54 protein-coding genes, 1 tRNA gene, 1 pseudogene and 1 riboswitch (2 of these 57 cut by a window edge) are annotated in these 56,312 nt (G+C 71.4%); of the genes and pseudogenes, 33 read left to right on the top strand and 23 right to left on the bottom strand.

What is annotated here, in order from left to right:
* The 3 genes from GD748_RS19095 to GD748_RS19085 form a co-directional block, all read right to left on the bottom strand.
* Positions 1–705 carry the 5' portion of a glycosyltransferase family 2 protein gene (locus GD748_RS19095; protein ID WP_152196823.1) on the bottom strand. 261 nt of this gene lie to the left of the window's left edge, so only the first 705 of its 966 coding nucleotides appear in the window; its start codon is at positions 703–705; the stop codon falls past the left edge of the window.
* Complete coding sequence (locus GD748_RS19090) at positions 699–1,520, bottom strand: glycosyltransferase (RefSeq protein WP_226921655.1); 822 nt, start codon at positions 1,518–1,520, stop codon at positions 699–701. Before GD748_RS19090 ends, GD748_RS19095 begins: the two co-directional genes overlap by 7 nt.
* 100 nt (positions 1,521–1,620) lie before the next feature.
* The gene (locus tag GD748_RS19085) at positions 1,621–2,895 is read right to left on the bottom strand and encodes a polysaccharide pyruvyl transferase family protein (protein ID WP_152816404.1); all 1,275 of its coding nucleotides are present in this window, start codon (positions 2,893–2,895) and stop codon (positions 1,621–1,623) included.
* Between the two features lie 119 nt (positions 2,896–3,014).
* Between GD748_RS19085 and GD748_RS19080 the strand changes: the two genes are divergently transcribed.
* Positions 3,015–3,833, top strand: a complete 819-nt coding sequence (locus GD748_RS19080) for a YveK family protein (RefSeq protein ID WP_152196821.1) — start codon at positions 3,015–3,017, stop codon at positions 3,831–3,833.
* Positions 3,834–3,861: 28 nt separating this feature from the next.
* Entirely contained in the window at positions 3,862–5,415 is a 1,554-nt protein-coding gene (locus GD748_RS19075; protein WP_152196820.1) for an O-antigen ligase family protein, read from the top strand.
* 37 nt (positions 5,416–5,452) lie between these two features.
* On the opposite strand, the gene GD748_RS19070 is transcribed toward GD748_RS19075, so the two are convergent.
* Positions 5,453–6,865 (bottom strand): Coenzyme F420 hydrogenase/dehydrogenase, beta subunit C-terminal domain, encoded by a 1,413-nt coding sequence (locus tag GD748_RS19070; RefSeq protein ID WP_226921652.1) that lies wholly within the window; start codon positions 6,863–6,865, stop codon positions 5,453–5,455.
* Between the two features lie 131 nt (positions 6,866–6,996).
* Between GD748_RS19070 and GD748_RS19065 the strand changes: the two genes are divergently transcribed.
* From GD748_RS19065 to metE, 3 genes are all read left to right on the top strand, one after another.
* A complete protein-coding gene (locus GD748_RS19065) occupies positions 6,997–7,689 on the top strand; it encodes a hypothetical protein (protein ID WP_226921651.1) in 693 nt (230 codons plus the stop codon).
* Positions 7,690–7,776: 87 nt separating this feature from the next.
* Positions 7,777–7,868: riboswitch (SAM riboswitch) on the top strand.
* A 6-nt stretch (positions 7,869–7,874) separates the two neighbouring features.
* On the top strand, positions 7,875–8,945 hold the full coding sequence (locus GD748_RS19060; RefSeq protein WP_152196819.1) for a methylenetetrahydrofolate reductase: 1,071 nt from the start codon (positions 7,875–7,877) through the stop codon (positions 8,943–8,945).
* Between the two features lie 46 nt (positions 8,946–8,991).
* Positions 8,992–11,367, top strand: coding sequence for a 5-methyltetrahydropteroyltriglutamate--homocysteine S-methyltransferase (gene metE / locus GD748_RS19055; RefSeq protein WP_152196818.1), 2,376 nt, complete (start codon positions 8,992–8,994; stop codon positions 11,365–11,367).
* Between the two features lie 93 nt (positions 11,368–11,460).
* Here the strand turns inward: metE and lhgO are convergent, their stop codons facing one another.
* Positions 11,461–12,669 (bottom strand): L-2-hydroxyglutarate oxidase, encoded by a 1,209-nt coding sequence (gene lhgO / locus GD748_RS19050; RefSeq protein ID WP_152196817.1) that lies wholly within the window; start codon positions 12,667–12,669, stop codon positions 11,461–11,463.
* Positions 12,670–12,833: 164 nt separating this feature from the next.
* On the opposite strand from lhgO, the gene GD748_RS19045 reads away from it, so the two are divergent.
* From GD748_RS19045 to eno, 11 genes are all read left to right on the top strand, one after another.
* Entirely contained in the window at positions 12,834–13,445 is a 612-nt protein-coding gene (locus GD748_RS19045; RefSeq protein ID WP_152196816.1) for a DUF2231 domain-containing protein, read from the top strand.
* Positions 13,446–13,697: 252 nt separating this feature from the next.
* Positions 13,698–14,393, top strand: a complete 696-nt coding sequence (locus GD748_RS19040; protein ID WP_152196815.1) for a NeuD/PglB/VioB family sugar acetyltransferase — start codon at positions 13,698–13,700, stop codon at positions 14,391–14,393.
* Between the two features lie 183 nt (positions 14,394–14,576).
* On the top strand, positions 14,577–14,741 hold the full coding sequence (locus tag GD748_RS19035; protein WP_152196814.1) for a lasso RiPP family leader peptide-containing protein: 165 nt from the start codon (positions 14,577–14,579) through the stop codon (positions 14,739–14,741).
* A 74-nt stretch (positions 14,742–14,815) separates the two neighbouring features.
* Positions 14,816–16,015, top strand: a complete 1,200-nt coding sequence (locus GD748_RS19030) for an asparagine synthase-related protein (protein ID WP_193313034.1) — start codon at positions 14,816–14,818, stop codon at positions 16,013–16,015.
* A 168-nt stretch (positions 16,016–16,183) separates the two neighbouring features.
* Positions 16,184–19,792 carry a transcription-repair coupling factor gene (mfd, locus tag GD748_RS19025; RefSeq protein ID WP_152196812.1) on the top strand — a complete coding sequence of 1,203 codons (3,609 nt, stop codon included), beginning with the start codon at positions 16,184–16,186 and terminating at the stop codon, positions 19,790–19,792.
* A 179-nt stretch (positions 19,793–19,971) separates the two neighbouring features.
* Positions 19,972–20,607, top strand: coding sequence for an ECF transporter S component (locus GD748_RS19685; protein ID WP_193313033.1), 636 nt, complete (start codon positions 19,972–19,974; stop codon positions 20,605–20,607).
* Positions 20,604–21,383, top strand: a complete 780-nt coding sequence (locus GD748_RS19680; protein ID WP_193313032.1) for an energy-coupling factor transporter transmembrane component T — start codon at positions 20,604–20,606, stop codon at positions 21,381–21,383. Before GD748_RS19685 ends, GD748_RS19680 begins: the two co-directional genes overlap by 4 nt.
* Positions 21,371–22,327: an energy-coupling factor ABC transporter ATP-binding protein gene (locus GD748_RS19015; protein WP_226921649.1), complete on the top strand. Its 957-nt coding sequence runs from the start codon at positions 21,371–21,373 to the stop codon at positions 22,325–22,327. The genes GD748_RS19680 and GD748_RS19015 overlap by 13 nt, the downstream gene beginning before the upstream one ends.
* Positions 22,324–23,130, top strand: a complete 807-nt coding sequence (locus GD748_RS19010; protein ID WP_152196810.1) for an energy-coupling factor ABC transporter ATP-binding protein — start codon at positions 22,324–22,326, stop codon at positions 23,128–23,130. The genes GD748_RS19015 and GD748_RS19010 overlap by 4 nt, the downstream gene beginning before the upstream one ends.
* 104 nt (positions 23,131–23,234) lie before the next feature.
* A complete protein-coding gene (locus GD748_RS19005) occupies positions 23,235–23,795 on the top strand; it encodes a SurA N-terminal domain-containing protein (protein ID WP_152196809.1) in 561 nt (186 codons plus the stop codon).
* Positions 23,796–23,930: 135 nt separating this feature from the next.
* A complete protein-coding gene (gene eno, locus GD748_RS19000; RefSeq protein WP_152196808.1) occupies positions 23,931–25,211 on the top strand; it encodes a phosphopyruvate hydratase in 1,281 nt (426 codons plus the stop codon).
* A 62-nt stretch (positions 25,212–25,273) separates the two neighbouring features.
* Here eno and GD748_RS19675 read toward each other — a convergent pair whose 3' ends face one another.
* Entirely contained in the window at positions 25,274–25,771 is a 498-nt protein-coding gene (locus GD748_RS19675) for a hypothetical protein (RefSeq protein WP_193313031.1), read from the bottom strand.
* A 43-nt stretch (positions 25,772–25,814) separates the two neighbouring features.
* Here GD748_RS19675 and GD748_RS19670 point away from each other — a divergent pair, with 43 nt between their 5' ends.
* From GD748_RS19670 to nhaA (GD748_RS18985), 3 genes are all read left to right on the top strand, one after another.
* The gene (locus GD748_RS19670) at positions 25,815–26,300 is read left to right on the top strand and encodes an FtsB family cell division protein (protein ID WP_193313030.1); all 486 of its coding nucleotides are present in this window, start codon (positions 25,815–25,817) and stop codon (positions 26,298–26,300) included.
* Between the two features lie 44 nt (positions 26,301–26,344).
* On the top strand, positions 26,345–26,845 hold the full coding sequence (locus GD748_RS18990) for a DUF501 domain-containing protein (protein WP_152196806.1): 501 nt from the start codon (positions 26,345–26,347) through the stop codon (positions 26,843–26,845).
* A gap of 222 nt (positions 26,846–27,067) precedes the next feature.
* A complete protein-coding gene (gene nhaA, locus GD748_RS18985) occupies positions 27,068–28,306 on the top strand; it encodes a Na+/H+ antiporter NhaA (RefSeq protein ID WP_152196805.1) in 1,239 nt (412 codons plus the stop codon).
* Positions 28,307–28,318: 12 nt separating this feature from the next.
* Here nhaA (GD748_RS18985) and GD748_RS18980 read toward each other — a convergent pair whose 3' ends face one another.
* Entirely contained in the window at positions 28,319–28,780 is a 462-nt protein-coding gene (locus GD748_RS18980; RefSeq protein WP_152196804.1) for an aminoacyl-tRNA deacylase, read from the bottom strand.
* A gap of 80 nt (positions 28,781–28,860) precedes the next feature.
* Here GD748_RS18980 and GD748_RS18975 point away from each other — a divergent pair, with 80 nt between their 5' ends.
* A complete protein-coding gene (locus tag GD748_RS18975) occupies positions 28,861–29,820 on the top strand; it encodes a Ppx/GppA phosphatase family protein (RefSeq protein WP_152196803.1) in 960 nt (319 codons plus the stop codon).
* A gap of 239 nt (positions 29,821–30,059) precedes the next feature.
* Here the strand turns inward: GD748_RS18975 and nhaA (GD748_RS18970) are convergent, their stop codons facing one another.
* On the bottom strand, positions 30,060–31,304 hold the full coding sequence (gene nhaA, locus GD748_RS18970; protein WP_152196802.1) for a Na+/H+ antiporter NhaA: 1,245 nt from the start codon (positions 31,302–31,304) through the stop codon (positions 30,060–30,062).
* A 182-nt stretch (positions 31,305–31,486) separates the two neighbouring features.
* On the opposite strand from nhaA (GD748_RS18970), the gene GD748_RS18965 reads away from it, so the two are divergent.
* Together GD748_RS18965 and GD748_RS18960 are read left to right on the top strand one after the other, a co-directional pair.
* Positions 31,487–31,560 (top strand) — tRNA-Leu (locus tag GD748_RS18965).
* Between the two features lie 316 nt (positions 31,561–31,876).
* On the top strand, positions 31,877–33,385 hold the full coding sequence (locus tag GD748_RS18960; protein WP_152196801.1) for an NAD(P)/FAD-dependent oxidoreductase: 1,509 nt from the start codon (positions 31,877–31,879) through the stop codon (positions 33,383–33,385).
* A 92-nt stretch (positions 33,386–33,477) separates the two neighbouring features.
* Here GD748_RS18960 and GD748_RS18955 read toward each other — a convergent pair whose 3' ends face one another.
* The 4 genes from GD748_RS18955 to GD748_RS18940 are packed head-to-tail and all read right to left on the bottom strand — an operon-like array spanning position 33,478 to position 37,494.
* Positions 33,478–34,152 carry a response regulator gene (locus GD748_RS18955; protein ID WP_152196800.1) on the bottom strand — a complete coding sequence of 225 codons (675 nt, stop codon included), beginning with the start codon at positions 34,150–34,152 and terminating at the stop codon, positions 33,478–33,480.
* The gene (locus GD748_RS18950; protein WP_226921661.1) at positions 34,149–35,669 is read right to left on the bottom strand and encodes a sensor histidine kinase; all 1,521 of its coding nucleotides are present in this window, start codon (positions 35,667–35,669) and stop codon (positions 34,149–34,151) included. Before GD748_RS18950 ends, GD748_RS18955 begins: the two co-directional genes overlap by 4 nt.
* 29 nt (positions 35,670–35,698) lie before the next feature.
* Complete coding sequence (locus GD748_RS18945; protein WP_152196798.1) at positions 35,699–36,559, bottom strand: ABC transporter permease subunit; 861 nt, start codon at positions 36,557–36,559, stop codon at positions 35,699–35,701.
* Complete coding sequence (locus GD748_RS18940) at positions 36,556–37,494, bottom strand: ABC transporter ATP-binding protein (protein WP_152196797.1); 939 nt, start codon at positions 37,492–37,494, stop codon at positions 36,556–36,558. Before GD748_RS18940 ends, GD748_RS18945 begins: the two co-directional genes overlap by 4 nt.
* Positions 37,495–37,874: 380 nt before the next feature.
* Between GD748_RS18940 and GD748_RS18935 the strand changes: the two genes are divergently transcribed.
* Positions 37,875–38,810: a Bax inhibitor-1/YccA family protein gene (locus GD748_RS18935; RefSeq protein WP_226921647.1), complete on the top strand. Its 936-nt coding sequence runs from the start codon at positions 37,875–37,877 to the stop codon at positions 38,808–38,810.
* A gap of 146 nt (positions 38,811–38,956) precedes the next feature.
* Here the strand turns inward: GD748_RS18935 and GD748_RS18930 are convergent, their stop codons facing one another.
* The 4 genes from GD748_RS18930 to msrA all read right to left on the bottom strand — a co-directional run bounded on the left by GD748_RS18930 (position 38,957) and on the right by msrA (position 40,924).
* Positions 38,957–39,361, bottom strand: a complete 405-nt coding sequence (locus GD748_RS18930) for an FKBP-type peptidyl-prolyl cis-trans isomerase (protein WP_152196795.1) — start codon at positions 39,359–39,361, stop codon at positions 38,957–38,959.
* A 142-nt stretch (positions 39,362–39,503) separates the two neighbouring features.
* Positions 39,504–39,905 carry a PIN domain-containing protein gene (locus GD748_RS18925; RefSeq protein ID WP_152196794.1) on the bottom strand — a complete coding sequence of 134 codons (402 nt, stop codon included), beginning with the start codon at positions 39,903–39,905 and terminating at the stop codon, positions 39,504–39,506.
* Positions 39,902–40,162: a type II toxin-antitoxin system Phd/YefM family antitoxin gene (locus tag GD748_RS18920; protein ID WP_152196793.1), complete on the bottom strand. Its 261-nt coding sequence runs from the start codon at positions 40,160–40,162 to the stop codon at positions 39,902–39,904. Before GD748_RS18920 ends, GD748_RS18925 begins: the two co-directional genes overlap by 4 nt.
* Before the next feature lie 57 nt (positions 40,163–40,219).
* Positions 40,220–40,924, bottom strand: coding sequence for a peptide-methionine (S)-S-oxide reductase MsrA (gene msrA, locus GD748_RS18915; RefSeq protein WP_226921645.1), 705 nt, complete (start codon positions 40,922–40,924; stop codon positions 40,220–40,222).
* A gap of 477 nt (positions 40,925–41,401) precedes the next feature.
* On the opposite strand from msrA, the gene GD748_RS18910 reads away from it, so the two are divergent.
* Complete coding sequence (locus GD748_RS18910) at positions 41,402–42,643, top strand: AI-2E family transporter (RefSeq protein ID WP_193313029.1); 1,242 nt, start codon at positions 41,402–41,404, stop codon at positions 42,641–42,643.
* A complete protein-coding gene (gene ilvA / locus GD748_RS18905; RefSeq protein ID WP_152196791.1) occupies positions 42,640–43,854 on the top strand; it encodes a threonine ammonia-lyase in 1,215 nt (404 codons plus the stop codon). Before GD748_RS18910 ends, ilvA begins: the two co-directional genes overlap by 4 nt.
* A 184-nt stretch (positions 43,855–44,038) precedes the next feature.
* On the opposite strand, the gene greA is transcribed toward ilvA, so the two are convergent.
* Complete coding sequence (greA, locus tag GD748_RS18900; RefSeq protein WP_152196790.1) at positions 44,039–44,524, bottom strand: transcription elongation factor GreA; 486 nt, start codon at positions 44,522–44,524, stop codon at positions 44,039–44,041.
* 391 nt (positions 44,525–44,915) lie between these two features.
* A complete protein-coding gene (locus tag GD748_RS18895) occupies positions 44,916–45,362 on the bottom strand; it encodes a DUF4307 domain-containing protein (RefSeq protein ID WP_152196789.1) in 447 nt (148 codons plus the stop codon).
* A 140-nt stretch (positions 45,363–45,502) separates the two neighbouring features.
* On the opposite strand from GD748_RS18895, the gene mca reads away from it, so the two are divergent.
* On the top strand, positions 45,503–46,444 hold the full coding sequence (mca, locus tag GD748_RS18890) for a mycothiol conjugate amidase Mca (protein ID WP_152196835.1): 942 nt from the start codon (positions 45,503–45,505) through the stop codon (positions 46,442–46,444).
* The gene (locus GD748_RS18885) at positions 46,441–46,824 is read left to right on the top strand and encodes a hypothetical protein (RefSeq protein WP_152196788.1); all 384 of its coding nucleotides are present in this window, start codon (positions 46,441–46,443) and stop codon (positions 46,822–46,824) included. Before mca ends, GD748_RS18885 begins: the two co-directional genes overlap by 4 nt.
* A gap of 384 nt (positions 46,825–47,208) precedes the next feature.
* Here GD748_RS18885 and GD748_RS18880 read toward each other — a convergent pair.
* Positions 47,209–48,060: pseudogene (locus GD748_RS18880) on the bottom strand (PPK2 family polyphosphate kinase); the annotation flags it as partial.
* A 151-nt stretch (positions 48,061–48,211) separates the two neighbouring features.
* Here GD748_RS18880 and GD748_RS18875 point away from each other — a divergent pair.
* The 4 genes from GD748_RS18875 to GD748_RS18860 all read left to right on the top strand — a co-directional run bounded on the left by GD748_RS18875 (position 48,212) and on the right by GD748_RS18860 (position 50,869).
* Positions 48,212–49,039, top strand: coding sequence for a glycosyltransferase (locus GD748_RS18875; RefSeq protein WP_193313027.1), 828 nt, complete (start codon positions 48,212–48,214; stop codon positions 49,037–49,039).
* 165 nt (positions 49,040–49,204) lie between these two features.
* Positions 49,205–49,465, top strand: a complete 261-nt coding sequence (locus GD748_RS18870) for a PqqD family protein (protein WP_152196786.1) — start codon at positions 49,205–49,207, stop codon at positions 49,463–49,465.
* Positions 49,466–49,490: 25 nt separating this feature from the next.
* Complete coding sequence (locus tag GD748_RS18865; protein WP_152196785.1) at positions 49,491–49,922, top strand: lasso peptide biosynthesis B2 protein; 432 nt, start codon at positions 49,491–49,493, stop codon at positions 49,920–49,922.
* Complete coding sequence (locus GD748_RS18860) at positions 49,919–50,869, top strand: phosphoenolpyruvate carboxykinase (ATP) (RefSeq protein ID WP_152196784.1); 951 nt, start codon at positions 49,919–49,921, stop codon at positions 50,867–50,869. Before GD748_RS18865 ends, GD748_RS18860 begins: the two co-directional genes overlap by 4 nt.
* A gap of 136 nt (positions 50,870–51,005) precedes the next feature.
* Here GD748_RS18860 and GD748_RS18855 read toward each other — a convergent pair whose 3' ends face one another.
* The 4 genes from GD748_RS18855 to trhA all read right to left on the bottom strand — a co-directional run bounded on the left by GD748_RS18855 (position 51,006) and on the right by trhA (position 54,613).
* Positions 51,006–52,199 (bottom strand): asparagine synthase-related protein, encoded by a 1,194-nt coding sequence (locus GD748_RS18855; RefSeq protein WP_152196783.1) that lies wholly within the window; start codon positions 52,197–52,199, stop codon positions 51,006–51,008.
* Between the two features lie 62 nt (positions 52,200–52,261).
* The gene (locus tag GD748_RS18850; protein WP_152196782.1) at positions 52,262–52,405 is read right to left on the bottom strand and encodes a lasso RiPP family leader peptide-containing protein; all 144 of its coding nucleotides are present in this window, start codon (positions 52,403–52,405) and stop codon (positions 52,262–52,264) included.
* 180 nt (positions 52,406–52,585) lie between these two features.
* Positions 52,586–53,668 carry a nucleotidyltransferase family protein gene (locus tag GD748_RS18845; protein ID WP_193313026.1) on the bottom strand — a complete coding sequence of 361 codons (1,083 nt, stop codon included), beginning with the start codon at positions 53,666–53,668 and terminating at the stop codon, positions 52,586–52,588.
* 264 nt (positions 53,669–53,932) lie between these two features.
* Entirely contained in the window at positions 53,933–54,613 is a 681-nt protein-coding gene (gene trhA / locus GD748_RS18840; RefSeq protein ID WP_152196780.1) for a PAQR family membrane homeostasis protein TrhA, read from the bottom strand.
* 205 nt (positions 54,614–54,818) lie between these two features.
* Here trhA and GD748_RS18835 point away from each other — a divergent pair, with 205 nt between their 5' ends.
* Positions 54,819–55,580: an isoprenyl transferase gene (locus GD748_RS18835; protein WP_152196779.1), complete on the top strand. Its 762-nt coding sequence runs from the start codon at positions 54,819–54,821 to the stop codon at positions 55,578–55,580.
* A 383-nt stretch (positions 55,581–55,963) separates the two neighbouring features.
* Positions 55,964–56,312, top strand: partial view of a PhoH family protein gene (locus tag GD748_RS18830; RefSeq protein ID WP_152196834.1) — the 5' end (the start) only. The gene runs 989 nt beyond the window's last position; the window shows 349 of its 1,338 coding nt (coding positions 1–349); the start codon lies at positions 55,964–55,966; its stop codon lies off the right edge, out of view.

Genomic DNA, 56,312 nt, shown 5'->3' with positions numbered 1-56,312 from the left:
TTCGAGCCTCAACCCTGCGTCTCTCGCTCGTAATGCGTAATCGGTCTCTTCGCTGTAAAGGAAGAACTTCTCGTCCCAGTCTCCGATAGTCTCCATCGTGGTACGCGTGATCAGGAACGCGGCACCGGTCGCCCAATCGGCAGTTGTTCCCTGAAGATACGGACCCACGTCTCTAATCTCTTCGCCGAGGAGAGCAAATCGCGATGCGCGCGGTCCACCGAGTACCGCGGTCCCGAGCGAGCGGAGGAGGGTTGGCTCGCGTCGCAGCGAGAAGTGCAATGCCCCGTCCGGCCGTCGCAGAACTGGAACCGCGATGCCAATGTCGCGATCGGCCGTGACAGCATCGAGAAGACGCCGGAGCATCCCGGCATCCGGGACTGTGTCAGGGTTGAGGATGAGGGCAGCTCGGACCGGGCGCGCACCCGCCAATCCGGCATTGATTCCTGCGCTGTATCCACCGTTGTGCCCAGGTTCGACGATCGTTGCCCAGGGCGCGAGCCGTCGAGCGAGTGCGACTGTGTCATCGGCGGAGTTGTTATCGACGATGACCACCCGGATGCCGTCGACGCCTTCTAGTGCCGCCGGAAGCGCCTGCAAGAGGGGCGCGATGACGTCACGGCTGTTGTAAGTCACGGTCAGCACGGTGACCTGCGGCTCGACCAAGTCCTGCGCGACGAGCCCGTGAGGAGCCTGGACGGCTACCACCGTGCGGGCCTACCTGCGAGCGCCGCCGCGCGCCGCTGAATGTCCCGCCACTTGCGACGCCATCCAACGTACGCCCGCGGGTCCAGCGACGCGCTCTGCAGGACGAGTGCGCTTTGTTCGAGTTGAGCCACCCAAGCGGCAACGGTCACGACGTTGTTTGCCTGTGCCGACAGGGGCATGCGGGTGGCGAGATCGGCGTCGGTGCGGATCAGCGTGTGTGAGGACCTCGGGTCATCCATATGGTCTTCCCGCACGAATGGAAAGTAGAAGCCGTTCACTGCTCCTGCTCTGGCCAGTCGCACGCAGTATTGCGTGAAGGACTCGTCCGCGTTGAGAATGCCCTGACGTTCAATGAGCCGGCGCGGCAACAGGTAACCGCTGCCCTGTACCCACAGATTGCGCATGATTCGATGGCCGCCCGCTAAGGTCTGGATCTTCCTCTCGGCGAGTTCCGGATGGAAGTCCGAGTCTGGATGTCTCCAACTTCCGACAACCCCGAGTTCCGGATTGGACTCATGAGCGGCGGCGAACGTGTCGAGCCAGCCAGGGGTGACGCGACAGTCGTCGTCGACCTTGGAGACGAACTGAGCTTCGGACTCGGACCAGAGCCAGGATGTCGGCTCACGCAGCCGGACGTTCTCGCGGCTGTGGTGGTAGCGCGCGACGCGCGCATCATCCCTGTATGGACGGAGTGCTTCGATCGTCGCCTCGTCGTCGCCGTTGTGCCATAGCCACACACGGTCCTGCTGGCCGAGTGTGTCGAGCAGACGGGGAAGGCTGAGGTGAATGTAGCCCGCACTGCGGTAGGTAATCATCAGGATGTCTGCCCGGCGACTCATCGTGCCCCGTCGTGCAGCTGAGGGCGCGGGCTGAAGAGCCTAGACAGGTGAGAACGGCCGACGGTGCTCAGAAGCGTCATGCGACTGTTCCGATCGGCATTGGAGAGCCGTGCCATGAAGCGATCTCACTGAGGAGGTCGGCAAGTTGCTGCCGCGCGAGGGCGACCACGGAAGGCGTCGTCCGCGCGAGGTCGGATGCCGCTCGCTCCCGTTGATCGAAGGAGTGCATCATCATCTCGACAGCCGCCGCACCGGTCGTCTGCCGCGCGTCACCATGGTGCGCTCCCGAGCCACACATAGCGAACACACCCTCGGCCTTGTCGCTGTATGCGTAACCGAACGTCGGAACTCCTGATGAGAGTGATGCGATCGTGGCATGCATGCGGCTACCCGCGAACCAGTCGAGCTGAGCGATACACCATTTCAGCTCTGCGGCGCGGAGCTCCGCAGGAAGGATCATGACCGCGTCTCGTTCGTGGGGCGAGAGCGAATCCCGAACGGCCAGCGCAGCCGCGAGATCGCTCTCGCCTCCCGCGCCGTGCACATGCGGTACGAGGACCGGTCGTGCCCCGACGCCGATGAGCTCGCGAACGAGCGAGGTCATCGTCGCGAGGTAGTTGCCCCTGAGGCCGAAGCGGGCGGCTCGGCTCTCTTCGACGAGTAGCCCTGAGACGTTGACCCCTGCGAGGACCTCACCTGGGTGGTCGCCCAGAAGTCGTACCACCTCGCCGCTGGGTTCGCGCGGTTCGAGAGCGAACGCGACATCGACGCCACTACGCAACCGGCCCGTGTCAGCGTCGGGTCCACCGAGCTCAAGGAGACGCTCGTAGCTGAGGGCGTCACGAGCATAGGCAACGGTCGAGCGCTGCACTATTCGCTCGGCGCGACGGCGTGAGGCCTGACCGGTAAACGGTCCGAATGTCTGAGGGAGGAGCACGAGCGGGCGTCCCGCCCGTAGTGCCGCTTCCTTGGGAGCGCAGATTGCATCCAGTCGTGCTTGGCCGTAGAGGTCGGTGAAACTGTCGCCACCGCTGATGTCGAGCAGCGCATCTGCGTGACTGATGCGCTGCGCCGCTGGGTTGATCCTGCTCCGCAGGGCCTGGGCCAGTCGAATCTGAGCCCAGCTTTCTGGACGGTGCCACCGCCTCGAGAGGCGGACACCTACGAATTCGAGGCTCAAGCCGGAGCTGTCCCCGTCTCTCCGCACTCCCCAGCCGTCGTCGAGAACCGAGAGGTATGTACTGGCTTCTCTCAGTGCTATGGCGTCCAGCACAGAGCGCGCGAGGGCCTCGACCCCACGGTTGTCGTTGCGTACCAGAGCACCGGCGAGCACGAGTCGAAGTTCCGTCACATCCGAAGTATGGGGGAGCGCTCGGTGCTCTGTCCGAACTTCGTGTCCGAATCCTCTGTGGGTTCTCGACCACGGTGTCACGATTGTTGTGACACAGGTTCCGGGGAAGGAGGCGCACGGTGGACGTCTGGCGGATCACGTTAGCCACCCTGCGGCGGTGGTACATCTTCGTGCCGCTGCTCGCACTGACGGCGCTCGGTGTGCTCCGGGTCGGCGAGGGCGTCAATCCCGAGTACCAGGTGAGCGCCTCGACGCTCATGACGCCCGGGCGGGAGCCGGCGATGGTGCCCAACCCCTATGGCAACCTCGAACAAGGCAGCGCCGCCGTGGCTATTGTGCTGAACAGCAGTGAGACGAGACGTGGCCTCGAAGCGGAGGGTCTCAGTTCGACGTACACCGTCAGCGCGCAGGCCCGAAGCGCGATCATGAGCATCTCGGTTACTTCCGGATCTCCGGACGTGGCTGTCGAGACCGGCCACGCGCTTGTGGCCGAGATCCGCGACGAGCTGGCCGCCCGACAGGGTGCTGCCGGAGTGCACACGGCCGCTCAGTTCGGTCTGCAAGTCCTTGGTGCGCCAGAGGTCACAGCGATCACCTACGAAGGAAAAGCACAGATCCAGGCAGTGGTCGGAGTGCTCGGCGCCGGCATAGCGCTGCTCACTGCCATCCTCTTCGACGACATCGTCGGCCTTGCCAGGCGCCGCCGGCGGAAGCATAGTGAGAGCCGTCCGTCCGTCGGTCCGAGACCCGGATCAGGGCAGACCGTCGCCGCTAGCCGGTCGGACCTTCGGGACGGTGCCTACTTGACGCAGCCAGCTGATGCCATTCCTGTCACGATCAGGGAGTCGCTAGGAGACGAGACACTGCCATCTGATCGATCCGAGCTCGCTCGGAGACCGCTGCGCGGACATGATCGGACTTCGGTAGCGTCGACATGACGGACGCCGCACATTGTCCGGACGCGGGATGAGGCGCACACCCGGCGCCGGACGTCGCGAGAAGAGTGCGGATCGACTGGCCACGAAGGATGTTGGGGCGGACGGCTGGCAGCCTGTGCTGATTCGAAGCCCTACGGCGCTGAAAGTCGCGCGATCCGACCCCGAGCCTGTTGTCCTTCGCCCCCGTAACTCATCACCGATCGACCTCTTCACGATTCTCGTCGCCTTCCTGGCATTGCAATTTCTGATTCCAGCTCGCCTTGTCATAGCGGGCCTCGGAGCAGTCGGACGGCCTTCGGTCGCGGTGGGAATTCTCCTGATCTTCCTGTGGTGCGTATTTGCATTGAGGGGCGGGCTTCCGCCGGAGAAACAGCCCGTCAGGTGGCTGATGGCAGGCTACCTTGCGGTCCAACTCGTCGGCTACGCAGCCGGATATGACCGGCGACTGCCGGATGACGAAGCGAGCGGCGCTGACCGCTGGATGATCTTCAATGTGGCAATGGTTGGCATTGCTCTGGCGGTGGCTGATGGAATCAGAAGCAGACGCCAGCTGGATCGATTCCTTGTGGCGCTCGTAGGCTTCTCCTCGGTGATGGCGGCGGTCGGGATCCTCCAGTTCACTCGCATCGTCGATCTGACGCAGTACATACGTATTCCGGGCCTGTCCCGCAATTCGGCGCTGATCGGGGTCGGGGCGCGAGGCGACGGCGATTTCGCGCGTGTGGCCGGCACGGCCAACCACTACATCGAGTTCGGTGTGGTGCTCTCATTGGTGTTACCGATCGCGATGCACTACGCGTTCTTCTCGCCACCGGGACGAACCCGAATCGTGCGATGGCTCATGGTCGGCCTCATCGGAAGCAGCATCCCGTTGTCTATCTCGCGATCCGCCATCCTGACCGTGGCGCTCGCCATGACGCTCATGGCTGTCGTCTGGCCGTGGCGGCGCCGCTACAACGTGCTCGTCACCACTATCGTCGCCACGGCAGCCTTTCACGTCGTCAATCGTGGTGTGCTGGGAACGATCAAGGCGCTCTTCACAAATGTCGATAACGATCCGAGCATTCAGAACCGACTGTCTGACGGAGCGTACGTGATGGAGCTGTGGGCGCAGCGGCCGTGGCTCGGACGCGGGGTTGGGACCGTGCTCCCGGATCGGTACATCCTCCTAGACAACCAACTCTATGGTTCGTTGCTTGCGGGTGGTGTGCTGGGAGTGGCTGCGCTGATCGCGTTCTTTGCTGTGCCATTCTTCCTGGGAAGAAGTGTCCGTCTGCGTGGGGCAGATGAGGAAACCCGGCACCTCGGCCAAGCGCTAGCGGTCGTCATGCCCGCCGCCTTCCTCGCCAGCGGGACGTTCGACTCGTTCTCATTCGCGACCTTTGTTGGGGTTGTTTTTATCGTTGTCGGGGCGGTCGGTGCACTCTGGCGAGTTGAGTCGATTTCGCCGAGGCTACCGATGCAGTTGCGAGAGTCCGGGGATCAGTATGTCAACACCCCTCTTACCGCTGACTTGAAAGCAAGGCTACGTAGAGCGAATTCCGAACTCAAGGACAAGGCACGCCGCGCGCGCGGCGGATGACGGTTGACGAAAGATCGGCAGCCTGGTCATGAGGCTGTTATCCGTGGTTCGCCTCGCGGAAGCCAGGATCCATTGCCCGGCTGCCACGCCTGCGGACCCGCCGTAGCGTGCCGACGGTGGAGCGCAGCTTTTCCGTCAACGGCAGCTCGCTCCACCAGAATCGCCACATGGGGAAGCCTCTGAAGCGGGGGAACGGGTAGCCAGCGAGCCGGAGGCTGGCGATCCGGGCGGCTACGGCCCCGCGCGTGCGCAGTAGATTCGGCTGCGAGGCGGGCAGCACCCCTGGCGCGACACGCTCGGCGATGATCGCGCCCGATCGGATAGCGGATCGCAGCAGCTCTCGGCCCTTGTCGGTCCGCACCAGGATGAGCGAGCGCCCGGTGTCGCCAGGCTCGACCGGGCGGTACCACGGGTCGCCGACGGACAGGTCCGCGAGCTCGCCGGTGTGGTCGGGGCACAGTCGGCAGCGCCACTGCCGATGCTTCTGCAGCACCGTGTTCCACGACCCGTCGTAGTCGAGTCGCCCCTCCTGCCCGCTGCGGGTGGTCGCGACGGCGTGGCCGGGCCAGCCCATCCCCCGGAAACGGAGGGACGTCACGTCGTCAGGGTCATGAATGCCCATGGCCGAGAGCATCTCCAGGGTGCCCCGCGTGCTCGGTGTGCCCGCGCAGAACACCGCGATCGTGACGCCGATGGCGGCGTCGAGCTGGGGACGGTTCCGACGCGCAGCCCAAACCCCTGCGATGTCGCAGGGCTTGCCGATCATCACGACGGGCCCGCCTGCGGACTCGGCCAGGTCTAGCCTGTCGCAGGGCCCGGCCGGTGCATAGCGCGAGCCCGCCGCCGCGAGCAACGCGTCCCGGCTCCGACTCAGCACTGTCTCGTTCGTCAGCGGGGCGTCGGGGTGCGCGGCGGTGTGCAGGACGCCGGCGAAGGCTCGGCTAGAGACGGCACAGGCGGCGAGGGCGGTCACCACGCCGCCGCTGGAGCCTGCGAACCGGACCTCCTGGTCAGAGGCATAGCCTTCCCAGACCTCGAGGACGTCGCCCCAACCGTCCGCGAGCTCGGTGATGGCGTTCGCGGCCACCGGGGGGCGCGTGATTGTCGCTCCAGGGCACACGGCGGCGGCGCTCGTCGTCTCGTCGTCGTCATGTCCGTCCTTCATCCGCGGGCGCAGACCGAGGTCGACGCGGTCGACCATCTCGAGGCGTTCTGGCATCAGGCCCGCACACAGTCCGCAGCCGCTGCACAGGTCGGCAGCGACGACCTGCCCAATGGTTGTGGGACGAGATGTCACGTCCAGGTCCTCCTCGTTCGAGCCGGATCGCACAGCAAGCGTGGCATAGCGCGTGGCCCCAGGTGGACGAATCTGACCACAGTCTCTGGATACCCGGCCGATACCTCCGGGCCGTGCGCCATAGCGTTCGGTCGCGCGGATGGGTGCGGGCAAGTCGGCTACCGGCTACACGCGCTACCACTGTTGGCGCGGCGAGACGAGGCCTGGCACTTTTGCGCGCCGAAAGCGGTGCTCTGCGTCCTCCGCCAGCCATACGCTCGGCCCATTCGCACCGAGGAGGATCAATGACGAAGACGACTGCCGACGCCACAACCCGCGGTGGCAAGGTGATGCGGCGATTGCTGGTGGAGTCTCCGACGTCGCTCGGTGCGCGCGCTCGCCTCAGGCGTTGGGACCTGTTCCGTGCGAACTTCCCGGATGTGACGGAGATGAGTGTCCTCGACCTCGGCGGCACGGTGGAATCGTGGCAACGGGCGCCAGTCACGCCACGTCGGGTCACGGTGCTCAACCTGTTCGAGCCTGGTGAGTCGCGGGACGACAGCGTCGTTCCGGTCGCCGGGGATGCCTGCGCTGCGCGCAGTGCCCTTGAGTCCGCCGGGTCGGACACCTCGTTCGACCTGGTGTTCTCGAACTCGTTGCTCGAGCATGTCGGGGGACATGCTCGCCGAGTTGACCTGGCGCGAGAGATCGATGCGCTGGCGCCCCGTCACTGGGTGCAGACGCCTTACCGGTACTTCCCCGTCGAACCGCACTGGCTCTTTCCCGGGATGCAGTTCGCACCGACCAAGGCACGTGTCGCGATCGCTCGGCACTGGCCCCTCGTCCACACGAGACCCAAGACGTACGAGGGCGCCAGGAGCTCGGTCCTGTGGACCGAGCTTGTCGGTGTGACGGAGATGCAGGCTTACTTTCCCTCGTCAACGATCCTTCGTGAGCGTCTCGCAGGCCTCCCCAAGTCTCTGATCGCCGTGCGCTGAACAGCGCTCCGGAGTGCCGGACCGCGTACCTCAACATCTGTGTCTCATTCGGGTCCGCGTTCTGGACGCCGGCGCTACTGTCGGAAACGCCCATCCAGAGCGGCCGAGAGACCTGGCTCGACGACGCCGCAGCAACCTCCCGACGTCGGGGTGGTGCTCACGCCAGGACCGATGGAGTGTGAGCAATGGTCCCGGCGGTCTTCCCACCCACGACGGTCACGCAGCCGACGGTCTCCTTCGAGCTCTTCCCGCCCCGCCGGCCCGAGCTCGACGAGGTCATCTGGCAACGCGTGCTGCGCATGGCCGCCGCGGGCCCGGACTTCTTCTCCGTCACGTATGGCGCCTCCGGCACCTCGCGTCTGGCCTCGGCGGAGCTCGTGCGGCGCCTCATCACCGAGGCCGGTGTCCGGCCGATCGCCCATCTCACGTGCGTCGGGGCCACCCGTGACGAGCTGGCGGGCATGGTGCGGTCCCTCCTCGACGCCGGTGTCCGTGACTTCCTCGCCCTGCGCGGGGACCCGCCGGTCGGCGAGCAGGTGTGGCGGCCCACCGCCGGCGGCCTGGACCGGGCAAGCGACCTGGTCGCGCTCATCAGGGAGATCCAGGCCGAGCACCTGGGACGCCCGTGCGAGACAGGCCGGTCCACGACGGAGCCACCGAGCGTCGTCGCGCTCGACCTCGGGGCGCGCGCCGCCGACAGCGTCTCGGTGTCGGTCGCCACCTACCCCTCCGGGGCCGCCCACGGGCGCACGGCCGAGCTGGCGGCGCTGCGGGAGAAGCAGGACGCCGGAGCCGACTTCGCGATCACCCAGGTCTTCTACGACGCCGAGGCCTACGCCTCCCTCGTGGCCGACGCCCGCGACGTCGGCATCGAGCTGCCCATCCTTCCGGGAATCATCCCGATGACGGACGCGCGCCGCCTGCAGCGGCTCGCCGGCCTCTCCGGCGTCGAGGTGCCGCGCAGCCTCCAGGCGCTGCTCTCTGTCGAGGACGACGCCGAGCGGCTCCGCCGAGGCATCGACGCGACCGTGGCGCTGATCGACCGCGTCCTCGCGGTGGGTGCTCCTGGGATCCACCTGTACACGTTCAACCAGGACCGGCCGGCCCTGGACGTCGTCGAGCACCTCCGTGACAGGGGCTTGCGGAACCCGGCGCTGTCCAGAGCACAGCCCGGCTGCGCCGCCATGCCCACCGGCTCGGCCCCTTTGCCCCGCGCAACGCCCGGGGCCACCGTCCTGTCGCCTGTCGCCCGTTGAGGCATCCGCCCATGTCCGAACCACTCACCAGCCCCGAGGACCACACATGACCGACAGCACCGCGCCCGCCCTGCCCGCCGCCACGATCCTGGGGTATCCCCGGAACGGGCCCGACCGTGAGCTGAAGAAGGCGCTCGAGGCATACTGGGCCGGCCGCGCCGAGCCGGACCGGTTGGACGACGAGCTCCGGGCACTGCGTCGCCGCACGCGGCGGCACCTCGCCGCGCTCGGGCTGTCCGCCGACGGAGCCGTCCCGGCGGCCTTCTCGGCCTACGACCCGGTCCTCGACGTCGCGACGATGCTCGGTGCGGTACCGGAGCGGTTCGCGGGTCTCGTTGCCGCGGACGGCAGCGTGGACCTCCCCGGATACTTCGCGCTGGCCCGCGGAGCGGGCGAGAAGGCACCGCTGGAGATGACCAAGTGGTTCGACTCCAACTACCACTACCTCGTGCCGGAGATCGGCCCGGACACGACCATTCGCTACGTCGACGACCGCATGGTCCGCGAGTTCCGCGAGGGGCTCGACGAGGGCAGCACGACCCGGCCGGTGCTCGTCGGCCCGGTGACCTTCCTGCTGCTCAGCAAGGCGGCCGTCGGCGCTCCTAAGGGTTTCCGCCCTATGGACCGTCTCGAGGACGTGGTGGGCGCCTACGCGCACCTGCTCAGCGAGCTGGGCGCCGCAGGTGCGCCCTGGGTGCAGATCGACGAGCCCGCCCTTGTGGCGGACACCTGGGACGCTTCGAGGGAAGAGGTCCTCGCCGCCACCGACTACGCCTACGACGTCCTGTCCTGGCAGCTGGCGCGCTCCCGCCGCCCGGCGATCCTGCTGACCGCGCCGTACGGCAGCGTCGGCGACGCGCTACCCGTCCTCGCCGCGTCGTCGGTGGAGGCCGTCGGCCTGGACCTGGTGCGCGGTGAGATGCCCTCCGCAGACGTGCTCGCGACGCTCGCCGGCAAGACCGTGGCGGCCGGCGTCGTCGACGGGCGGAACATCTGGCGCACCGACCTCGAACGCGCCCTGGACCTCCTCGAGCGGCTGCGAGACGCCGTCGGACCGGACGGGCGTGTCTGCGTCTCCACCTCGACCTCCCTGCAGCACGTTCCGCACGACGTCGAACGCGAGGTGCACCTGTCTCTAGAGCTGCGCGGCTGGCTGGCCTTCGCGGACCAGAAGGTCGGCGAGGTCCTCCTGCTCGCCGACGGTCTCGAGCGCGGGCGCGGCGCGATCGCCGCCGAGCTCGCGGAGGCTGCCGACGCCCGCGCCGCGCGGCTGGCGCACCCCGGCGTGCACCGTCCCCAGACCCGGGCGGAGCTCGCCGGGCTCGACGAGACGGCCTTCGACCGCGAGCCATACGCCCGCCGTGCGGTCACGCAGCAGGAGGAGCTGGGCCTGCCGGTGCTGCCCACGACGACGATCGGGTCGTTCCCGCAGACCAGCGAGATCCGGCGCGTGCGAGCGGCCCACCGGCGCGGCGAGCTGGACGACGCGGCCTACGAGGCCGCCATGCGCGCCGAGATCGAGAAGGTGGTGCGTCTGCAGGAGGAGCTGGGGCTGGACGTGCTCGTCCACGGTGAGCCCGAGCGCAACGACATGGTGCAGTACTTCGCCGAGCTGCTCGACGGGTTCGCGGTGACGCAGCACGGGTGGGTGCAGTCCTACGGTTCGCGGTGCACGCGTCCGTCGATCCTGTGGGGCGATGTCTCCCGGCCGGCGCCGATGACTGTGGCGTGGGCGAGCTATGCCGCGTCGCTGACGGACCGGCCGGTCAAGGGGATGCTCACCGGGCCGGTGACGATCCTGGCGTGGTCGTTCGTGCGCGACGACCAGCCGCTGGCCCAGACCGCCAACCAGGTGGCGCTCGCCCTGCGGGCAGAGGTCGCTGACCTGCAGGACTCCGGGATCGGCATCATCCAGGTGGACGAGCCGGCGCTGCGTGAGCTGCTGCCGCTGCGCCGCGCCGACCAGGCCGCCTACCTGGACTGGTCGGTCCGGGCCTTCCGGCTCGCCACGTCGTCGGCCGCCGCACGCACCCAGGTGCACACCCACCTGTGCTACTCCGAGTTCAGCGAAGTCATCGACGCCATCGACGGCCTGGACGCGGACGTGACCAGCATCGAGGCGGCCCGCTCGCGCATGGAGATCCTGCCCGCCATCCGTGCGGCGGGCTTCGTGCGTCAGATCGGCCCGGGGGTGTACGACATCCACTCCCCGCGGGTGCCCTCCGTCGAGGAGATCACCGAGCTGCTCACCGCCGCCGTCGCCGCTGTCCCGGCGCGGCAGCTGTGGGTCAACCCGGACTGCGGGCTGAAGACCCGGCGCTACGAGGAGACGACGGCGGCGCTGACCAACCTGGTCGCCGCCACCCGAACCGTGCGCGCGGGTCTCGGGCAGCCGAGCTCGGTCACGGTCGGCGTGCGCTGAAGACGCGGACAGGCCGACACGGTGGGGCGCGGCCGAGCACGTGTGCCGAGTGGCATCGGCCACGGCGCAGGTGCTCGGCCGGCCCCGCGACCGTCAGCGGTTCGTGACGAGGGCCTCGTCCACCTGCCGCTCGAGGTGTGCGGCGATCTCGAGCGACGCCGTCGCGGCCGGGGAGGGCGCGTTGAGCACGTGCACCTGCCCGGGAGCCTGCTGGACGAGGAAGTCGTCCACCAGCGACCCGTCCCGGCGCAGGGCCTGGGCGCGTACCCCCGCCGGTGCGCGGAGCAGGTGCTCGCGGCGGATCTCCGGCACCAGCCTGGCCAGGCTCCTCGCGAAGAGGGTCTTGGACACCGACCTCGCGACCTCGCGGGCGCCGGGTCGCCAGTTCTGGCGTCCCAGCTCCCACAGGCCCGGCCAGCGCAGCGCGTCGGCGACGTCGGACGGGGCGACGTCGCGCCAGCGGTATCCCTCCCGAGCGAGCGCGAGCACCGCGTTCGGGCCGGCGTGCACCCCGCCGTGCACCATCTTCGTCAGGTGGACGCCCAGGAACGGGAAGCGGGGGTCGGGCACCGGGTAGATCAGCCCCTGCACGAGCGGCACCGCGGCATCGGTCAGCTCGAAGTACTCGCCGCGGAAGGGCACGATCCGGGCCTCGGGCTCCAGGCCGCACGCGCGGGCAAGCCGGTCCGCGTGCAGACCCCCGCAGACCACCAGCGCGTCGGCGGCGAGCTGCTCCTCGCCGGCCGAGGTGGTGAACCGGGCACGCACCCTGGTCCCTTCCGTGCGGGCGGCCAAGAACTCCGCGCCGAACCGGATCGCACCCCCGGCCGCGCGCACCTGCTCGGCCAGCACCTCGCACACGCCCCGGTAGTCGACGATGCCGGTGCTCTCCACCCGCAGGGCCGCCACGCACGACACGTGCGGCTCGTGGTCGCGCGCCTCCGCGGCCGAGATCAGGCGGGCCGGTACACCGTTTGCCACGGCCCGCTCAGCGAGACGGTGCAGGCCCGGCAACTCGTCGTCGCTGACCGCGACCACGAGCTTGCCGCACTGCTCGACGGCGACGCCGTGCGTCCGGGCGAAGGCGACCATGCTCTCGGCGCCTGCCACCCCCATCCGCGCCTTGAGGCTGCCAGTCGGGTAGTACAGGCCCGAGTGGACGACGCCGGAGTTCCGTCCCGTCTGGTGCAGCGCCAGGTCGCGCTCCTTCTCCAGCACCGTCACATCGTCACCACGTGCCGCGAGCCGTGCGGCCGTGGCCAGGCCGACGATCCCGCTGCCGACAACAATCACCTTCGTCATGGCGACAGTCTCGTCGTACCGCGACGGGGCCGGGCAGGAATTGACGAGCACGGGTCGTCGGAGCGCGGGGCAATCCCGGGCACGCCGTCGCCCGTACAAGGAGACGGACGCGCGTGGCCGCGACCCTCGCAGGATCTCCTGCACCGCAGCGAAGGAGAACGCACATGTTCGACCTGATCGACGGACTGCCCCTGCACCCCCTCGTCGTCCACGCGGTCGTGGTGCTGCTGCCGCTCGCCGCCGCCGGTGCCGTCGCCATCGCCGTGATCCCGCCGTGGCGACGTCGCTTCGGCGTGCTCGTCGCGCTGGTCGCCACCGCGGGCACTGCGATGGTCCCGGTCGCCACCCGCAGCGGCGAGGCCTTCATGCTCCGCCAGGGCGCGCCGGCCGGAAACCACCAGCAGCTCGGCGGGCAGATGATCTGGTACGCCCTGGCGCTGACCGTGCTGGTGTGGCTCCTCGTCCTCGCCGACCTACGGGTCCGGCGGGCCGCTGCGGCGGCCCCGCCCGCCGCAGCGTCCACCGCCCGACCCGGGCCCGGGACGGCCGCGCGCGGAGAGACGACCGGCGCGCGGACCACGGCCCGGATCTCCGACCGGCCACCAGCCCCGTCGGGCCGCGGGCTGGCCACGGTGCTCGCCGTCCTGACGGTGCTCGCCGCGCTGGCCACCGGCTTCCACGTCTACCGGGTCGGCGAGAGCGGGGCCCGGTCGGTGTGGGGCGACGTCGCCGCCACCGCACCGGTGTCGATCGAGGTCGCCCCGCACCAGCTCTGAGACCGGCGACCGCGTTCGGTCGCCGGTCCGCGCGGCGGTTCGTGGCCCCCGGACCGCCGCGCGGCGGCCCCGGGTAGCGCGCCCGCCTACCGCTGTCACGACGTGCCCTCGGCACCATCTACAGGCGTCAAAAGCCGTGCGCGCCTTGAGGCCCACGCTTTAAGGTTGCTCCCATCGCCGCACCGTGGCCGCGATGGGGAACGCCTGTGACGCAGCAGCTCCCCGGACGTCCTCCGGCCGGGGAGGAGCCGCATGACCGTTCGCCGCAGCCGCCTCGCGCCGCGCGAGGTGCCCCCGGGCAAGCGCCCGATCCTCCTCATCGGAGCGAACGGCATGGCGAGGGAGGTGCTCGACGCCGTGCGCGCTGCCGGCTCCCACGAGCCGGTCGGGTTCGTCGACGACGACGCCGACCGGCACGGCACCTGGCTCGACGGGGTGCCGGTCCTCGGCTCGCTCGACCACGTCAGGGCCTACCCGGACGCCGGGCTCGTCCTCTGCGCCAGCCGCGGCGGGGCTCGCGCGTCGCTGGCGGGTCGCCTCGCGGCGCTCGGGATCGCCGAGAACCGCTACCTCACGGTGTGCCACCCCAGCGTCCAGGTGCCGCGCGGCTGCCTCCTCGGAGCGGGCACCGTCCTGCTCGCCCACGTGGCGCTGGCAGGCGACGTGCGGGTCGGGCGGCACGTGCTGGTCATGGCCAACACGGTGCTCCACCACGGCAACGTGCTCGAGGACTTCGCCACTCTTGCCGCCGGCGTCAGCGTGGGAGCAGAGGTCCATGTGGGAAGTCGGGCCTACCTCGGCATGAACGCCAGTGTGCGCGAACGCACTCGCGTCGGTGCCGACGCCGTCCTGGGGATGGGCGCCGCAGCCGTAGGGGACGTCCCGGCGGGGGAGACGTGGGCGGGGGTGCCGGCGCAGATGCTGCGCTCGTGGGTCGAGCCCTGGTAGGTGGGCACGCGACGAACCTCGCCGTGGTCCGTGGTCCGCAGCATGGCCCTCGCCCCATCTCCGCCTCACCCCGCGCACACCGTCCCGCCTCACCCGCGAGTTCAGCCCGAACGGGCAACCGGGGGCGCGGCGGAGCGCTAGGTTCTCGCTTGACCGATTGGATCACGTCGAAAGGCATCCGTCATGGACGCGTTGTCGAGCACCGCGCAGTACGCACCTCCGGAGATCACCGAGGTCGGGACCGTCCGTGGACTCACCCTGGGTGAGACCCTCCAGGGGAACGCCGACTGGAAGCTGAACAACCTCCACCCCTCCCAGGTGGCTCCGCACACCGGCCTCTACTCCTGAGCACCCGCACGCGCCCAGCAGCTGGCACCCCGCGACGAGCCCTCCCGTCGCGGGGTGCCGTCGGTCGTGCGCCGGTGGCTGACGCGTCGGACGACCGCTTCGCGCGCGTGACCGAGGTCGAGGCGGCCATCTCCTGGCCGCTCGGGCGCCTGCACCGACAGCCCGCCCACGTGACGGGTACCGCGCGCCAGGTGCTCGAGGACGTCGTGCTGCGCAGCCTCGCGGCGCCCGGCCCCACGTTCGTGACGTTCTCCGGCGGCCGCGACTCCTCCGCGGTGCTCGCCGTCGCCACGCAGGTCGCTCGCCGGGAGGGCCTGGCGCTGCCGGTACCGGTGACCGCGGTCTTCCCCGGCGTGCCCGAGTCGGACGAGTCGCAGTGGCAGGAGCTCGTGCTGTCGCACCTGCGGCTCACCGAGCGGATCGTCCTCACCATCGACGACGAGCAGCGGTGGCTGGGCGAGCCGGCCCGGACGTCGCTGCGGCGCCGCGGACTGCTCTGGCCCGCTGCCGTCCACCTCGACGACCTGTTGTTCGCGCAGATGGCGGGCGGCCGGCTGCTCACCGGGGAAGGTGGTGACGCCGTCCTCGGTCCGCACCGCGTCACACCGCTCTCCCTGGTGCTGCGCGAGCGCCGCCGCCCCGACCGGGGATTGCTGGCCGCGGCGCTGCGCGCCGCTCTCCCCGCCACGGGACGTGCCGCCGCCATGCGCGCCGCCGCACTCGTCCGCCCCGCGGAGCCGTGGCTGCGCGGCCGCGCCACCCGCGCGCTCGCCGCCGCGCAGGCCGACCTGCTCCGCCGGCCGCTCAGCTGGGAGCGGGAGACCAGGGCCATGCTCACCACGCGTGCGATCGCCGTCTTCGAGCACAACTACGCCGCGGTGGCCGCCGACCACGACGTGACGGTCTCGCACCCGCTGCGCTCGGCGGAGTTCGTCTCGGCTCTCGCCCGCGACGGCGGCGGCTGGGGTTATCCGGGCCGCACCCACCTCATGCGTGCGCTCTTCGCCGACCTCCTGCCCGACGCGCTCCTCGCCCGGTCGACCAAGGCTCTCTTCAACGGGACACGTTTCGGCGAGGGGGAGCGCGAGTTCGCCCGCACGTGGGACGGCACCGGCGTCGACCCGCGCCTGGTCGACCCGGCGGCACTGCGCGCCGAGTGGCTCCGCGAGCGCCCGGCGACGACGTCGGCCCTGCTCCTGCAGCAGGCTTGGCTCGCCACCGAGGGGCTGCCGGCGAGCCCTGTCGTCACGCGCTCGGGCACCCGTTCGACCTGAGGGGCCTCGCAGCCTCGCCGTCGGCGGGCGCCTCGCCCGGCTGCGCGGCCGGTCGTAGACTGCTCCGCGGACCCCGCCTCCTGCTGGATGCGGGGCTCGTGTGCTGCCCGGCCCGCCGCGAACCCCGCGCGCCGTCGCCGCCCCGCCGTCCACCATCGCGAAGGACCCATGAAACTCACCGGACTGCTCCCGCTGCTGCGCACCGACCCCGCGGTCGCCTCCGCGATCGAGACGGCGCACGAGCCGGTCCTCGCCCCGCAGCTGCAGGTCAACGCGGCCGTCGGCGTGCGCGCCCCCCTGGCCGCCGAGCTCACGGCCGGCGAGAAGGGCCGCCCGCTCGTCGTCGTCACCGCCACCGGCCGCGAGGCCGACGAGGCGGCCGCCGCGCTGCGCCACTTCCTCCCCGACGACGACGTCGCCGTCTTCCCCGCCTGGGAGACGCTCCCGCACGAACGGCTCTCGCCGCGCTCGGACACCGTCGCCAGGCGCCTGGCCGTCCTGCGTCGCCTGGCGCACCCCACCGCCGACGGCGGACAGTCCGGCCCGATCAAGGTGCTCGTCATGCCGGTGCGGGCCCTGCTGCAGCCCGTGGTCCAGGGCCTGGGCGAGCTCGAGCCGGTCTCCCTGGCCGTGGGCGAGGACGCCGACCTCGAGCAGGTCGCCACCGATCTCGCGGCGGCCGCGTACACCCGGGTGGACATGGTCGAGCGGCGCGGCGAGTTCGCGGTGCGCGGCGGCATCCTCGACGTCTTCCCGCCCACCGAGAACCACCCCATGCGGATCGAGTTCTGGGGGGACACGGTCGAGGAGATCCGCTGGTTCGCCGTCGCCGACCAGCGCTCCCTCGAGCTCGCCGAGCACGGCCTGTGGGCCCCGCCCTGCCGCGAGATGCTGCTCACCGACGACGTCCGTGCCCGGGCGCACCGCCTGGTCGAGGACCTGCCCGGCGCCGCCGACATGCTCGAGAAGATGGCTCAGGGCATCGCCGTCGAGGGCATGGAGTCCCTCGCGCCGGTGCTCGTGGACGGCATGCAGCCGGTCCTCGACCTCGTCCCCGACGGCACCCTCGTGGTCCTCTCCGAGCCCGAGCGCGTCCGCCGTCGCGCCCACGACCTCGTCGCCACCACCGAGGAGTTCCTCGCCGCCGCCTGGGCGTCGGCCGCCCAGGGCGGCAAGACCCCGCTGGACCTGCGCGCCGCCTCCTTCGCCGACCTCGCCGAGGCCCGGGCGCTCGCACTCACCCGTGGCCTGGGCTGGTGGGCGTTCTCCTCCCTGCCCACCGACACCGAGCTCGTCGACGACGACGCACCCGAGGACGGCACGACGGGACGGGCGCTCGCCGTCGCCGCCCGGGACGTCGAGCGCTACAACGGCGACGTCGAGCGGGCGCTGAAGGATCTCGCCGACCTCGTCCACCAGGGCTGGCGGCTCATCCTCACCACCGAGGGGCCCGGCCCGGCCCGGCGCATGTCCGAGCAGCTCGCCGCCGGCGACGTGCCCGCCCGGCTCGTCGAGGAGGTCGCCGAGGAGCCGCCGTCGTCCGTGGTCCTCGTGACGACGGCGAGCTCGGGACGCTCCTTCGTGCACGAGGGCCTAAAGCTCGCGATGCTCGCCGAGGCCGACATCACCGGCCGGGCCGGCACCTCCACCCGGGACATGCGGCGCATGCCGTCGAAGCGGCGCAACGTCGTCGACCCGCTCGCGCTGCGCGCCGGCGACCACGTGGTGCACGAGCAGCACGGCGTCGGCCGGTTCGTCGAGCTCGTCCAGCGCACGGTCGGCACGGGGCCGGACGCCACCACGCGCGAGTACCTCGTCATCGAGTACGCCGCCTCCAAGCGCGGGCACCCCGGCGACCGGCTGTTCGTGCCCACCGACTCCCTCGACCAGGTGACCAAGTACACCGGCGGGGAGTCGCCCACCCTGTCCAAGATGGGCGGTGGCGACTGGGCCAAGACCAAGGCCAGCGCCAAGAAGGCGGTCAAGAAGATCGCCGCCGAGCTCATCCGCCTCTACGCGGCGCGGATGTCCACCAAGGGGCACGCGTTCGGCGCCGACACCCCGTGGCAGCGTGAGCTCGAGGACGCCTTCCCGCACATGGAGACCCCGGACCAGGTGGTCACCATCGACGAGGTCAAGGCGGACATGGAGAAGTCGATGCCGATGGACCGCCTCATCAGCGGCGACGTCGGCTACGGCAAGACGGAGATCGCGGTGCGCGCCGCCTTCAAGGCCGTGCAGGACGGCAAGCAGGTGGCGGTCCTCGTCCCGACGACGCTGCTGGTCCAGCAGCACCTGGACACCTTCGCCGAGCGGTACGCCGGCTTCCCGGTAACAGTCCGCGCGCTGTCCCGCTTCCAGTCCGACGCCGAGGCCGAGGCGGTGCGCGAGGGCGTGCGCAAGGGCACCGTCGACGTCGTCATCGGTACCCACCGTCTCATCACCGGCGAGGTGCGGTTCAAGGACCTGGGCCTGGTGATCATCGACGAGGAGCAGCGCTTCGGCGTCGAGCACAAGGAGACGCTCAAGCAGATGCGCACGAACGTCGACGTGCTCGCCATGTCGGCCACGCCCATCCCGCGCACCCTGGAGATGGCCATCACGGGCATCCGGGAGATGTCGACCCTGGCCACGCCGCCGGAGGAGCGCCACCCGGTCCTGACGTTCGTGGGCGCGTACGAGGAGAAGCAGGTCGCTGCCGCGGTCCGCCGCGAGCTCCTGCGCGAGGGCCAGGTGTTCTACGTGCACAACCGGGTCTCGTCCATCAACAAGGCCGCGGCCCGGCTGGCCGAGCTGGTGCCGGAGGCGCGCGTCGCCGTCGCGCACGGGCAGATGGGGGAGCACCAGCTCGAGCGGGTCATCCAGGACTTCTGGAACAAGGAGTTCGACGTGCTCGTGTGCACCACGATCGTCGAGACCGGCCTGGACATCTCCAACGCCAACACGCTGGTCGTCGAGCGAGCCGACGCGTTCGGCCTGTCCCAGCTGCACCAGCTGCGCGGGCGGGTCGGGCGCGGTCGCGAGCGGGCCTACGCCTACTTCTTCTACCCGCCGGAGAAGCCGCTGACCGAGACCGCGCACGACCGCCTCGCCACCATCGCCGCGCACACCGACCTCGGCGCCGGCATCCAGGTGGCGATGAAGGACCTCGAGATCCGCGGCGCCGGCAACCTGCTCGGCGGCGAGCAGTCCGGCCACATCGCCGGGGTCGGCTTCGACCTGTACGTGCGGATGGTCTCCGACGCCGTCGCGGAGTTCCGCGGGGAGAAGGAGGCGGAGAAGGCGGACGTCAAGATCGAGCTGCCCGTCGATGCGCACGTGCCGCACGACTACATCGCCCACGAGCGGCTGCGGCTGGAGGCCTACGCGAAGATCGCCGCCGCCGGGGACGAGGAGTCCATCGCCGCGGTCCGGGAGGAACTGGTCGACCGCTACGGCGCCGTGCCCGAGCCCGTCGAGCGGCTCTTCGCTGTCGCCGCGCTGCGCGAGAAGGCCCGGAACGTGGGCCTGGCCGACATCACCGCCCAGGGGAAGTACCTGCGCTTCGCCCCGGTGGAGCTGCCGGAGTCCGCCGAGCTGCGCCTCAAGCGGCTCTACCCCGGCACGGTGCTGAAGCCCGCCGTCCGGGCGATCCTCGTGCCGTACCCGATGACCGCGCGCCTGGGCGGCAAGCCGCTGCGCGACGTCGCCCTGCTCGACTGGGTGAACGAGCTCATCGACTCGGTGATCTCCGCGTCGGTGGCGGCCGCGGCGAAGGTGGGCACCGCGGCGTCGTAACCACGCGCGGTGCGGGGCGCGGGCGCGACGTCGTCGTACGTCTCGATCCGGTGACGGAAGCTGCGCGCCAGTTGCCAATCCGTGCCGGGCTGCGGGAACCTGTGGCACCGTCGGCCGTGATGCCACGGCAGGCGCTCGCACCCGGGAGGAACCGGACGAGCCGGACGAAGGAGCTCCACATGGGTCTGGTCGACTCGATCAAGCGTGACTTCACGCTGATGGCCATCCTGCTCATCCCGGTGGCCGTCGCCATCAACTTCGTCGGCGGTCAGCTCGCCAAGACGCTGCAGCTGTGGATCTTCCTCGACTCCATCGGCACCTTCATCGTGGCGATGCTCGCCGGGCCGTGGATCGGACTGGTCACAGGCGCGCTGAGCGTGCTGCTGCTCGCGCTCGGCGACGCGACCATGGCGCCGTGGTCGATCCTGGCCGCGGCGATGGGCTTCCTCGTCGGCGTCCTCGCCCGGCGCGGCATGTTCAACACCTGGGGTCGGGCGGCGATCAGCGCGCTGATCGTGACACTGATATCAGTGGCGGTCTCGGTGCTGCTGAGCTACTTCCTCTACGGCGGGTTCACGACCTCCGGGGTGTCGATCCTTACCGGAGCCATCAACGACTACTCCGACCTGCCGCTGTTCCTCGCCGTCGTCGCCTCGCACGTCCCGGCCGAGCTGATCGACAAGTTCCTGGCGGTGGGTATCGCCACGCTCGTGGTCCGCTCGATGTCCAAGCGCGCGCTGCTGCGGTTCCCGCACGGCGAGATCTTCGTCGACGCCCGCAAGAAGGACCGTCCGGCGGCGCGCACCGCGTCGTGACGCTGCCGGCGGGCGTCAGCCTGGTCTCGCACGCCAACCCGGTCCGCAACCTCAACCCCACGACGCACGTCGTCCTCGCCGTCGTCCTGGCGGTGATCTCCCAGCTCTTCGGACTGTGGTCGGTCGGCGCGGTCGTTCTCGTCTCGGCGCTGATCGCGCTCATCGCCCGCCGGCTCGGCGCCTTCCTGCGCGCCTGGGCGCCCACGGTGCTGCTGCTGAGCGTCGTGATCGTCGCGCTGCAGACGCTGTTCATCGAGGGGCCGACGATCCTGTTCAGCTGGTGGATCCTGGACGGCACCGCCGAGGGGCTCGAGCGGGGCACCACCTTCGCCGCCCGCATCATGGGCGTCGCCACCCCGCTGGTGCTGGCCGTCCAGCTCGGCGACCGGCGGCGCTCCATGCTCGAGCTCGAGCGGCGCCGGGTCCCGCCGAAGGCGACGTACGTCGTCGTCGCGGCGATGAACCTCATCCCCGAGATGCGCAAGCAGCTCGACGCGATCATGGACGCCCAGCGCGCACGCGGCGTGGAGACCGACGCCAACTGGTTCGTCCGGGTCCGGGCGTTCCTGCCGAGCCTGATCCCGCTGATCCTCAGCTCGATCCTCTCGGTCGAGGAGAAGGCCCTCGCGCTGCAGTCACGCGGCTTCACGCTGACCGGGCCGCGGACGTCGCTGTACGCGGTGGTCGACACCCGCACCGACCGGGTGCTGCGCGCGGTGCTCTGGGCCGTGCTCGCGCTCGCCGTCGTCGGAAGGATCCTGCTGTGGGTGCTGTGAACGAGACCGGTGCGGGGGACGCGGGTGCGGAGAGCACGGGCACCGGAGCCGCAGGTCCGGGGGCCGCGGGCGCGGTGAACGCGGGCGCCGCGCACGCCGTCGAGGTCTCCGGCCTGACGTACACCTACCCGGGCGCGGACGAGCCGAGCCTGCGGGACGTCTCGCTCGCCGTCGGGACGGGGGAGCTGTGCGCGATCGTGGGCCCGAACGGGGCCGGCAAGACGACCCTGTGCAACGCCATCCGCGGGTTCGTGCCCCACTTCTACAAGGGGGAGCTGACCGGGTCGGTCACCGTGGCCGGGCAGGACGTGCCCACGGCGGACGAGGACGAGCTGGCCCGCACCATCGGGTTCGTGTTCCAGAACCCGTTCACGCAGATGAGCGGGATCACCGAGACGGTCTACGACGAGCTCGCGTTCGGCCTCGGCAACCTCGGGGTCCCGGCGCCGGAGATCCGCGACCGGGTGGAGCAGACCCTGGAGCGTGCCCGGATCACCGAGCTGCGCGACCGGCCGCCCTTCCAGCTCTCCGGCGGGCAGCAGCAGCGGGTGGCGCTGGCCTCGATGCTCATCATGGACCAGCCGGTCCTGGTCATCGACGAGCCCACGAGCCAGCTCGACCCGGCCTCGACAGACGAGGTGTTCGAGCTGATCGCGGCCATGAGGGAGGCGGGGCGCACGGTGGTGCTGGTCGAGCACAAGATCGAGCAGGTGGCCGAGCACGCCACGACCGTGGTGCTGATGGACGCCGGCCGCGTCGTGCGCACCGGTTCCCCGGCCGAGGTGCTCACCGACCCGGCCATCACCGACCGCGGTGCCCGGCTCCCGCAGGCCGTCGTGCTCGCGCAGGGTCTGCGCGAGCGCGGGGTGGACGTGCCCGGGCGGCCGCTGACCGTCGCCGCGCTGGCAGACGCGCTCGGCGCCCCGGGAGAGGTGGCCCGATGAGCCTGGTCGAGCTCGCCGACGTCAGCTACACCTACCCCGGCGGGGTGCTCGCCGTGGACGGCGTCAGCCTGCGCGTCGACGCGGGGGAGTCGCTGGCGATCATCGGCCAGAACGGCGCAGGCAAGACCACCACCGTGAAGCTGATGAACGGCCTGCTCAAGCCGAGCTCCGGCCGCGTCCTGATCGGCGGCGAGGACACCGCCCGGCGCACCGCCGCCCAGGTGGCCAGGCGGGTCGGCTACGTCTTCCAGAACCCGGACGACCAGATCTTCAACACCACTGTCGCCAAGGAGATCTCCTACGGTCTGAAGCGGTTGCGGCTCGACGCCGGCGAGTCGGAGCGGCGCCTCGACGAGGCCGCCGCACTCACCGGCCTGGGCGACCGGCTCGAGGAGAACCCGCACGACCTGCCGCTGTCCGTGCGCAAGTTCGTCACGATCGCCGCGGTGCTCGCCGTCGACTGCGAGGTCCTCGTCCTGGACGAGCCCACGGCCGGGCAGGACCAGGCCGGGCTGGACCGGATCGCCGAGATCGTCGAGGTGATGACCGGCCGGGGCCGGGCCGTGGTCACGATCACCCATGACATGGAGTTCGTCGCCCGGCACTTCGCCCGCGTCGTCGTCATGGCCGAGCGGCGCGTGGTCACCCAGGGGCGGGCGGAGGAGATCTTCACGGACAGCGCCGCCATGGCGACCGCACGCCTGGCGCGGCCGGCGATCGTCGAGCTCGCCGACCGGCTGGGGCTCGCCGACGTCGGGCTCAGCCTGGACGCGCTCGCGGACGCGTGGCGCAGCCGCGGCTGAGGACACCTGCACCGCGACGTCCCGCGTAGCACCTACGATGGACGCGGTTCGACCAGCCCAGCCCGGGCCGTGACGCGGCGCCGGCAGACCTCGGAGGTTCACCGGTGGCCACCTTGCGCCCCACGCTCCTGCTCCGTCCCGTCGTCGCGGCCGCCGCGGCCGGGCTCGCCCTGGCCGGCTGCGCCGCGCAGCCCGGCACCGCGGCCACCGTCAACGGCGTCACGATCAGCGAGAACGCCGTTGACGACGCCACCGGCGAGTACGTCGCCTTCTCCGGCCAGGAGACCGCCCCGGTCGTCATCCTCAACACCCTGGTGCAGGCCGAGCTGCTGACCCCGATCGCGAACGAGGCCGGCTACGCCGTGTCCGACGCCGAGGTCGAGCAGTTCTTCCTCGAGCAGGCCGTGATGCTGGGCAACGCCGAGCTGCCCGAGAACAGCTCCGACGCGTTCATCGACCTGGGCCGTTTCCTCATGCAGTACAACGAGGTCTCCTCGTCCCCGGACGCCGAGGCGGTCCTCACCCAGCTCGGCACCGAGCTGACCGAGGCGGACCTCGAGGTCAACCCGCGCTACGGCGAGCTGACCGAGGAGGGCTCGATCGTTCCGACCACCCACGAGTGGATCGCCCAGCCCACCGGGGAGGCCGCTCAGCCCGCGGGCTGAGCGCCGCGTGGCACCGGTCACAGCGCCCGTCCTCGGGCCTCCCACCGGGCGGATGGTCCCTCGCTGCACGGTTTGCCCCGTACTACGGTGGACCCTGTTCCGAACCGGACTGATCACCTACTGAAGGAGTCCCCTGTGGCCAGCATCGAGGCCGTTGGAGCCCGCGAGATCCTTGACTCGCGCGGCAACCCCACCGTGGAGGTCGAGGTCGCGCTCGAGGACGGCACCGTCGCTCGCGCGGCCGTTCCCTCCGGCGCGTCGACCGGCGCGTTCGAGGCCGTCGAGCGCCGTGACGGCGACAAGGCCCGCTACCTGGGCAAGGGCGTGCAGAACGCCGTCGACGCCGTCATCGACACCATCGCCCCCGAGGTGCTCGGGATCGACGCCACCGAGCAGCGCATCATCGACCAGACCCTGATCGACCTGGACGGCACCGCCAACAAGGGCAAGCTCGGCGCGAACGCCATCCTGGGCGTCTCCCTCGCCGTCGCCAAGGCGGCCGCGGAGTCCGCCGGGCTGCCGCTGTTCCGGTACGTCGGTGGCCCGAACGCCTACCTGCTGCCCGTGCCGATGATGAACATCCTCAACGGCGGCTCCCACGCCGACTCCAACGTCGACATCCAGGAGTTCATGGTCGCCCCCGTCGGCGCCCCGACCTTCAAGGAGGCGCTGCGCTGGGGCACCGAGACCTACCACTCCCTGAAGTCGGTCCTCAAGGCCCGCGGCCTGGCCACCGGCCTGGGTGACGAGGGCGGCTTCGCCCCGAACCTGGACTCCAACCGCGCCGCCCTGGACCTGATCATCGAGGCGATCGAGAAGGCCGGCCTCAAGCCGGGCGAGGACGTCGCGCTCGCCCTCGACGTCGCCGCCACCGAGTTCTTCTCCGACGGCGCCTACCAGTTCGAGGGCAAGGCCACGACGGGCGAGGAGATGATCGCGTACTACAGCGAGCTCGTGGCGGCCTACCCGCTGGTCTCCATCGAGGACCCGCTGAGCGAGGACGAGTGGGACAGCTGGTCCCAGCTCGTCGGCGCCATCGGCGATCGCACCCAGATCGTCGGCGACGACCTGTTCGTCACCAACCCCGAGCGGCTGGCGCGCGGCATCGAGCAGCGTGCCGCGAACTCGCTGCTGGTCAAGCTCAACCAGATCGGCTCGCTCACCGAGACCCTCGACGCCGTCACGCTGGCCCAGCGCAACGGGTTCACCGCGATGGTCTCGCACCGCTCCGGCGAGACCGAGGACACCACCATCGCCGACCTCTCCGTGGCGGTGAACGCCGGCCAGATCAAGACCGGTGCACCGGCCCGCGGCGAGCGCATCAACAAGTACAACCAGCTCCTGCGCATCGAGGAGGAGCTCGACGACGCGGCGGTCTACGCCGGTCGCAGCGCCTTCCCCCGCGCCCAGGCCTGACCCGAGGCCGCCCGGTCGCCGGGCGGCACCACCCGGACGCCGGGAGCCCGCGCGTGCACGACTCACGCGCCGTGGCTCCCGGCGTTCGCGCGTCCGATGGGAGAACATGACCTCATGACCAGCCGTCGTCCTGCCGCGCCCCGGGGCCCGGCGGCACGCCCGGGGACGACGGCGAAGCGCACCCCGGCCCAGCCGTCGGGCCGCGGCGGACGCAGCGGCGCCCGGACCGGGGAGAAGCGGACGTCCGCCCAGGCAGGGTCCGGCGACGGCGCCAGGTCCGGCGGCTCGGCGAAGACGGGCACTCCTGCACAGTCCGGCAGCACCACGAAGGTCGGCGGCGCTGCGAATTCGGGCGGCACGACGAAGGTCGGCGGCGCTGCGAAGTCGGGCGGCACCGCGAGGTCCGGCAGCTCGGCGAAGCCCGGGACCGCGGCCAGGCCCGGCACGTCGAAGACGGGCGCCTCGACGAAGTCCAGCGCCTCGGCACGTCCCGGCGGCTCCGCACGGCCCGCCGGGACCGGGCGCGCCGGTGCACGCTCGGGCGGCGCACGCACAGCCACCCGCGCCACCGGCCACCCGAGCGCCACCAGGCAGCGTCGGGCAGTGAGCTTCGGGCTGCCGGGCCGAGACGGCGAGGCGCGGCCCACCGTGAGCCTGCGCGCCCTCGGCCTGTTCCTGGTGCTTCTGATCGCGTTCGCCGTGCTGGCCCCGACGATGCGCTTCGCGGTCACGCAGCAGGAGCAGCTGCGCGACCTCAACTCCAGGGTCAGCGAGGCGCAGGGACGCAACGCCGACCTCGAGCGCCAGCTTGCCCGGTGGCAGGACCCCGAGTACGTGCAGGCCCAGGCCCGCGACCGGCTTGGCTACGTCATGCCGGGGGAGACGCCGTACGTGGTGGTCGACCCCGAGACGGTCGTCGGTGGTCAGAGCGCCGCGGAGACGGAGGCCGCCGAGCGGGAGGCCGCTCGCGCCGCTGCCACCCCCTGGTACATGCGCGTCTGGGACTCCGTCCAGGTGGCCGGCGAGTCGGTCACCGGCGGCGAGGACCCCTCCGGCCTGACGGTGCCGACCGAGGGCGCGACGCCCTGACGGCCGGGACGCGTCACACCCGAGCGGCATAGGACAATGGCTGCGTGACTGACGCTGGAACGACCGTGACCGAGCGCGACCTCGAGGTGCTCGCCGAGCAGCTGGGCCGGGTGCCCCGGGGCGTGGTGGAGGTGGCGGCACGCTGTGTGTGCGGCCGCCCGATCGTGGTGCGTACCGCGCCGCGCCTCGACGACGGCACCCCGTTCCCGACGTCGTACTACCTCACCTGCCCGCCGGCGGTGAAGGCCGCGAGCACCCTCGAGGCCGAGCAGGTGATGGTCGACATGAACGAGCGGCTCGCCGCCGACCCCGAGCTCGCCGCCCGCTACCGCGCCGCTCACGAGGACTACCTCGCCCGGCGTGCCGAGCTCGGTGAGGTCGCCGAGATCGACGGTGTCTCCGCCGGCGGGATGCCCACCCGGGTGAAGTGCCTGCACGCGCTGCTCGGTCACACCCTCGCCGTCGGCGAGGGCGTCAACCCCTTCGGCGACGAGACCCTGCACCTGCTCGAGGGCGTCTGGAGCCCCACCCGCTGCTCCTGCTGAGGCGCGTGCCGGCCCTGCCCGGGTCGTGAGGCGTCCTGCCACCGCCCGGCGTGCGGCGTCCTGCCACCGCCCGGTCGCGAGGCGTCCAGCCACCGCCCGGCGTGCGGCGTCCAGGCAGTGGCCGGCGTGCGGCGACGGCGGCCGGATCGGTTACGGTGGACCGCGGTGCGCCGGGAAGTCTGGTCGGCAGATGTCCTTGCCGACCCACCCGAGGGGCCACCAATGCCGCAGCACGCGCCACCGAACCTTCCCGCCCGCCTGTCGAGGACGGGGGCCGGCCTCGCCCGGCGCCTGCAGGACGACACGTTCTCCGGCGCGCTGCTGCTCGGGGCTGCCGTCCTGGCCCTGGTGTGGGCGAACTCCCCGTGGCGGGAGACCTACTTCGCGATCGCCGGGCTCGAGATCGGTCCGGCCGCGCTCCACCTGGACCTCTCGCTGTCCACGTGGGCGGCGGACGGCCTGCTCGCCATCTTCTTCTTCGTCGTCGGGCTGGAGCTGAAGACCGAGTTCGTCACCGGCTCGCTGCGCAAGCTCGACGAGGCACTGCTGCCGATGATCGCCGCCGTCCTGGGCATGGCGGCGCCCGCCCTGATCTATACCGGCGTCCAGCTGGCGACAGGCTCCGGCGCCACGTCCGGCTGGGCCATCCCGACGGCCACCGACATCGCGTTCGCCGTCGCCCTGCTCGGCATCTTCGGCCGCGGTCTGCCACCCGCGCTGCGCGTGTTCCTGCTGACGCTCGCGGTGGTCGACGACCTCCTGGCCATCACCGTGATCGCGGTGTTCTACACCGAGGAGATCCAGCTCTTCTTCCTGCTCGGCTCGCTCGCGCTGATCGGCGTCTTCGCGTCCCTCGTGCAGCGGCGGATCACTGCCTGGTGGGTCCTCGTCCCGGTCGCCGTCGTCGCGTGGGCACTCATGCACGAGGCCGGCGTGCACGCCACGGTGGCCGGCGTGCTGATGGGCATGGTCGTCCCGGCACGGCGCCGCCGCGGCGAGGACGAGCAGCTCACCCACGCCTTCGTGGAGAAGGTCCAGCCACTCTCCGCGGGGTTCGCGCTGCCGGTGTTCGCCTTCTTCGCGGCGGGGGTCTCGGTCGTGGACTCCGGCGGCCTCGGCGAGGTGGTGTCGGACCCCGTCGCCATCGGCGTCATCGCCGGCCTGGTGCTCGGCAAGTCGCTCGGCATCTGGGGCGGCGTGGCGATCCTGGTCAGGACCACCCGGCTGAGGCTCGGCCACGGCGTGGACCTCGCCGACCTGCTCGGCGTGGCCATGCTCGCCGGCATCGGCTTCACGGTCTCGCTGCTCATCGCGGACCTGTCCTTCGGCGCGAGCACCGAGGGCGACCACGCGAAGTTCGCCGTCATCCTCGGTTCGGTGATCTCTGCGGTGCTCGGCGCGATCACCCTGCGCCTGCGTGCCCGGGTCCGGGTACGCGGCCGCGGAGGACGCGGCCGGTGAGCCCCCGGCGGGCTACTCGGGCTCGGTGACGTCGGCCACCTGTGCGCCGACCGCGTCGAAGAGGTCCTTCGCGTCGACGGTGGCGGCGACGCCGTGCGCGCCGGCGCCGACCGAGACGGTCCCGGTGATGCTCTGGTCGGCGACGACGGGCCACGCCGTGGTGGACCCGAAGGGCGTGATCGTGCCCCGCTCGTACCCCGTCGCCTCCTTCGCGGTCTCGGCGTCGGGCATCGACAGCCGACTCACCCCGAGGAGGGCGCGCAGCTTGGGCCACGAGATCGCCCGCCCGCCGGGCACCAGCACGAAGATGTAGTCCGCCTCGCTGCGACGCACCACCATCGTCTTCACGATGGCCGACGGCGACACTCCCCGGGCGGCGGCCGCCTCCTCCAGGCTGCGCACCCGGCCGTGCCTCGTGATGGTGAAGTCGATCCCGGCCTGCTCCAGGGCAGCGACCGCCCGTTCCTCGCTCATGGCTACCACCCTACGAGCGCGACCGGTTCGGCGAGCGGCGAGAGACAGGCCGCGTGGGCGGGTCGTGGCAGTGTTGTCCCGTGACTCGCGTAGCGGCCATCGACTGTGGCACCAACTCCATCCGCCTGCTCATCGCCGACGTCTCCGGGAACGGCGGGGACGAGACGGCGCTGACCGACGTGGTGCGCCGGATGGAGGTCGTGCGACTCGGGCAGGGCGTCGACCGCACCGGGCGGCTGGACCCGGCCGCGCTGAGCCGCACACTCTCCGTCGCACGGGAGTACGCCGACCTGTGCCGGACCCACGGCGTCGCCCGCACCCGCTTCGTGGCCACCTCCGCGACCCGCGACGCCGCCAACAGGCAGGACTTCGTCGACGGCGTCGTCGACGCGCTGGGCGTGGAGCCCGAGGTCATCACCGGCGACGAGGAGGCGGCTCTGAGCTTCGCGGGCGCGGTGAGCGTGCTGGACCGGGCGCACCCCGGTCCGACCCTGGTGGTCGACATCGGCGGCGGCTCCAGCGAGCTCGTGCTCGGCGGCGCCGCTCCCACCGCGGCGTACTCGATGGATGTCGGCTGCGTGCGGCTCACCGAGCGGCACCTGTCCGACGACCCGCCCAGCCAGGACCAGGAGGCGGCCGCGCGAGCCGACGTGCGGGCGATGCTCGACGCCGCGTCCGCCGTCGTCCCGCTCGGGCGGGCACGCACGCTGGTCGGACTGGCCGGGTCGGTCACTACTGTCACTGCCCACGCGCTCGCCCTGGAGTCCTACGACCCCGCGGCGATCCACGGTGCCGAGCTGGAGGTGCCCCGCGTGCTGGCAGCGTGCGACGAGCTGCTGCACATGTCCCGTGCCGAGCGGGCTGCGCTGGGCTTCATGCATCCCGGCCGGGTCGACGTCATAGGCGCCGGCGCGCTGGTGTGGTCGGAGATCGTCTCGCGGGTCGCGGCCGAGGTCGCTGCTGACGGCGGGACGCTCGGCACGGCGGTGACCAGCGAGCACGACATCCTCGACGGCATCGCCCTGTCCGTGGCCCGCTGACCGGCCCGCCCTCTTGGCCGTACCCGCCCGGCGTGCTCGCCGCAGCGGGATTGCGGCGCACGGCCCCGCCGTCCGACGCCGTCACGCAGCATGTCCCGGCGGCAGTCAGCGTCAGCCTGAACGGTTTGTACCGATTATCGGTACAAACCGTTCGGTTTGATTGGCCGCAGCGAGAGGGGTGCTCTCTGGGCCGGTGGTGGTGGCCCCTGGGGCCCCCGGCCACAGGCCCCGGGCTCTGCTCAGCGGTGGCCGTGGGTCCCGAGAGCGCGCACACGCATCCTGGCGCGCACCCGCAGCGCGATGGCTCCCAGCACGGCCGCGATGAGCGAGCCGAGGAGCACGGCCACGCGGGCGTGGGGCGAGTGCGGGTCGGCGGCGTCGAAGGACAGGCTCGCGATGAGCAGGGAGACCGTGAAGCCGATGCCGGCGACGATCGCGACCGGGAAGATGTCCGCCAGGGTGATACCGCTCCCGAGGCGCAGCTTCGTGAACGTGACGAGCAGGGCCACGCCGCCCCAGATGCCCAGCAGCTTGCCGAACGGCAGTCCGACGTAGACGCCGATGGCCACCGGGTCGGCGAGCATCTCGCCGAGGCCACCGGAGTCCACGACCGAGACGCCGGCGGCGAAGAAGGCGAAGACGGGCAGCACGAGGCCGGAGGAGAGCGGCGAGATCCTCTCGACGAAGCGATGGGTGAGCGCCTTGTCCTCGTTGGCCCGGGCGATGGCGGGAACGGTCATGCCCATCACCACGCCGGCGATCGTGGCGTGCACGCCGGAGGCATGCATGAGGGCCCAGGCGACGACCGCGAGCGGGACGAGCACCCACCACGCTGTGACGCGCCGCTGCACCAGCACCGCGAAGAGCGCGATGGCCGCGAACGAGCCGAGCAGGAAGAGGAAGTGGATCTCCTCCGTGTAGAAGATCGCGATGACGGTGATGCCGAGCAGGTCGTCGACGACGGCCAGGGTCAGCAGGAACGTGCGCACCCCGGAGGGCAGGCCCCGGCCGAAGATGCCCAGCACGGCGACGGCGAACGCGATGTCGGTGGCGACCGGGATGGCCCAGCCCTCGTACGCGCCGGAGCCGGAGACCACCTGCACGACCGTGTAGACGACGGCGGGGCCGATCATGCCGAAGACAGCGGCGAGGATCGGGACGAGGGCCTGCTTGACGTCGCGGAGCGCACCGGTGACGAACTCGGTCTTCAGCTCGAGGCCGACCACGAAGAAGAAGATGGCCAGCAGCCCGTCGGAGGCCCAGGCGGCGATCGACAGGTCGAGGTGCAGCGACTCCGGACCGACCACGTACCCCGCCAGCGAGAAGTAGCTCTCCCGCCATGGGGAGTTCGCCCAGACGAGGGCGACGAGCGCGCCGGCCAGGAGCACCATCCCTGCGAACGTCTCGTTCTCCAGCTTCGCCCGGTACGTGCCGAGGAGGCCGGTCCGACGTCCTCGCTCGACCGAGGTGGTGTCCTTGCTCATGCTGCTCCCAGCGGCGGTGCGGGTGGCCGGTCGACCCGCATCTGTGCGTCGGGAACCGGATAGCTCCCGGATAGCCTAGGCCGCTGTGGCCCGACAGCCCGTGCTGTTGTCATGGATTGCCCGGGCGGACGGCTGCCGGTTCGGCCGCTCGGCTGCACCTGCGGCAGGATGGGCGGGCGTGGGCCCCCATAGCCCAACTGGCAGAGGCAGCCGGCTTAAACCCGGCCCAGTACGGGTTCGACCCCCGTTGGGGGCACGAGCCTGGTGCCCTCGTGAAGCCGAAGCGTCCGCGAAGGTGTCCGCGTGGAGCTGTAACGCGCGGCGAGCGTGCCCTCGTGAAGTCACGGCGCCGGGGAGCGTGCCTCTCGTGGAGTCACGGCGCAGGCGAGCGTGCCCCTCGTGGAGCCACCACGTCGGCGAGCGGACCCTCGCGGAGCCGGAGTGTCCGCGCGCGTTCTTCGGCACCCCGGAACGTCACGGACGGGCCATGAGTTCCCAAGTGGCAGGTATCACGGGGTGATTTGCCCCTTTTGGCCGGGCCGGTCCGGGATGCGGCTCTTACGATGGGGCGCATGGCTTCCTTCCTGCGCACCGTCGCCGTCAGCTCCTCAGTGGCCGCACTCGCGGGCGCCGGAGTCCTCGCCGCCCGAGCGGCACAGGCGCGCGAGGAAGTGCGCCCTGTACTGCACGGGGGCCGGACGCCCCGGATCCTGATCGCCGGCGGCGGGTACATCGGCCTGTACACGGCCTTCACGCTGCGCAAGCACATCGGGCGCGCGGACGCCGAGATCGCCGTCGTCGACCCGCGCCCGTACATGACCTACCAGCCGTTCCTGCCCGAGGCGGCAGCCGGCTCGATCGAGCCGCGTCACGTGGTGACGTCCCTGCGTCGCGAGCTCGAGGGCACCACCGTGCTCACCGGCTCCATCACCGAGATCCGGCACGCCGAGCGCAAGGCCGTCATCAAGCCCGAGAACGACGAGCCGGCCTACGAGGTCACCTACGACCACCTCGTCGTCGGGCTCGGCTCGGTCGCTCGCACGCTCCCGATCCCCGGCCTGGCCGAATTCGCGATCGGCTTCAAGCACATCGAAGAGGCCACCGCGCTGCGCAACCGGGTCCTCAACAAGATGGCGCACGCAGCCTCGACGTGGGACCCCGAGCAGCGACGCCGGATGCTCACCTTCGTCTTCGTCGGGGGCGGCTTCGCCGGCATCGAGGCGATCGGCGAGGTCCAGGACATGGCGGTCGCCGCCACCAAGGAGTACGACTCCATCGAGCCCGAGGACCTGCGCTTCGTGATCGTCGAGGGCGCCGGTCGCATCCTCCCCGAGCTCGGTGAGGAGCTCGGCGGCTACGCCCTCGAGCAGCTGCGCGAGCGCGGCGTCGAGATCAACCTCAACACCTTCCTCAACTCCTGCGTCGACGGCCACGTCGAGCTCTCGAACGGCCAGGCCTTCGACGCCGACACCGTCGTGTGGACCGCCGGCGTCAAGGCGAACCCGGTCCTGGAGAACACCGACCTGCCGCTGGACGAGCGCGGTCGGGTGCGCACGCTGGCAACCCTGCAGGTCGCGCACGAGGACGGCACCGTCGTCGAGAACGCCTGGGCGGCCGGCGACTGCGCCGCGGTCCCGGACCTGACCGGGGCCCAGGGCGAGACCACGGCCCCCACCGCGCAGCACGCGGTGCGTCAGGGCAAGCAGCTCGGCAAGAACCTCGTGCACGTGCTGCGCGGCGAGGAGCCCGAGGAGTACCGCCACGAGAACATCGGGACCGTGGCCTCGCTCGGTCTGTACAAGGGCGTCGCGCAGATCATGGGGCACAAGTTCCGCGGCCCGCTCGCCTGGTTCATGCACCGCAGCTACCACGTGCTCGCGATGCCCTCCTTCGAGCGCCGGGTGCGCATCCTCGCCGACTGGACCGAGGCCCTCTTCTTCCGGCGCGAGCTCGTCTCGCTCGGCTCCCTCCAGACCCCGCGGGCGGCGTTCGAGGCCGCGGCGGCGTCGGGCAAGAAGCCGGCGAAGTCCGAGGAGCAGGCCCCCGTCCCCGGCGGCAAGCAGCCCTCGGGCAAGCAGTAGTCGGCCCGGACCCACCCGAATCAGCCCGGGCGGACCCAGCCCGAATCAGCCCGGGCGTACCCACCCGAATCAGCCCGGGCGGACCAACCCGATCAGCCCGGGCGGACCAACCTGGTCTCGTAGGCGAGGACCACTGCCTGCACCCGGTCGCGCAGGCCCAGCTTGCCGAGCACGTTGCCCACGTGGGTCTTCACCGTGGTCTCGGAGACCATGAGCCGGCCCGCGATCTCGGAGTTGGACAGCCCCTGGGCCACCAGCTCCAGCACCTCGCGCTCGCGTGCGGTGAGGCGGCTGAGGCGCGGGTCGTCGTCGCCCGTCCCCGGTGCGCCCTCGCCGCTCGGGAGGTGCTGGCCGAAGAGCTCGAGCATGCGGCGGGTGATCCGCGGCGAGACCACCGCGTCCCCGCTCGCCACGGTCCGGATGGCCTGGACGAGGTCGCCCGGCCGGGTGTCCTTGAGGAGAAAGCCGCTGGCCCCGGCGCGCAGCCCGGCGAAGGCGTACTCGTCCAGGTCGAAGGTCGTCAGGATGAGCACCCGGGTGCCGGGGTGGTCGGCGGTGATGTGCTCGGTGGCCACGAGGCCGTTCATCCCCGGCATGCGCACGTCCATCAGGACGACGTCGGGCGCCAGGGCGGCGACCATCTGCACCGCCGAGGTGCCGTCCGCCGCCTCGCCGACCACCTCGATGTCGTCCTCGGCCTCGAGGACCATGCGGAAGCCCATGCGCAGCAGCGCCTGGTCGTCCGCGAGCAGTACCCGCACGCTCATCGTCGTCCTTCCTCGAAGTTCAGCTCGGCCCGCACGCGCCACCCCGACGCCGTCGGGCCGGCCTCGACGCAGCCGTCGTAGACGGCGACCCGCTCCCGGATGCCGATCAGGCCACGCCCGCTGCCGACCAGCGCGTCTCCCGCGCTGCCGGAGTCATTGTCCACCGTGACACTGACAGACCTGGCGCCGCGCTCGATCGCGACGTCGATGCGCGGGGAGAGCCGGGCGTAGCGCAGGACGTTCGTCAGGCACTCCTGGACGATCCGGTACACCGCCAGCTGCAGACCGGCGTCGGACGGCAGCGACGGGCCGGACTCGGACAGCCGCACCGGCAGCCCGGTGGCGCGGAAGCGCTGGACCAGGTCCGCGACGTCGTGCGCGTCGGGCTGCGGTGCCAGCGGCACGCCGTCGGGGTCGGTGTCGTCCCCGGGGCCGGCCGGGGCAGGGCCGTGGTGGTCCTCGCGGAGCACGCCCACCATGCGGCGGGTGTCGGCCAGGGCCGAGCGGCCCGTCTCGGCGAGCTGGTCCAGGGCGGCGCGCGCCTGGTCCGGGCTGCGGGTCAGGGCGGCGGAGGCGCCGTCGGCCAGCGTGATCATGACCGAGAGGGAGTGCGCGACGACGTCGTGCATCTCCCGGGCGATGCGGGCCCGCTCGGCGGACACGGCGATCTGCTCGCGCTGGTCCCGCTCCAGCACTAGTTGGTGGGTGCGCTCCACGAGCCCCTCGACGTGCAGCCGCCGGCCGCGGGCGGCGGTCCCGACGCCGACGGCGACGACCGAGAGGACCAGGGTCGTGATCGAGACGATCAGGACCAGCTGGAGGGTGGTGATCGCGCCGGTGATCTGCTCGGAGTCGCCGGTCGTCATGGTGACCCCCGTGCCGCCGGCGGTGGGGTCGAGCCAGAGGTAGGAGGCCGTCACCGTGACGACGTTGAGGCCGGCGAGCGCGAGCCACGCGGTCGTCGCGGGACGGTAGGCGGCGACGGCGTACAGCGCGAGCACGGTGGACAGCTCGCACCCGGAGGTGTTGGCCGTGACCGCCAGCGAGATGGCCAGCAGCACCGTGGTGACGACCAGGACCGTCACGGGGGCGCGACGGCGCCAGACCAGCGCCGTCGCCGAGAGGACGACGACGGCGACCGTGACCGCCTTCTCGCTCGCCGAGAGCTCGGGTTGTGCGAGGCCGCCGACGAAGGCGGGGAGCGCCACGGTGAGCACGGCCGGGACGAGGTACCAGGCCACCACCAGCGCGTCGACGAGGTTGGGGTGGCGCAGGAAGAACTGGCGCACCGGGCCAGCGCGCCGCGCGGAGGCCTCGCTGATCGCCTCGGTCGGTCCGGCGGGCGGTGCCGGCGGGGCGACGGGCGCGCCGGGCTGCACGGCGGGGGAGAAGGTGGGGGCGCCGGCCGACGCGAGCGGGCGGGACGCGGCGGCGACGGGCTCCGGGACGGCGGGGGAGGAGGCGGGGACGCCGTCGTGCGCCGCAGGAGAGTCCTGCGGCGCACGACGGCCGAGCATGCTCACGGCCGGCCGGCGGGCATCGGACGTCAGGCGTCCCGGCGGCGCAGGCTGATCGCGCCCGCCACCAGCGCGACCACGGTGTACGCGGCCACGATCCCGGCGCCCTGCCACGGGGTCAGCTCGCCGGACATCGAGAAGGCCGGGTTGACGGCGAGGAACGCGGTCGCCGCCGAGAGGGGCAGGTAGGTGAGCACGTCCTGGACCCAGTCGAGGCTGATGAACTGCAGGGCGATCGGCAGCAGCAGGAGCAGGCCGAGGACCGCCGTGATCGTCCCGGCGGTGTGCCGCAGGACGGCGCCGAGGCCGAGCGAGAGCAGCGCGACCATGACGAGGAAGAACACCATGCCGCCGAAGACCTGCCACGTGTCGGGGTCGTCCAGGGCCGGCACGAGGTCGTACCCGGAGAGGATCGGCATCGAGACCAGGTAGGACAGCGCCAGCGAGACCACGGCGACGGCGATCGTCACCACGGTCAGCGCGATCGCCTTGGCGGCCAGCACCGGCAGCCGGGCCGGGACGGCGGCGAACGTGGACCGGATCATGCCGGTGGAGTACTCCCCGGTCATGAGCAGCGCCCCCAGGACGGCGATCGTGACCATGCCGAACTGGTAGCCGGCCGTGACGACCTCGGCGCCGTGCATGGTGAACTCCTCCATGCCCGCCATCTCCGGCTGGTCCATGAGGAACTGCACCGAGGTGGCCTGGAGGAGGGCGAAGAGCGTCATGATGACGACGGTGATCCCCAGGGTCCACCAGGTGGAGCGCAGGGAGAGCAGCTTGATCCACTCGCCGCGCAGGACGCCGCCGAAGGTGAGGCGGGCGTCGACGGCGGACGGGGGACGGGAGGGGTTCATGGTGCGGTCCAGGGTCGGGGCGTCGGTGCTCATCGGTTCTCGCCCTCCTGCGTGGCGACGGGGGTGGTCTCGGAGCGGTACTCGACCGCGTCCTGGGTCAGGCTCATGTAGGCCTCCTCGAGCGACGCCCGCTGCGGGGTGAGCTCGTGCAGCGGGATGCCGTGCGCGGCGGCGGTGTCCCCGACCTGCTCGGCGGTGACGCCGTGCAGCTCGAGCAGACCGGCCTCCGTGGAGGTGACGGTGCCGCCGGCGGCCCGCACCAGCTCGGCGAGCTCGCTCGCGCGCGGGGAGCGGGCCCGCACGAGGGTGCCGGTCACCGAGTCGATCACGTCCTGGACCGGCCCGGCGGTGATGATCTTGCCGCGGCCGATGACCAGGAGTTGGTCCGCCGTCTGCGCCATCTCGCTCATCAGGTGCGAGGAGAGGAACACGGTGCGGCCCTCGCTCGCGAGGTAGCGGACCAGGTTGCGGACCCAGCGCACGCCCTCGGGGTCGAGGCCGTTGACCGGCTCGTCGAGGATCAGGGTGCGGGGGTCGCCCAGCATGGCGGAGGCGATCCCCAGGCGCTGGCCCATCCCGAGGGAGAACCCGCCGACTCGCTTCTTGGCGACGTCCGCGAGGCCGGTCATCTCGATGACCTCGTCCACCCGCTTCGTGGGGATGCCGTGCGTGGCGGCCATGGTGCGCAGGTGCGAGCGGGCGGAGCGCCCGGTGTGGACCGCCTTGGCGTCCAGCAGCACACCGACCTCCTTGAGCGGGGACCGGTGCTGGGCGTAGGCGCGGCCGTTGACCGTGACCGAGCCCGACGTCGGACGGTCCAGACCGACGATCATCCGCATGGTCGTGGACTTGCCGGCGCCGTTGGGGCCGAGGAAGCCGGTGACGGTGCCCGGCTCGATGGTGAAGCTGATGCCGTCGACGGCGGTCTTCGCGCCGTATCGCTTGGTGAGGTCGTGCGCCTCGATCATCTGTGGTGCCCTTCTGCGTCTGTGCCGGTCGGTGCTGCCCTGCGGGGCCGTGCCGTCGTGCTGGTCCCACGGTAGGCGCCCCGCCGGCGACGCCGGATCGGCGGTGGGACCGATTCGTGGGGACGCCTGCCTCCGCCGTCGTGCGGAGCGCGTCCTCCTGAGGGATGAGACCGGAAGGCGGTCGCGGCCGCGGTAGCCCAGGACCCGCACGGAAACTCGGCGCTGTGATCGGGAACACGGACGGGCTCCGTCCCGTTGAATATGTCAGCAAGTCCCATGACGTGCGGGCGGGAGAGTGCCCGTACGATGAGGACAGGCCAGCGACACCGGTCCGAACCCGAACACGCGGGTCAAGGACGCCGCGACCAGGAGGCACATACGTGAGCAACCCCGTCTTCGAGAAGAGCCCGTACTTCGGTGCGAACGCTCAGCGCACCCCCAAGGGCTATCCCGCGTACCCGGGCTACACCCCGGGCGGGCAGGCCGGTGCGGGCTACACGCAGCCCGGCCAGGCAGCCTACGGCCAGGCTCCGGCCGGCTACGGCCAGCAGGCGCCCGGTCAGGCGCCGGCCGGCTACCAGGTGAACGACCTCGAGCACGCCTACCGCCAGCCGTCGGCCGCCCCGGCCGACACGGGCCGGATGACCTACGACGACGTCATCGTCAAGACCGGCGTCGTCCTCGGCGTGATCATCCTGGCCGCCGCGGCCAACTGGTTGCTGTTCGGCCCGAGCATGCTCCTGACCATCGGTGGTGCGATCGTCGGACTGGTCCTCGGTCTGGTCAACGCGTTCAAGCGCGAGCCCAGCCCGGCGCTGATCCTTGCCTACGCGGCGGCCGAGGGCCTGTTCCTCGGCGGTATCTCCGCCGTCTTCAACGCCCAGTTCGAGGGCATCGTGCTCCAGGCGGTCCTCGGCACCACCGCGACGTTCGTGGCCGCGCTGTTCCTCTTCAAGTCCGGCACCGTGCGCGTGACGCCCAAGCTCACGCGGTTCGTGCTCATCGCGCTCGTCGGCTACGCGCTGTTCTCGGTCGTCAACGTGGTCCTGATGCTCACCGGCGTCTCGGACGACCCGTGGGGCCTGCGCACCGGCGTCGAGATCTTCGGCATCCCGCTGGGCGTGCTGCTCGGCGTCTTCGCCGTCGGCCTGGCCGCGATCTGCCTGATCATGGACTTCGACTCCATCAAGCGTGGCGTGGAGGCCGGCGTCCCCGGCCGCTTCGCCTGGGCTGCCGCCTTCGGGCTGGCCGTGACGCTGGTGTGGCTCTACATCGAGTTCCTGCGTCTGCTGGCGATCCTGCGCGGCAGCGACTGACCCTGCCGCACGGCAGCCGGTGCTGCCGATGAACGAACGGCGGCCGCTCTCCTGGGGAGAGCGGCCGCCGTCGTCGTTGCCGGAGGGGTCTACGTCACCGCACGCCGTCGTCGTTCCGGAGGGACTACGTCACCGCACGCCCGACGTCACTCCACGCCGACGACGTCGACCACGAACACCAGCGTGTCGTCGCCCTTGATGCCCGCCTGCGGCACGCCGTTGGGGCCGTAGCCGTGCTCTGGCGGCACCGAGAGGAGGACGCGGGAACCGATCTGCTGGCCGACGAGCCCGTCGTCCCAGCCGCCGATGACCACGCCCATCCCGATCGGGAACGAGATCGAGGCGCCACGGTCGTAGGAGTTGTCGAAGACGTGCCCGCCCCAGGTCTGGCCGAGGTAGTTCACCACGATGGTGTCGCCCGCCTCGACGGTCGCGCCCGTGCCCTGCTCGAGCACGGCGATCTGCAGACCCTCGGGCGCGTCGGGGGTGGGGAAGACGAGCTCGGGCTTGTCGCCGAAGCTGCCCGAGGCGGTGGGGAGCTCGTTGCTCATGGGTTCCTCTCGGTAGGGACCCGGCACGGTGCCGGACCCGGACCAGGGTACGGCGCGTGGGGCCGGCCCGCTCCTGCCGGTCGGCGGCGGACGACCTGGTGCGCCCCACGACGTCGGCCTACCGTCGTCGAGCCGCGTCGCGCTACACCTTGATGACCTCGACCAGGCCGAGGTCTGCGACCGGGTCGAAGTCGTCGTCCTGGGTGACGACGGCCAACCGATTCGCTCGGGCCGTCGCTGCGATCCACAGGTCGTTGACGTTGACGTTGACGCGGCGGCCCGCCCGAGCAATCTCTACGCGGAGCAGAGCCCACTCGCGCGCGACGGCGGCGTCGACGGGGAGCGGTTCGGTGGACTGGGCAGCCTCGAGCGTGCGCATGCGTGCAGAGGCCGAGGCGGCATCACCAGCAGCCAGGACCCCTGCCTGCAGCTCGGCGAGCGTGACGACGCTGACCCGTAGCACGTCCGGCAGTCTCGAGCTGTCCAGAGTTCTGCCCAGCTCGGCCGACACCCAGATGCTGGTGTCGACAACTGCCTCTGTCACCGGACCGGACCGAGATCGTCGGTGGTCCCGTCGGTGATCCACGCAAGATCGGCAGCCAAGGTGTCGTCCAGACTTTGCCCGGCCTGAAGCTCCAGGAACTCGGCCCTAGGCATGCCGCTGCGTCGCGCGCGCCGAGGCCGTGTGATGAGGGCTACCGGCTCGCCATGAAGCGTGACCGTGACCTCCGCGCCGTCCGCGACCTGCTTCAGCACGGAGGCTGTGTGGTTCCGCAGGTCCCGGGACGCGATGGTGGTCATGTGCATGAGTGTAGCCCTCCTGCCACACCCGTCAGGTGGCCGGCATGTCAGGGTCGTTCAGTCGGTGGGCGGTGCGACGTCGACCTGCGCGGGGACCTGGTCCTGGCGGACGAGCCCGACCGGGCAGGTCAGCCCGTTCGGACCGTGGTTGCAGTAGCCGCCCGGGTTCTTGTGGAGGTACTGCTGGTGGTAGTCCTCGGCGTAGTAGAAGGGCCCGGCCTCCGTGAACGGACGCAGCTCGGTGGAGATCGTGCCGTGCCCGTGCTCGGTCAGCACCTGCTGGAACGCGTCGAACGTCGCGCGAGCGGCAGCCTCCTGCCCGGGCGTCGTCCAGTAGATCGCCGACCGGTACTGGGTGCCGATGTCGTTGCCCTGCCGGTTGGCGGTGGTGGGGTCGTGGTTCTCCCAGAACTCCTTGAGGAGGAGCTCGGGGGAGGTCAGGGACGGGTCGTAGACGACCTGCACCGCCTCGGTGTGCCCCGTCCGGCCGGTGCACGTCTCCTCGTAGGTGGGGTAGGGCGTGAACCCGCCCAGGTAGCCGGCGGCGGTCGAGACGACGCCGGGCTGGCGCCAGAAGATCCGCTCGGCGCCCCAGAAACAGCCCATCGCGATGTAGAGCACCTCCGAGCCCTCGGGCCACGGGCCCTGGATCGGGGTGCCGAGGACCTCGTGCGTCTCGGGTACGGCGAAGGTCGGCGCCGTACGTCCTGGCAGCGCCTGCTCCTCGGACACCATCTGCGTGCTGCGGCCAAGTCCGAACATTGCGGTCCTCCTGTCGACTGCTCAAACCGTGGAGCGTCCTGCGGCTCCACCATGGGGAACGCGGGCGGGTACCGCGATAATCCCCAGGGGTTCGCGCCCACGCCGTGCGAGCCCCATCGTCCGACGCCGAGGGAAGCCTGTCGTCCGGCATCGAGGCAAGCCCACCGTCCGGGCTCCTGTGGAGTCACCGTGCGGCGTCGTGCGATGCCAAGGTCCGACGTCGGGCGAAGTCACCGTACGGCGTCGTGCCGAGCGCCGCCGCGTCGTCGTCGCCCCGTAGGCTGTGCCCGGGACAACCGTCTCACGACGATTGCGAGGAACATGCCTGAGCAGAGCAGCGGGGGGACCGGCAGGCGCGGCCGGTGGACGCTGGGTCGCGGCGCGGCGACCGGCCACGACCCGGCCCACGGACAACCGCCTGCGCAGGCGCCGACGTCGGCGACGAGCACCGCGCCCCGCACGGCCGGAGCCCAGAGCATGCAGAACGGCGTGCCGCGCACCCTGCGGACTGCGGCGGGCTGGTCCTGGCGGATCCTCGTGGTGGCCGCCGCCCTGGCGATCCTGATCTACCTGGTGATCGTCTTCAAGACGATCGTGGTCGCGCTGCTCATCGCGCTGCTGCTCGCCGTCCTGCTCGAGCCGGTCGCCACGTGGCTGCGCCGCGTCCTGCACTTCCCGCGGACCCTCGCGGCGCTCACCGCGCTCCTGGGGCTGATCGGCGTCGTCGGCGGTCTCCTCGTGCTGGCGGGCCGGTCCATCGTCGACGGGTTCGGCGCGCTGGCCGACCGGGTCGGGGTGGCCTTCGACGAGGCGGTGGACTGGCTCGCCGACGGCCCGCTGGCCGTCGACGAGGCTCAGATCAACGAGTGGATCGACCAGATCGGCGGACAGCTCGAGGCGAACACCGGATCCCTGGTCAGCGGTGTCGTCGGGCTCACCAGCTCGGCCACCTCGGCCATCACCGGCGCGGTCCTGGTGGTCTTCGTCCTGTTCTTCTTCCTCAAGGAGGGGCGGCGGATCTGGCACTGGTTCGTCCGCCTGGCGCCCGTGGTCGCCCGCGAGCGCATCCACGAGGCCGGTATCCGCGGCTGGATGACGCTCGGCGGCTACACCCGCACCCAGATCCTCGTCGCCTTCGTCGACGCCGTCGGCATCGCGGCCGGTGCGGCGATCCTCGGCGTCCCGCTCGCGCTGCCGATCGGCATCCTGGTCTTCCTGTTCTCCTTCATCCCGATCGTGGGTGCCTTCATCTCGGGCGCCGTCGCGGTCGTCGTCGCGCTGGTCGACCAGGGCTTCGTGACGGCGCTGATCATGCTCGGCATCGTGCTGCTCGTGCAGCAGCTGGAGGGCAACGTCCTGCAGCCGTGGCTCCAGGGCAACGCGGTGTCCCTCCACCCCATCGCGATCCTGCTCGCGGTGACCGCGGGCGCCGGGATCGCCGGCATCCTCGGCGCGCTGTTCGCGGTCCCGGTGGTCGCCACCATCAACACGGTGGTGCTCTACCTGTACGGGCACGACAAATACCCCTCGCTCGCGACCGACTGGCACCGACCCGGCGGCCCGCCGGGGGCGCTGTTCGCCTCGATCGAGCACTCCTACGACCACATCGCCGACAGGGACAAGGGCGCGGAGGACGAGGACTCCGACGACGCCGGGACCGGCGACCCCGACGGCGCCGACGCGGGGCGCACCGGGACGACGCCGGGGGAGAGCCGGTGAGCGCCCCCGTCTTCGACCACGCGACCTTCACGGCGGCGGCCGAGGTCATCGCAGGCATCGCCCACCGCACCCCGGTGGAGGAGTCCACCACCCTCGGCCGCGTCGTCGGCGCGCCGGTGCTGCTCAAGGCCGAGAACCTCCAGCGCACGGGCTCGTTCAAGGTGCGCGGGGCGTACGTGCGCATGGCACGGCTGAGCGACGAGGAGAAGGCCCGTGGGGTGGTCGCCGCCTCCGCCGGCAACCACGCCCAGGGCGTGGCGCTCGCCGCCCAAGAGCTGGGCATCTCCGCGAAGATCTTCATGCCGGCCGACGCCGCCCTGCCCAAGGTGGCCGCCACCCGGCAGTACGGCGCCGAGGTCGTCCTCACCGGGGCGAGCCTGACCGACTGCCTCGGGGAGGCGACGGCGGAGGCGTCCTCGTCCGGCCGTGTGCTCATCCACCCGTACGACCATCCCGACGTCGTCGCCGGTCAGGGCACCATCGGGCTGGAGATCCTCGAGCAGGTGCCGGACGTGCGCACGATCATCGTGCCGACCGGTGGCGGTGGCCTGCTCGCCGGGGTGGCGGCCGCCGTCCACTCGGTCGACCCGTCCGTGGCCGTCGTCGGCGTCCAGGCGGCCGCCGCGGCCGCGTACCCGGAGTCGCTGGCCCAGGGGCACCCAGTCTTGCTGGACGACCTCCACACGATGGCCGACGGCATCGCCGTCGGGCTGCCCGGCGAGGTGCCGTTCCGGCTGATCGCGGACCACGTCGGCGAGGTGCGCACCGTCAGCGAGGAGCAGCTCTCCCGGGCGGTGCTCCACGTGGTCGAGCGCGCCAAGATGGTGGTGGAGCCCTCGGGGGCGGCCGGCGTGGCGGCGCTGCTGGCCGAGCCGGCGGCCTTCACGGGACCGGTGGTCGTGCTGCTCTCGGGCGGGAACGTCGACCCGCTGGTGCTGCTTCGGATCATCCGGCACGGCATGTCGGCGGCCGGGCGATACCTGCAGATGCGGGTGCTCGTCCAGGACACGCCGGGGAACCTCGCGGGCCTGCTGCAGCTGCTGGCGGCCTCCGGCGGGAACGTGGTGAACATCGAGCACACCCGCACGTCCGCCGGGCTGGCGGTGGACGAGGTCGAGATCTCGGTCGAGCTCGAGACCAAGGGGCCCGAGCACTGCGAGGCCGTGCTCGGCGGTCTGCGCGGGCACGGGTACACGATCCTGCGGCCCTGAGGCCCTCGGGCCGCGGCCCGTCCGAGGCGTGCGCGCTAGACCTTCGAACCGCGCGGCTCCTGTCCGAGACCCTCGGCGTCCGCCGCGGCTCGGCCGGGGCCGGTGAGGAACTTACCCGGCCGAGAGCCGGTGAGACGACGACGGGCCGCCCCGAAGGGCGGCCCGTCGGTCAGACTCTGCGGGGTCAGCTCTTGAAGGGCTTGACCTTGCTGACCTTGACCTCGATCGAGGCGCCGTTCGGAGCCTCGTAGGTGACCGTGTCACCCACGGTCTTGCCCACGAGCGCGGCGCCCAGCGGCGAGCTCTCGGAGTACACGTCGATGTCGAGCTCGGGCGCACCCTCGCGCGAACCGAGCAGGAACGTGCGCTTCTTGCCCGCGATCGTGGCGGTGACGACCATGCCGGACTCGATGATGCCGTCGTCCGGCGGCGCCTCCCCGACGTGCGCGTCACGGAGCAGCTGGGTGAGCTGGAGGATGCGGGCCTCCTGCTTGGCCTGCTCCTCGCGTGCGGCGTGGTAACCGCCGTTCTCCTTGAGGTCCCCCTCCTGGCGGGCAGCGTCGATCTTCTCGGCGATCTCGGTCCGACCAGGGCCGGTGAGGTGCTCGAGCTCGGCCTTCAGACGGTTGTACGCGTCCTGGGTGAGCCAGGTGGTGCTCGTCTGTGTCACGGCTCCTCCTCCACATACATTCGTGCCCCGGTCGCTTGCACGAGCGGCCGAGGCAAAGGGGAAACTACTCGTCTTCCGCCCGGGCGCTCGCACCACGTGCGCCGCTCCGGGGCGGCGTGTAAAGCAGCAACTATAGCAACTGGCGGTCGGCCCACCGCAAAAACAGGACGGCGCGCCGTGATTCCTCTGGCCGGCTAGGCCCGTGCCGGCAGCCCCGGTCTGCCCACCGCTCCGCCCTGCGGTTCGCTCCCTGCGGCGCCCTGTCACGCCTCTTCGGTGGGGTGGCCATGCCACCGCCTCGACCCGTGCCGAGAGTCCCGCTCTGCCCCCGTTCGCTCCATGCGGAGCCTGTCACGCCCGTTTGTGCTGGTGGCCGTGCCACCGCCGGCCGTCAGCCGGCGTCGACGATCTCGCAGCTGTCGACGCTGCCCGTCGTGGCGAGCTCCGTCGTCGGCACGTCCACCTGGTGCGAGCTCACCCGCTCGTCCACCGGGCCGAGCTCGAGCGTGCGGAATCCGACCTCGGTGAATCCGTCGTTGAGCGCGACGAGCGTGCACCGCACGGAGGTCCCAGGGTCCGTGCGCACGTTGAACCGCACGGTCGTGCTGGTCGCGTCGTTGACGGTGAAACCGAGGTTCTCCGTGGTCACAACCGGCTGGGTCAGGTTGGCGGCCTGCACGGCGACCCCGCCGAGGATGAGGAGACCGGCGACGACGGCGGCCGCGACGAAGCCCCGACGGCGGGCCTGCGCAGACGGCGCCTCGCCGTACCGGGCGGCCATGATGGCCGGGTCGCCCCCGCGCGGGACCTTTCCCTCGGGTGCCTCACGATCGGTCACTGCCACAGCCTCCTCGGTCCGGGCCCGCCGGGGCGGACGTAGCCACCCCTGCACGGATGAGAGACCATTGTCCCTGGAAAATGTCGTAGAGGACGTCACGCGGTCCGCGCCGGCGGACGGTGAGGTGGAGGAACATGACGGTGACCGAGTCGCTTCGGCTCATGGCGGTGCACGCGCATCCCGACGACGAGTCGAGCAAGGGGGCGGCCACCAGCGCGCGTTACGCGGCGGAGGGGCACCGCGTGCAGGTGGTGACCTGCACGGGCGGCGAGCGCGGCGACGTGCTCAACCCCAAGCTCGCCCACGACCCGGAGATACTGCGCGACATGCCCGGCTACCGGCGTCGTGAGATGGCTGCTGCCGCCGCCGCGCTGGGGATCGAGCAGGTGTGGCTGGGTTTCGTGGACTCGGGGCTGCCCGAGGGTGATCCGCTCCCGCCGCTGCCTGAGGGGTGCTTCGCGCTCGTGCCCCTCGACGTCGCCGTCGGTGCCCTGGTGCGACAGGTCCGCACGTTCCGTCCGCACGTGATGACCTGCTACGACGAGAACGGGGGCTACCCCCACCCGGACCACGTGATGAGCCACCGGATCGCCGTCGCGGCGTACGAGGCGGCCGCCGACCCGACGGCCTACCCGGACGCCGGTGAGCCGTGGGCGGTGCAGAAGCTCTACTACGACGTCTCGTTCTCGGTGGACCGCATCGAGGCGCTCGACAAGGCAATGACCGACCGCGGGCTCGTCTCGCCGTTCGAGGGCTGGATCTCACGCCGGGGCGACCGGCCGCGCCGTCGGGCCACCGCGCGCGTCGAGTGCGCGGCCTACTTCCCCCAGCGGGACGACGCCTTGCGCGCCCATGCCACGCAGATCGACCCGGACGGGTTCTTCTTCCAGATGCCCCGCGACATCGAGGCGGAGGTGTGGCCGTTCGAGGAGTTCGAGCTGGCCCGCTCGCGGGTCGAGGTCGGGGAGACGATGGAGGACGACCTGTTCACAGGTGTCGTCCCCGAGGGGCTGGCGGCCGGCGACGGCGCCGCGGACGGTGTCCGCAGCAGGCCCCGCGGAGATGGCAGGCTGGGGCTATGACCCCGATGCTCCTGCTGGCCGCGACCCCGTCGCCGGCACCCACCCCCACCGAGATGGAGCTGTGGGAGGTCACACCCGGGATCGAGGGGTTCGTCCTCGGGTTCTTCGTGCTGGCCCTTGCCTGCATCCCGCTGTTCCGGTCGATGATCAAGCACATGCGGAAGGTGGACCACAACCAGCGGGTGCTCGAACGGGCCGAGGCCGAGGCTGCCGAGACCGGCGACGACGGCAGGAGGGCCGCGGTGCCCGGGACGGCCGGCTCGCCCGGCTCGCCCGGGACGGCCGACTCGGGCGGTCAGGGCACGACAGCGCCCTCGGCGACCGCCACGGGGCAGGCTGCGTCACCCGCCGCGGGGCAGGCCGCCTCACCTGCCGACTGACGCCTTCTTCTTCCCCTTCTTCGTCTTCGCTGCCTTCTCGCCCTTCTTGGACCGCCGTCGGTCCTTGCCCTTCTTCGCCTTCTGCCCGTCCGCGCTCTTCTTTGCTTTCGGGCGCTTCTGGGCTTGCCGGCGACCGTCTCCGGCAGCCGTCTGGTCGGCGTCGTCCGCTCTGTCCTTGGTGCTCACCTCGTCCTTGACCGTCTCGTCCGTCGGCCCCGGGCGGTCGCCGCTCGCCGCCGCGGGCGTCTGCGCCGGCGGTCGCTGGGCGAGAGCTGCCGCGCGAGCGACGGCGGCGTCGAACTGCGCCTCTGCGGCCCGCACCTCGGCGAGGGTCTGCCCGGCGCTCGCCTCCGCCTCGGCCACTGACGCCTCGCTCATCGTCGCGGCCAGCCGACGCTTCTGGGTCTCCACCTTCCAGCGTGGCCGGGGCCAGTCGAGGTCGAGATCGACCAGCGCCTTGGTGAGCAGCTCGGTCACCGCCAGCCGGGAGTACCACTTCCGGTCCGCCGGGATGACGTGCCACGGAGCGACGTCAGTGCTGGTGCGCGCGAACACGTCGGAGTAGGCGGCCTGGTAGGCGTCCCAGCTCTTGCGGGTGTCGACGTCGCCCGGGTTGAACTTCCAGTACTTGTCCGGGCGGTCGAGGCGCTCCATGAGACGCAGACCCTGCTCCTCGTAGGACACCATCAGGGCGACCTTGATGATCGTCGTCCCGGAGTCGGCGAGCTTCTGCTCGAATCGGTTGATCTCGTCGAAGCGACCCGACCACACGTCCTCGTCGACGAGGTCCTCGACCCGGACCACCAGCACGTCCTCGTAGTGCGACCGGTCGAAGACGCCGATGCGGCCGGCCTCGGGCAGCGCGCGGCGGATCCGCCACAGGTAGTGATGGCGCTTCTCCTCGGCGGTCGGCACGCCGAACGAGCGGAGGGAGACGCCCTGAGGGTCGACCATCCCGAGGACGTGACGGACGATGCCGCCCTTGCCCGCGGTGTCGAGCCCTTGCACCACGAGCAGCACGGAGCGGTCGCCGCCGGTGCGGCCGTCGGCGAAGAGACGTTCCTGCAGCTCCGAGAGGAGCTTGCCGCGCTGGGCCATGAAGGCCTTCGCCTGCCTCTTGTCACCGGCCCACCCCGGGGTGCCGTTGCGGTCGAACGCGGCGAGGTCGAAGTCCGTGCCGGCACGCAGCGTGTGGGTGGGATGTGCGGTCCAGAGGTTCTCGGCGACGTCGGCCATGGTGTTCCTCTCGCTCGGCTGGTGGCCCGAGACTAGTGCTGGAGCCGAGCGCCGGCCCGCGGGCCGGGGCCGGCGGCTTGTCCCGCACCGGTTCGCAGGGACGGCCGCGAACTCCGCTGACAGCGACAGGTGCACCGTAGATACTCGGCCTGTGGTCTCGATCATCATCCCGGCGCACAACGAGGAACGGGTGCTGCCGCGTCTGCTGGAAGCGCTGGAGGCCGGCGGGACGTCGCCCATGGAGGTCGTGGTCGTCGCGAACGGCTGCACCGACGGCACGGCGGAGGTCGCCCGGCGGGCTGGGACGACCGTGATCGAGACCCCCGTGCCGTCCAAGATCAGGGCGCTCGCCCTCGGGGACCGCAGCGCCACGACGTTCCCGCGGATCTACGTCGACGGAGACGTCGTCCTCGGTCGAAGCGACGTGGCGGCGCTGTGCGACGCGCTCGGCGACGGCGTCCACGCAGTCGGGCCGACCAGGGTCCTGCCGATGGAGGGAGTGCCACGCGCCGTCCGGTGGTACTACGAGATCTGGCAGCGCCTCGACGGCGTCCGGAGCGAGCTGTACGGACGCGGCGTCGTCGTGGTCAGCGAGCGCGGGCACGAGAGGCTGCGGGACTGGCCCGAGACGATGTCGGACGACCTCCAAATGGCGATGAGCTTCGCCCCGGCCGAGCGTCGGGTGGTCGCCGACGCGCAGGTCGTCATCATGCCGCCGAGGTCCTACCGCGACCTGCTGCGACGGCGCGTGCGGGCGATGACCGGCAACGCACGCATGGCTGCGGACCCGCGCGCGCCCGCGGTCCGTCGCTCCGGTGCGGGCCTGCCGGCGATCGCCCGGATCGTCCGGGAGGAGCCGCGGCTGGTCGGTGCCGCCGGGGTCTTCCTCGCCACCGCGGCGGTCGCCAAGCTCCTGGGGCGTCGGGCGGTCCGGCGCGGCGACACCGCCTGGCTCCGCGACGAGAGCAGCCGACGGTGACCGTGCCTGCGCACGGACGGTGACCCCCGCCGGCCGCGTGACGGCCAGTCCTTGTTCCGACAATGACTCGGCCGAAACGCCAGCCCCGGGCAGGCGGTTGGCCTAGATTCCAAGGTATGACGCGGAGCCGGCCCTCGGCACCGCCGTGACCCGTGGAGGTTCGGGTTGAAGCTGCGTGAGAACGACGTGACCTGGCGTGAGATCGACGGCGAGATGGTCATTCTCGACCTGAGGACGTCCAAGTACCTGACGGCGAACGCCGTCGGGACGAAGCTGCTCCAGCTGCTCGCCGCGGACCGCTCGACCGACGAGCTGGCCGACGCCCTCGTCGACGAGTTCGACATCTCGCGCGACCGGGCGACCGGTGATGTCGAGGTGTTCGTCAAGCAGCTGAGCGACCGGGGACTGCTGCAGGCCGCCGGCTAGCCGGCACTGTGCGTCAGGTCGGTCGATGATAATCCCGGTTCGCGAGTACCCGGCGGTCGCCGCAGCTCTGGTGGTCGCCTGCGCCGTCGAGGTCGGCATCCGCACGATGCGGCTGCCCCGGCTGGCTCGGGCGGTGGGGGCGCCGCTGCGACAAGGCGCCGGGGACGACGCCTGGAGCCGGTCGCAGCCCGAGCTCGGCGTGCACGGGCGCCGCCAGGCACGAGCCGTTCGGCGCGTGATGCGCCACTGGCCCTTCGGGGACACCTGCCTTCGGCACGCACTGGTGACCGGACACCGGCTGCGGCGCCTGCACCCGGAGCTCGTGGTCGGCGTCGCGAAGGTCGACGGCGAGATCAAGGCGCACGCGTGGCTCGCGTTCGACGGGACACGTCTCTACGACCCGCTCGCAGCCGCCCGGTCCTACGTCACGCTCGGCCCGTCACCGGAGGACGCATGACCCGCATCTCGCTCTACGGGCTCACCGTCGACAGCGATATCGATCTCCACCAGGACCGCCCGGCAGCAGGGCCGCCTGACATCACGGTGCGCCGCGGGGCTCGGATCGCCCGGACGGACGAGCGACCCGACGGACGGGTCCTCCTGCACCTCGACATCCCCGAGAGGCAGCTGTTCACGGCGACCCAGGTCGACGACGGCTACGTCCTACGCTTCTACGGCACCTGCGACTTCCTGATCGACCCGACGCTCACGGAGGTCGAGGTGCGCGCCGTCGACGGCGCCGATGCGGACCTCCTCGGCGTCCTGGTCTCCGGGACCCTGCTCTCCTTCGTGCTCGCGATGCGCGGGCATCCGGTGCTGCACGCGAGCGCGGTGCAGGTCGGCGGCGTCGCGGTTGCGTTCGTGGGTGCTTCGGGGATGGGCAAGTCCACCATGGCGACGCTGCTGTGCGCCGAAGGCGGCCGGCTGATCACCGACGATGTGCTGCGGCTCGACCTCGGCGACGGCCCGCCACGGTGCCGTCTCGGGGCCACCGCGCTGCGGCTGCGCAAGGCGGCCGGAGACCTCTCAGCGCTCTTCGACGACACGCCCGCTCGCCGCGTCACCGGCGACGGCCGCGACGCCCTCGCCATGGTGCCGGCCACGGACGATCTCGTGCCGCTCGGGGCCATCGTGATCCCAGTGCCGCAGCACGAGGCCGACCTCGCCGGCCCGGAGCTCGTACGGCTCGGGCCCAAGGAGGCGATATTCACGCTGCTGCGCTTCCCGCGCATCGTCGGGTGGGAGGATCCGAGCGTCCTCGATCAGCAGTTCCAGGAGCTCGGGGCGATCGTCGACTCGGTGCCGGTGTATGCCGCAAGACTCCCGTGGGGACCGCCCTTCTCCGCGACGCTGGCGCGGGACGTCCTCGCGGGCCTCTCACTGGTCCATGCGAGCAACGCCTGAGCGGGCGCACGCTCCACGGGATGGCGGGTCACACGGTGCGTGCGGTCGACGGTCGTCGGCGGTCCAGCGCTCGCGGGCACCCCGTTCCGGCAGCCGGCTAGGGCGAGCACTGGACCGCCGCCAGGCCGCCGGGGGATCACTCCGCTGTCGAGACGGGAGCGTGCTCGGGGCTGAGCGGGATGCCTTGGGCATGTAGCCACGCGACGTGCTGCAGCAGGTAGGTGATCGGGTGCGGACTGTCGCTCAGCCATTCGCGGCGGAGTGCGTCCTCGTCGATGAGCTCGGGTGAGAACGCACCACCGGTCCAGCCCCGTGCGAACTCCTGCTCGTCCGCCCCCCAGGCTGCCGCGTTGAACCGTGCCTTCGTCCGGCGCGCCAGGATCGCGTCCGGCAGCAGGTCGGCGCCGAGGCGCCGGAAGAGGTTGGTGCGTCCGGGAAAGCCCCACCGGCCACCTTCGTGCGCCAACGCGGCGACGACAACGGGCTCCGCCAGCGGATGGCTCATGGTGAGGCCGAACTCCGCGGCGCCCACCTTCGTGTTCCCCAGGCCGAGCGTGGTCGTGCGCCGGCTGAGGAGGAAGGCGGTGGCCTCGTCCCAGCGCAACGGGCCGCGTGCGTCGGCGGAGTCACGGGCGATGAGCTCGCGGGCGGGTCGGCGGAACCAGGACAGTCGCTCGGACGCGAGCAGCTCGCGACGCTCGCGTGCACCGGCCCACCGAGAAGGCTGCAGGGCGCCGAGCGCAGCCCCCACCTGCTGGGGCGATGGCCTTCGCCAGTCGCGCCGCAGGAGCGTCAGAGGCGTGATCCTCTTCGCCTCGAGGAATCCGTCGCCACCCTCGCCGCTGAGGAGCGAGCCATGGTCGAGCTGTTCGAAGAACACGGGCTGGGTCTGCACGGACTGCGGCCAGACCAGCCCGCGCGCCCGCAGCGAACGGCGTGCCACCGGGCCGAGATTGGTGCGCTCGGCGGTTACCGGGATCACGATGCGCTCGTCGATGCCCAGGTGCTCGAGGACCAGATCCTGCCAGGAGGACTCGTCGGCGTCCGGATCGCCGGGATAGACCGCCGTGACCGGTATCGGGTCGGGCGCACCGACCCGCCGCGCGACGGCGGTCGCCACGGCGAGCACGAGCGAGGAGTCCCGGCCACCGGAGAAGAGCACGTAGCAGCGGTCGTCAGTGACCGCCGGCAGCACGGTCTGCTCCAGCGCAGCTCTCGTGCTCATGCCCGGATCCGGCAGCGCGGCGGTGTCATCGGCGCCGAGCGGGTTGGCGACGTTCGCCTCCAGCTCGGTGAGCCGGGCGAACATGGGGGCGGGATGTGACCTCATGGCGTCAGAACCGCAGGGCGCTGCGCGACGCACCGTGCGTCGCGCAGCGCCGTGTGGTTGTCTCAGCTGGTGCCCGTGCCGGGCAGCGGGATCTTGTGCCCCCAGAAGTACGTCTCGTCCTTCCACTCCTTCCAGGAGTCGAGGCCGAGCGTCAGCTCGCGCACGGAGCCCACCTCTCGCAGGGTGGGCGTTTCGTACTGTGCCATGTTGGTTCTCCTCTCACGTTTCCGGTTACCGCTGGCTACCAGCGCGGATCGCTCGGCAGTTCTCTGGAGGTTATGGGGCGGTAGTGGCTGTAAGTGATCCTCGGCGGATGATCCGGCGGGTCATTCGCAGCACCCGGTGAGGGTGATGGAGGGTGAGGGGAAAGGCTTCCCGCGACGGCGTCATCCACGCGTGGATGACTCCACACCCGCCAGATAGACCGACAACGACTCCAGATCCGCGGGGAGCCGCTCTCTCGGTGGTCGGGTTGTGGGCGCGCCCAGGCGTTCACGCAGTGCACGTGCCGAGCTCCGGCCGGAGGCCACGACCGTCCGTGCCGCCCAAGGCTGTACGGCTCTGGCCACGAGCCGCGCCGGGCCGGCCTCCTGGCGAGCCGCAGGCACGGGTGCGGCAAGGTCCAACGCTGCTGTGAGGATCCGGAACGGCCGGGTAGCGCCGAGCATCCGCGGGAGGTTCGCCGGGAGCGGGGTGCCGAGGACGCGGCGGGCGCGGGCCAGTACCAGCGCGACGTGCGGTGCTGCACGCCAAGCCCTGGCTCGACGCGCCACGTCGTCCCAGTCGTCCACCCGTGCCGCCATGCGGTCGGCGTCGACGAGCAGGAGCAGCCGGTTGGCCCCGGTCAGGGCCGCATGAAGGCAGATGTGGACCAGGGCGTCCGCCGCATCCATCGTCCAGGCGCGGTTGAGGCCAAGGGTTACCTGGACGCGGCGCGCGAGCAGTTCCTCCGTGGACACCGCGAACTGCGCTCGGCGCACCGCCATGTTGATCATCGACCAGTGCAGGTCGACCGCCAGTCCGGTCGGAGAGAACCAGTGCATCTCGCCCGGCGTGTCAGGGTTGCGCAGCATGTCTTGGTAGTCGCCGACGGTCCACCCGGCGTCGAGCAGCCGGTTGGTGATCTCACGGAGGTCCCGCGGGTCGACGAGGAGATCGACGTCGTTGTAGGTCCGCATTCCGGGTACCGGATGAGCCAGCTCAGAGAGAACCGGTCCCTTGAACGTCACCCACGGCAGGGAGCCCGCCACGGCGGCGAACTCCTCGAGCATGAGGGTGGCGCCGAGGTGGTGTCCGATGGCGAGCCGACGGTCGGGCTCCACCAGCGCGGCGATCGCCGGGGCGGACCCGCGCACCGCGCGGTGCAGCAGTGGAGCCACCCGGTGGTGACGGGCCGCGAGGACAAGGTCGATGACCGCCTCCGGCTCGTCGGACGGGTTCACCGAGCCACCGCCTCGGGCGATCGTCACGAGGTCCGTCGAGACCGCTCGCCGAATCCGGGGGGAGGCCCGTCGTGGTTCGCGAGCCGCGTCGACCCCCGCTGCTGTCAGTGGCATCCGAGAACCCCTCGCCCGAACTTTCCGGTTGCATTTGCCACCGATGCGTCACGAAAAGACTAGACCGGCGGCCCGCCCGGCGGTGGGGATTCGCGGGAGAACCCGGACGCCATCCCCGACGTGCCGCGAGCGGAGCGCACGGCCGCACGGACGCCGCGACGTGCTCTCCTCGCGGTCTCAGTAGGCGGCGACCGAGACCGCGGCGTAGTGGCACGCCCAGCCGATGACCGTGCCGACGTGGAAGATCTCGTGGAAGCCGAACCAGCGCGGGCTCGGGTTCGGCCACTTGGTGCCGTACGCGACGGCGCCGAGGCTGTACGCCAGCCCGCCACCGGCGACCAACCAGAACACGGCCGGCCCGCCGGCGGTCCAGAACTGCGGGAGGAAGCCGACCGCGACCCAGCCGAGCGCCACGTAGATGGGGACGTACACCCAGCGCGGAGCGTTGAGCCACACCATCCGGGCGAGGATGCCCAGGATCGCGCCGGCCCAGACCACCAGCAGCAGCACGGTCGCCGTCGACCGTTCCAGCAGGAGCACCGCCAGCGGGGTGTAGGTCCCGGCGATCAGCAGAAAGATGTTGGAGTGGTCCAGGCGTCGCAGCGCGGCCGTCACGCGCGGTGACCAGGTCCCGCGGTGGTAGACGGCCGAGCACCCGAAGAGGACCACGGCCGTGACGGCGAAGACCGCAGTCGACCACCGGGCGGCGGACGTCGGGGAGAGGGCGACGAGCACGATGCCCGCGACGAGCGCGAGCGGTGCGGTGCCGGCGTGCAGCCAGCCACGGAGGCGCGGCTTCACGGCGGCCGCCAAGGTGTCGTCCTGGCCCTGTGGGCTGGCGTTCGGCGGGTCTGCCATGGCGGGCTCCGTGACGTGGGTCGTGCGGTATGGGGAGGGTGGACGACGGCAGCCGGGCAACCCGAACCTACGCTACCGTAGGTTGGGCGGTCGCAGCGCGGCGCCCGGCGACGGCGGTAGCCTCGCCCCAGCAGTGTGGCGGGCGGTGCCTGCCGGACCATGGCGGCGTGGGCACCGCCGTACCGAGAGGAGTGAGCCGGGGGACATGCGATCGCCGGAGCTGCTGTACCAGCTGTACGAGCGGCGTCTGGTCGCCGGCCTCGACCGCGAGCGCGTCCCACGGCACGTCGGTGTGATCCTCGACGGCAACCGTCGTTGGGCACGGGCCGTCGGCACGCCGACCGTGCACGGGCACCGTCGCGGTGCGGACAAGATCACCGAGCTCCTGCACTGGTCGGAGGAGGCCGGCGTCGAGGTCGTGACACTGTGGATGCTCTCGACGGACAACCTCAAGCGGGACGCCGGCGAGGTGGCCGACCTCCTCGACATCATCGCCAAGGCCGTGGAGACCCTCGCCGACTCCGGCCGTTGGTCCCTGCGGGTCGTGGGCTCGCTCGACCTGCTCCCGGACGCCATCGCCGATCGGCTCCGCGCGGCGCAGGCCCGCAGCGAGAGCGTCCCCGGGATGCAGGTCAACGTCGCCATCGGCTACGGCGGGCGCGACGAGATCGCCGACGCCGTACGGTCCCTGCTCCGTGAGCGCGGCGCCGCGGGGCAGAGCCTCCAGGACGTCGCCGCGGCCCTGAGCGTCGACGACATCGCCGACCACCTCTACACCAAGGGCCAGCCCGACCCGGACCTCGTGATCCGCACCTCGGGGGAGCAGCGCCTGGGCGGCTTCCTGCTGTGGCAGTCGGTGCACAGCGAGTACTACTTCTGCGAGGCATACTGGCCCGACTTCCGGCGCGTGGACTTCCTGCGGGCCCTGCGCGACTACGCCCAGCGCGAGCGCCGCCTCGGACGCTGACGCTCGTGCGTCCGACGCAACGTGTCCGGCAGGGAGCGGCACGGTGAACATTCGGGGCGATGCCCGTAGCTGGCGTGTCGTGGGCCCCGAGCCGGGGCGGCGGCCCTAGCGTCACGTGTGACGGGCGGCACACCCGCCGCCCTCCGGGAGGTCAGCCCATGCAGCAGCCAGCTGCGGACGGGAGGGGCCGCCGGTCCCTCTCGGGGCCGGCCCACCGCCCCACCACCGCCGGGTCGTGCGCGCCGCGCACGGCGTGGCGGAGCAGCTGACACGGCGCCACGGCGCCGGAGGGAGCCCTCGTGAGCATCGACCGCACCATCAGCGCACAGCCCACCGCCGTCGAGCAGGCAGCCGGGCCCGGTGCCGCCGTCGACGTCGCGGCCGTGCTCGGCGTCGCCGAGCCGACCGGCACCGCGCTGCGCACCTACGTGCTCGACACGTCCGTGCTGCTCTCCGACCCGCGCGCGGTCCTGCGCTTCGCCGAGCACGACGTCGTCCTGCCGGTGGTGGTCATCACCGAGCTCGAGGCCAAGCGCCACCACTCCGAGCTCGGCTACTTCGCGCGTTCCGCGCTGCGGCTGCTCGACGACCTGCGCATCAAGCACGGCCGCCTCGACGACGCCGTCCCGGTGGGCGACGACGGCGGCACCGTGCGGGTCGAGCTCAACCACTCCAACGAGCAGGTGCTGCCATCGGGTCTGCGCCTCGGCGACAACGACTCCCGCATCCTCG

Origin of the sequence: Georgenia subflava (assembly GCF_009193155.1) — a bacterium.
GTDB classification, from domain to species: domain Bacteria; phylum Actinomycetota; class Actinomycetes; order Actinomycetales; family Actinomycetaceae; genus Georgenia; species Georgenia subflava.
This window is presented reverse-complemented; position numbering and strand designations above follow the sequence as displayed.

Excerpts from the sequence above, each read along its gene's own strand:
- GD748_RS19090 (WP_226921655.1), bottom strand. The coding sequence starts at position 1,520 with ATGATTACCTACCGCAGTGCGGGCTACATTCACCTCAGCCTTCCCCGT.
- GD748_RS19075 (WP_152196820.1), top strand. The coding sequence starts at position 3,862 with ATGAGGCGCACACCCGGCGCCGGACGTCGCGAGAAGAGTGCGGATCGA.
- GD748_RS19065 (WP_226921651.1), top strand. The coding sequence starts at position 6,997 with ATGACGAAGACGACTGCCGACGCCACAACCCGCGGTGGCAAGGTGATG.
- GD748_RS19060 (WP_152196819.1), top strand. The coding sequence starts at position 7,875 with ATGGTCCCGGCGGTCTTCCCACCCACGACGGTCACGCAGCCGACGGTC.
- metE (WP_152196818.1), top strand. The coding sequence starts at position 8,992 with ATGACCGACAGCACCGCGCCCGCCCTGCCCGCCGCCACGATCCTGGGG.
- lhgO (WP_152196817.1), bottom strand. The coding sequence starts at position 12,669 with ATGACGAAGGTGATTGTTGTCGGCAGCGGGATCGTCGGCCTGGCCACG.
- GD748_RS19045 (WP_152196816.1), top strand. The coding sequence starts at position 12,834 with ATGTTCGACCTGATCGACGGACTGCCCCTGCACCCCCTCGTCGTCCAC.
- GD748_RS19040 (WP_152196815.1), top strand. The coding sequence starts at position 13,698 with ATGACCGTTCGCCGCAGCCGCCTCGCGCCGCGCGAGGTGCCCCCGGGC.
- GD748_RS19035 (WP_152196814.1), top strand. The coding sequence starts at position 14,577 with ATGGACGCGTTGTCGAGCACCGCGCAGTACGCACCTCCGGAGATCACC.
- mfd (WP_152196812.1), top strand. The coding sequence starts at position 16,184 with ATGAAACTCACCGGACTGCTCCCGCTGCTGCGCACCGACCCCGCGGTC.
- GD748_RS19685 (WP_193313033.1), top strand. The coding sequence starts at position 19,972 with ATGGGTCTGGTCGACTCGATCAAGCGTGACTTCACGCTGATGGCCATC.
- GD748_RS19010 (WP_152196810.1), top strand. The coding sequence starts at position 22,324 with ATGAGCCTGGTCGAGCTCGCCGACGTCAGCTACACCTACCCCGGCGGG.
- nhaA (WP_152196805.1), top strand. The coding sequence starts at position 27,068 with ATGCCGCAGCACGCGCCACCGAACCTTCCCGCCCGCCTGTCGAGGACG.
- GD748_RS18980 (WP_152196804.1), bottom strand. The coding sequence starts at position 28,780 with ATGAGCGAGGAACGGGCGGTCGCTGCCCTGGAGCAGGCCGGGATCGAC.
- nhaA (WP_152196802.1), bottom strand. The coding sequence starts at position 31,304 with ATGAGCAAGGACACCACCTCGGTCGAGCGAGGACGTCGGACCGGCCTC.
- GD748_RS18960 (WP_152196801.1), top strand. The coding sequence starts at position 31,877 with ATGGCTTCCTTCCTGCGCACCGTCGCCGTCAGCTCCTCAGTGGCCGCA.
- GD748_RS18955 (WP_152196800.1), bottom strand. The coding sequence starts at position 34,152 with ATGAGCGTGCGGGTACTGCTCGCGGACGACCAGGCGCTGCTGCGCATG.
- GD748_RS18950 (WP_226921661.1), bottom strand. The coding sequence starts at position 35,669 with ATGCTCGGCCGTCGTGCGCCGCAGGACTCTCCTGCGGCGCACGACGGC.
- GD748_RS18945 (WP_152196798.1), bottom strand. The coding sequence starts at position 36,559 with ATGAGCACCGACGCCCCGACCCTGGACCGCACCATGAACCCCTCCCGT.
- GD748_RS18940 (WP_152196797.1), bottom strand. The coding sequence starts at position 37,494 with ATGATCGAGGCGCACGACCTCACCAAGCGATACGGCGCGAAGACCGCC.
- GD748_RS18930 (WP_152196795.1), bottom strand. The coding sequence starts at position 39,361 with ATGAGCAACGAGCTCCCCACCGCCTCGGGCAGCTTCGGCGACAAGCCC.
- GD748_RS18920 (WP_152196793.1), bottom strand. The coding sequence starts at position 40,162 with ATGACCACCATCGCGTCCCGGGACCTGCGGAACCACACAGCCTCCGTG.
- msrA (WP_226921645.1), bottom strand. The coding sequence starts at position 40,924 with ATGTTCGGACTTGGCCGCAGCACGCAGATGGTGTCCGAGGAGCAGGCG.
- GD748_RS18910 (WP_193313029.1), top strand. The coding sequence starts at position 41,402 with ATGCAGAACGGCGTGCCGCGCACCCTGCGGACTGCGGCGGGCTGGTCC.
- GD748_RS18885 (WP_152196788.1), top strand. The coding sequence starts at position 46,441 with ATGACCCCGATGCTCCTGCTGGCCGCGACCCCGTCGCCGGCACCCACC.
- GD748_RS18865 (WP_152196785.1), top strand. The coding sequence starts at position 49,491 with ATGATAATCCCGGTTCGCGAGTACCCGGCGGTCGCCGCAGCTCTGGTG.
- GD748_RS18860 (WP_152196784.1), top strand. The coding sequence starts at position 49,919 with ATGACCCGCATCTCGCTCTACGGGCTCACCGTCGACAGCGATATCGAT.
- GD748_RS18855 (WP_152196783.1), bottom strand. The coding sequence starts at position 52,199 with ATGAGGTCACATCCCGCCCCCATGTTCGCCCGGCTCACCGAGCTGGAG.
- GD748_RS18850 (WP_152196782.1), bottom strand. The coding sequence starts at position 52,405 with ATGGCACAGTACGAAACGCCCACCCTGCGAGAGGTGGGCTCCGTGCGC.
- trhA (WP_152196780.1), bottom strand. The coding sequence starts at position 54,613 with ATGGCAGACCCGCCGAACGCCAGCCCACAGGGCCAGGACGACACCTTG.
- GD748_RS18835 (WP_152196779.1), top strand. The coding sequence starts at position 54,819 with ATGCGATCGCCGGAGCTGCTGTACCAGCTGTACGAGCGGCGTCTGGTC.